The sequence below is a fragment of the Photorhabdus australis DSM 17609 genome (genome assembly GCF_000711895.1).
In the GTDB taxonomy this organism is placed as follows: domain Bacteria; phylum Pseudomonadota; class Gammaproteobacteria; order Enterobacterales; family Enterobacteriaceae; genus Photorhabdus; species Photorhabdus australis.
Genome location: NZ_JONO01000012.1, coordinates 1 through 57,671 on the forward strand (window position 1 = coordinate 1; position 57,671 = coordinate 57,671).

Here is a 57,671-nt window from a genome sequence, read left to right on the forward strand (position 1 = left end):
CCATTACACTGAACCCATCCTTCTGGCGGTGTTTCAGTCGGCCAAGGAAGCGGCACACCAACCGGAATCAGCTTTTCCAATAAACCAAGGTTTTTCACAAAAGCATTTTTGTCTGGGATATCTGCACCGTTTTGGTTTTTTGCCAATTTACTATTAGCATTATCATAAGCTGCTTTTACTGCTTTGGGTGTTGCCGCTGTGGTTTCATCATTACTGTTAATTGCACTATTGAGTTTTGTAAAACCTTTCTCTGTCAACGTAGCATCTGGGTGATTGCGGCTCTTTTCATGTTTCAGAATAGAACTATCTACATATTCACGCGTTGCCAGAACTATGGAAGGATCAATTTTCAGTGTTACTGAATCAGTATTGCTGACAATTAAGATCATTCTGACAGTTTGTGTTCTACCCGAACCTTCCTGCAATTGTGGTTTATAGGTTTCCGGGCAATTTGCCACCGCAATCAAGTTACCTTCACTGTCAAACAGACCAATTTCACGCATCCACCAACCTCCCTCACCTTCAGGGATAATCTGTTCGGCAATAATTTGGTTAGTGTTTACTGGGTCAACACTCAATGTATTAATTGCGGCCCGACGTTTTTCATTGACTAGCTGTGTCTGATTAACATCGGGATCAGGTAATTTACCGCCACCATCACCAACAGCCATGTGAGTAATATCAACTTTCGTTCCCAAAGCAGCAGCATTTGCCAACTTCGCTGCTCCCAGTTTGGTTAAAATTGCAAAGTATTTCATGGTGAAACCCTCAATGTATCGGTATCGATCAAATGAATTGCAGCCCCTAAAGGAGCATTATCGCTAGTTGTGATGACGTCAGGGAGATATTGGTAAACAGTGAGGTCATCTCCAGTATAACTCGTCGCAGCGCAATAAAATTCGCCCTTAACATCCAGATTGATTGACAAACCTATCAGATGACGACTAACAGGCTTGGCATCAGAAATTAGCCGTTCCAGCTCTAAAAAAGTTTCTTCGGTAATGCCGTTTTCCTGCACCCCTATCGCTAATCGGAATGTGCCTGGTGTTTCGTTGTTCTCCCACCATTCTTTTATTTGAATGAGATAGCCTAGCGGTTCTACCACACGACGGACGGCACCAATGGTTCCCTTATGTTTATGCAGAAACATCGAGTTTTTTATAACTTCCCGCTTAGTACTCACCGACCAGTTTTCATCCCAACGATCAACCGACCACGCCCATGCGAGATAGGGTAAAAACTCTGGAGGGCAAGTGTCAGGATTCCAGAGTTTACGGAGTCGTCGTACTTCTATGTTTTGCAGTTGCGAACATGCTTTAGCAGCAGCCAACTCCAAAACGGTAGAACCTGTTGGTAACAGGCGGTCATTCATCATAACCTCCCACTATTGGATCTGGCTTAGAGCAATCAGAAGTTTGAATTTTACTCAGCTCTAATTTTTTACCAGTGCAGTAAGGAGCTTGATCTTTACACAGAATTATATCCTTCGTCGGAGCTTTCAATTCCACCTGTTTCACCCCAGTTACATGCAGTGCGGCATAGATGGCGGATAACCGAATATCTTTCCCTAACTTATGTTGGTCTAGCACGTACTTATCCATATTTTCTTGAGCTAATTTACGGATAGGCTCAGACTCAGGTGTCGGCTCAAGATAGAGCACAGCATCAATCTGATATTCTATTATTTTGGCTGGTTGCACTTTTACCCGATCAGCAACCGGTCTGACATCTTCGTCATTAAGTGCTATAACCACTTTATCCAGTAAGTCTTGTGAAGGTATACCGTTATGTGTTTCATCTTCCTTATCGTCCTTATCTTTTTCCCATATCCATTTCTGTGACAAAATAGTGACGGTTACATTAGCCGGTGATGGACTGATGACAGAAACATCCGCAACAGTTTGATATTCACCTTTACCTTTTCCGTCACCTTTATTGACACTAATACCTTCATTAACTTTAAGGGCATGATATTCATATGCACCTATCGGCCCTGCAACACTTAGTCCTTCGAAGGCTCTCTGGATACGGTTACGGAAGGTGCTATCAGGCTCCATAACGGCCCGAGTCACGTTATAGTTCGCACCTAATTGGTCTAAATCTCCATTGGTTGCATAGGCCAGCATCACTGCACGAGCCGCTTCATTTACCCGCTGACGCAATATCAATTCTCTGTAAGCATTTTCTTCCAGCAACTTAACCAGAGGTTCGGATTCCAGCTCTAGTGTTCGAGTAATAGCATCTCGTTGTTCTTCAGGATAAAGAGATATTAATTTGGCTTTACGCTCAGCCAATAGTCTTTCATAATCCAGTGGCTCTACTACATCAGGTGGTGGCAGTTGGCTTAGATCTACCAAGTCAATAGTCGGCATTGTTTTACCTCACAGGGATGGATAGAGAAAACACCCCGGGAGACAGCTGATAATGACCGGATATATCTATTGTCATTTTGCCGTCTTGTTGGGTATTTATGGTGATAGCTGTCAGATTAATTCGTGGTTCCCAGCGGCTGATAGCTGTATAACTGGCAGCCATAACTTGCAGACGTAGAGCCGCGTTTTGTGGCCAGTCAATTAATTCGGGTAGCAGAGAACCATAAGTGCGACGTTCTAAACGGCTACCTACGGGGGTTAGTAAGATATCGCTGACAGACTGGCGTACATGTTCCAAATCTGTCAGGCTACGACCGGTTTGCCGGTTCATTCCAAGATACATCATTATACTGGACCTCCTGTTGTCGCACCGCCTGCCATGACGCCGGAGTGTTGGTGAGAATGTAAGGTCACACCATTAGAACTGAGTTTTCCGCCTGTGTTTTCAACATCACCTTCTAGTTTGGTTTTTGCTTTTACAGTAAGCTCTGGTGTTTTCAGTTCAATGCTTTTGGCCACCTCAGCAGCGACTGTCAGTGCTTTCATATCAATTTGCAGTGTTTTCGTTTCGACTTTGTTGACTGATGTCAGTTCGATTGCGTTGATAGCCTCCAATTTGATTGAGTCGAGTGCCTTGAGTGAGATACTCGTTGCTTCAAGTGTTATAGAACTTGCAGCCTGCACCTTAGCAGTCTTAATACCTATTACGTTTAAGGCGCCGAATTTCGGCTCATACTCCATTACAGCCCCATCGGGGAAAGCAATATGAACAGCTTGTTCAGAACGAGGCGGTGATGCCAGAGATTGATCAGAATAAATGGCCGGTAATCCACCATCAGGAAAATCAATATGGTCAGTTTCTGTAGGGAGAGTCGATGGCTCTGGAAATTGATTAGAATAAACAGCCGGTAATACAAAGGATGTGGTCAATTCACCGCCAACAGATAATAGCAAAACTTGCTCACCACGGCTGGGAGCCCACCAAGTACGGGAATTACCCGCTCGCATTGTCAACCAAGGTCTCCAGTCAGTTTCGAGATTACCTGTCGCAATTCGACACATTCCTCGCTGAGTATCTACCTCGGTAACAACACCAGTTCTGATCAGGTTACGTAATAAGCGCAGAAGCTCTGTTAGTTGTGTATCCATATTCGGAAAAATGCCATGTTAGGTAGTTATGGGTTTATGTTTGGAAGAATGACATTAAAGGTAGCGATAGACATTAAAGGCGAATTGTAGGAAAGGTCAGACAAATTTCTTAGAAAAATAAAACTATAACAATATGAATTAAAAAGCCTTTCCCTTAGAGAGAAAGGCTTTTTAATAATCTGTAGATAGTTTTCTTGTCAACACTTAACGCAATAATCTAAGGAATTCTAATGTTGTACTGTCTAATCGTATGCTGGATATAAGATACTACAGGTAAGTTGTACAGATAATTCCTGCTCGAATGTCGAAAACAAGCAATTACACAATTTAAATTACAGTCTCGTAGATTAAGCCATACTTTTGGCAACGCTGGTAAAAATAGAGTGATAACCCTTTGAAAAAAATCAAACTAACACCACCATTAATGGTATGGCTGTCTTCACGTCCATTCGTTACCTTTAATCCCAGAGTTGCAGAATAGGTTTTGTTGCAGTTGGCATAATTTCAGGCATTTCAACTTCAGTGCCATGTGGCAGGATTACGCTATATTCAGATTCGGACAATTCCGGAAATTTTTTAAATATCAATTCAACCAATCCTGGATTAGCTTCTAAAACACGTTCAGTCATACCCTGAGTTCGGCCATAGTGGCGCCAGCACAAGGCATCAACAGTATCATTTTGCTGTGCAATTATTTTCATTAAGTACTCTCTATTACAAGAAATATTGTTAAATTAGAGTACCATGGTGTGCTAATAAAAGAGGGAAAACAATGAAACAACATTGTTAGAGCCATAGTACAAATGAAAAGCAAGAAGCCACTTTTCAGTGGCTAATTTTTCAATGCAATCATAACCAACTTAGAAACCATAGATTATTTATCATACAAAAATCCCACGTGCGTACTGTTTATTTGTCGCATTTATTCTTCACGTGTTTCGTGATAATTAATGAGTTGTTTCGTAAGTGGAGTTGATAATTCTGCAATCCAAGTCAAAGCTAGCTCTTTATCCTCAACATGATTACATTCACAGCTTGTTGCCATTCTGGCAATAAAATTAATACGTTGCGCTATTACTGATTCCATAAGAAAGTCCACTGACAAACTTACCCCCGTATAACATAACTGTATATAAGGACAGTACACGTTGATTAGACAAAATTAAAGGGATTTTTTATCTTTTTTAAGAACTATATTTGATAGTGTTAATATATTAATTATTGTTTTTATTGAAATAATTAATGATTAAAAAGGTTTCTTTCCTATCACAATTCGTTGTAATTAATAAGTTTTTTTTATTTTATTGCTTAGAAGATTTTTTCTCTTTATTTAGATTGTATAGTTTCACAAAGTATATAGATTGAAATTTAGATGCCTATGATGCAATATCCTTCATTGGATCTAATAAATTTATTTGGAATCACAATAGCTCTTAATTAGAGAGCTTTGTAGAGATGGCAAACTCACGAAACTATACTTTTGATGAAAAAAAATGTAACTGAGATAAAAATGGGTGCAGATAGTGGAGGAAAACAAGCTATCGAACGCCTTGTTAGTGCATATGGGTTTAAATCACGTCAGGCACTAAGCGACCATTTAGGTGTGTCCAAAAGCACAATGGCAAACCGGTATTTAAGAGATAGCTTTCCCGCAGATTGGGTTATTCAATGCAACCTTGAAACCAATGCTTCATTGTTATGGTTAAGCACAGGACAAGGAGACATGTTTCCTGATGGAGAAAAGAAAAAGGAATCATTAGAAAGCATTATCACTCCGACAATACAACGGGTTAAATTGGTTGGTGGAAAGTTGAACTCTGACAACCCTGTGACTTTAGATAATCAACTTATTGCCAGAGAAATAAAAAAACCTCTTATTGTAGATAACAATAACACTTGGTATTTGCTAGATACAGCAGAACCTGATATTCAGGATGGTTTATGGTTAATTGATATTGAAGGGATGCATAGCATTAAAAAGATCACAAAAATTCCGGTCGGTAAAATTAGGGTATGTGATAATGATGTGGCCTTTGATTGTGCAATTGATGAAATTAACTTCATTGGTCGAATTTACCTGATGATTTCTAAGTACCGATAATTTTTTCTATTGTTGATAAATTAATTTTTTCAGATGTGTAAATCCATGCTTGATGGCAATCTGTTATCTAAGTAAACGTTAGTTAGCTGAACCTAAAATATTAAGTTGATCGGTAATCTGTTTTATTTACAGGAAAATATTTATATATCGTGGATAACGATGTGTTGTAGATCAATGATAATTGTTTCCGCGAGTGGCCTTTAGCCAGCAATCTTGCGGCTTGTTGCTGTTCAGCAAATGAGAATGATACAGGTCTGCCACCTATTCTTCCCTGAGCACGAGCAGCTATTAATCCTGCATTTGTCCTTTCAACTATCAATTCTCGTTCCATCTCAGCCAGTGCACTCATAACATGAAAGAAAAATCGTCCCATAGAGGTGCTGGTATCAATACTATCAGTCAGGCTTTGAAAATGAACACCACGTTCACTTAAATCAGAAATTAAAGTAACCATATTTTTTACGCTACGTCCCAGTCTATCTAGTTTCCAAACAACTAAAGTATCTCCTTTTTTAAGCTGCTTTAAAGCTCGTTTTAAACCTGGTCTATTGGCTGTTTTTCCACTGATTTTATCCTCAAAGATCCGCTCACAATTTATACTTATAAGAGCGTTTCGCTGTAAATCACTGTTTTGGTCATTTGTTGACACCCTGATATAGCCAATCTTTGCCATGTTTGATCCTGTTTAATACCAATATGAGACTATTATTGTAGAAATTATCACGGATTAGAGAATTTTAAAAAACCTTGGTTTGGTGGAAAAGCTAATCCCGGTTGGTGTGCCACTTCCTTGGCCGACTGAGATACCCCCAAAAGGATGGCTAAAATGTAACGGTGCTGCTTTTGATAAGTCTCTATATCCAAAATTAGCTGAGATTTACCCTGGTGGTAATTTACCGGATTTACGAGGGGAATTTATCCGCGGCTGGGATGATGGAAGAAAAGTCGATAATAATCGAACTATATTGTCTCAGCAACAAGCAACAATTATCAGAACAGCCATGGTAGATTATAATAATGATGACACTATCGATGCTAATGCAATTATTGGTCTTGCGTTTGGTAATGAAGATTCTATTAGAGAAGTTATAGCTAATGAACTTAAACAACCTGATGGTTCTAATATGCCTAGTCATTTTTATGACAATGGCTTATCATCGAAAGTAATAACAAATATTATCCGTCCCAGATTCGCAATAACTATTCGTCCACGTAATATTGCATTTAATTATATCGTAATGGCAGCATGATGATAGTGAAATATATCTTAAACTACGAATTAATCATGTTAAATAAAGCCATAACAGTCAATAAATATCGATATTTTTAAATATATCATAATGTTGATTGTATCTAAAAATAAAATTATAATAAAGTTATTAAGACCGGAAAATTTTCTATTTCCGGTCTTTTTCAGTTATGATAATGGCTGAATTGGCCAGACAATTTCTGGTGCTGTCGAAATGTCAATTCGATTAAGCATTATTCGGTATTTTTTCCATTCCAATAGAGTATTCTTTTCTTCTTCAGAAGCTACATTTAAATCAATGGCATCTTGTAATGGAACTGTAATATTATTAGCTTTAACTAGCAACTGAATTCTATCATATTCTGCTTTCTTAGTTAATTCTTCTTTAGTTGCAACATAAGGAAATATTTTCTTACCATCAAATACCCATTTTTCATTGGTGTTTTCGTCAAACTCTTTAGGTACATCATTCTTATTAATTTCTGCAACAGAAAAACCAAGAGGTGCAAATTTAGATACATCAGTCGTTATTGCACGAATGAGACCATTAGCATCATACATAATCTTTAGTGTTTCCGTTGAGAATCGATTTTGAGATGTATACCAATCATTACCTTGCTTATCCTGAAGATAAAGTACAAACTGCACAGGGTCTTCACTGTCAGGTATATATTGCTCAAATGGGCCAAGATTTACCAAATTCATTATTTTTATCCTCGTATAATAGTGATCCATTGACCATTTTTAAGAAATTGAATGGGACTCCAATATAACGTCTCAGCGGAATAATCCCTGTCTCTATTATAAAACCCAGTTAACACATTAGGGCCGTGATATTCCAATACACCACCCGCTCCTATTTGTACTTCAGCACCAAGACGGATGTTAGTGATGTAAAGACTATTGCATTCTTCTTTTGTATATGCTCCCAAGTTTCCAACAGAGGGGGGATTTGATGTATTATATTCCCTGGTCCAAGGAGTCCATGGTAAATCATGATATTGGCTGCGTGTATATACCCGGCTGCTATTATAAATAAAATAGCGTTGAATGATTCCAGCAGCTTTCAACACAATAAGCGAACCAGCAAGTTGTTCAGGGTAATTAGCACCATTTTGAGCATGAATATTATAATCTTGATAATAAACACCTGGTGTTTTGTAATCGTCTAAATTTGCTTTATCACCTAAATAAATAGCTTGACTATTAAAGATATCTTGAGAAGTAATATCGATATCTCCAGATAAAGCCTTCCCATTTATCTTACGGATTCCTGTAATATATCGAAAATCGGATTCCGTTTGTGTATACACTCCAATATCTCCGGCAGTCGGTTTATTCAGTGTATTATATTCCCTGGTCCAAGGAGTCCATGGTAAATCATGATATTGGCTGCGTGTATATATCCGACTGCTATTATAAACAAAATAGCGTTGAATAATTCCCGCGGTTTTCAACACAATAAGCGAACCAGCCAGAGGTTCAGGATAGTTGGTACCCGTTTCTGCTGAAGCATTAGCATATTGAACATAAACTCCTGGTGTTTTGTAATCATCCAGATTGATTTTCTCAGGGATAGCTATCGCCTGCCCATCAAAAATATCCTGAGAAGTAATATTGATATCCCCAGCCAACACCTTTCCGTTCACTTTCCTGCTATTAGGTACTGCATTTTTCGCTAAATTTACTGTTTCCAATAAACCAAGATTTTTCAAAACTCACTATGCTGTGAAATATCCGAAAGAATAGTCTCTTATTAGCACTCGGCAGGGTTACATGTGGGAAAAATTAGCTATATTCGGGTGTCAACAAATGACCAGAACGGTGATTTACAGAGAAATATGTTGATATGTATAAATTACAATCTATTTTTGCAGGAAAAATCTGTAAAAAAAACAATTGATAAGCAGAGGTAAAAATTCCCAACAATAAGAAATATGCATTGACTTATAGAAGCTCCATTTCCTGCTATCTATAAAACACTTACATTTAAATTCTTAGATAAAACAATAAATTAACCAACCTGATTTGTATCATCTGCCATACATTTCTAATCGAATGATTTAATAACTTGGATACCTCAACATAGCGGGACACCTTAATAGGAGAACCGCTAATATGGCACAAGATTATCATCATGGCGTCCGTGTACAGGAAATTAACGAAGGTACACGCACCATCACCACAATTAGCACAGCTATTGTTGGTATGGTCTGTACTGGCCCTAAAGCAGACGCAGAAGCTTTTCCATTAAATACCCCGGTTTTGATTACTGATGTTTCTATGGCAATTGGCAAAGCGGGTGATGCCGGCACATTGCCTCAGGCACTCAAAGCTATCGCAGACCAGGCTAAACCCGTTACTGTTGTTGTCCGTGTAGAACAAGGTGAAACGGAAGGTGATACCACCACTAACATCATTGGTACTACGACGAGTGAAGGTAAGAAAACTGGCATGCAGGCATTGTTGGCAGCACAAGGTCAATTAGGTGTGAAGCCACGTATTCTGGGGGTTCCTGGGCTGGATACAAAAGCTGTTGCTGTTGAACTGGCGAGTATTGCACAAAAACTAAGAGCAATGGCTTATATCAGTGCTTATGGTTGTAAGAATAAAGAAGAAGTTGCTGAATATCGTAAAAACTTCGGTCAGCGAGAAGTGATGCTGATTTGGCCTGATTTCTTGAGTTGGGACACTGTTTCCAAAAAAGAAGCTACCGCCTATGCTACTGCCCGTGCACTGGGCTTGCGGGCAAAAATTGATGAAGAAACCGGTTGGCATAAAACGCTGTCAAACATCGGTGTCAATGGTGTGACTGGTATTTCAGCAGACGTATTTTGGGATCTTCAAGATCCAGCAACTGATGCTGGTTATCTAAATGAAAAGGGTATCACGACACTTATCCGCAAGAACGGATTCCGTTTCTGGGGTTCCCGTACCTGTGCTGATGATCCATTGTTCCAGTTCGAAAGTTACACCCGTACTGCTCAGGTACTGGCTGATACCATGGCGGAAGCACATATGTGGGCAATCGATAAGCCACTGACTGCTTCACTAGTACGAGACATTATCGAAGGTGTTAACGCCAAATTCCGTGAATTGAGGTCCGGGGGGTACATCATTGATGGCCAGTGCTGGTACGACGAAAATGCCAATGATAAAGACACCCTGAAAGCGGGTAAATTGACCCTCGATTACGACTACACACCTGTACCACCACTGGAAAACATGATGTTACGCCAGCGTATTACAGATCGTTACCTGATGGATTTCGCGAAAAGCATAAACGGCTAAGGGGACACAGATGGCATTACCTCGCAAACTTAAATACTTGAACTTGTTTAATGACGGCAATAGTTATCAGGGAATAGTGGAAGAACTTATTCTGCCTAAGCTGAGTCGTAAACTGGAAACCTATCGTGGCGGTGGAATGAACGGTAGCGCGACGGTGGACTTGGGTTTGGATGAAGGTGCATTGGATGTTGAATTTACTCTGGGAGGTATGGAAGCTCAGCATTATCGGCAGTGGGGAATAACTAAAGCCGACGGCGTAATGTTGCGTTTTGCGGGTTCCTACCAGCGCGATGATACCAATGATGTGATTGCTGTTGAAATTGTGATGCGTGGCCGCTTCCATGAGTTTGACCATGGTACTTATAAGCAAGGGGATAACACCCAGACCAAAATCAGTGCTAAAAACACCTATTTCAAACTGACGTGGGATGGTGAAGTTCTGATCGAAGTGGATACCGTTAACATGGTTGAAGTTGTTAATGGTGAGGATCGTCTGGCAGATCATCGCCGCGCTATGGGTCTTTAATCTAATCGGATAAACAAGGTTGAACCATGACAGAAACACTCATTACTCAAAACGACGAGCAGCGCACAATCGTATTAGAAGAACCACTTGCACGTGGTAATAGCAACATCACTGAAGTGGTGGTGCGCAAACCTAACAGTGGAGCGCTGCGTGGTGCTCGGCTACAGGCTTTGCTGGAGATGGATGTGGACTCAATGATGTTAGTTTTGCCACGTGTTACCACTCCTGCTCTCACTAAAAGCGACCTGTTGGCAATGACACCCGGCGATCTGATTAATCTCAGTGTTGAGGTGGTCAATTTTTTGTTACCGAAGTCGGCGAAGTCCGGTTTCCAGGCCGACTAACTGTAGATGACTTGGTGGCAGATATTGCCACCGTTTTCCACTGGTCTCCGGCAGTGACAAGTGAAATGTCACTGCCGGAATTACTGGACTGGCGACATCGGGCCATCTTACGAAGTGGTGCAGAAAATGAGTAATACACAGTTACAGCTTAAATTGGTAATACAGTCCGTTAATAAGCTGACCAGCGTCTTGAAATCCGCACAGCAAAATAATAAAAGGTTGGCGGATTCCATCCGGCAAAACCGTGGTGAACTCAAGCAGTTAAATCAGACTTGGGAAGCAATTAAACCTTATTCTGCTCCTGAATATGCGCAGGAAACTGCGCAACCCAGTAGCAACAAAGAAGAAAATCGTAGTGAAAGCCGTTATAGCAAAGTAAAAGATTTGCGTGATCGTATTAGCCAACATGGCGCTAATGCGAAGTTGGTAGGCGTTAAGATAATGACAACCAGTAAAAACTTTCTGATGCCGGGTTATGATCTTAATGCTCAGATGTCTAAAATTCAGGCACAAACTAATATTGAAAAAAACTCTCCTGAATACACTATGTTGCTCAACCAAAGCCGTGAGTTGAGTAAAAGCACCGGGGTTGCTGCCAGTCAGATTGCACAGGGACAGAGCCTTTATGCATCCAAGGGTTATTCCCCTGATAAGATAAAGAATATGATGCCCGGTACGGTATTAATGTCGCAGGCAAGTGGTACAGATTTTGCTGAAGTGGTTGATATTATTACTAATGTATTGGAAGGATTCAAATTACAATCCGAAGAGATGAGCCATATTAGTGATGTTTTAACAGCAACATTCACTGGTTCAAAAACGACGTTGGCGACATTGGGTGACACCATGAAATTTGTCGCTCCGACAGCGACTTCTTTGGGGATTGATATTGAAACCGTTGCAGCAGCGATAAGAAAGCTGAGTGACACCAATATACAAGGAAGTGAAGCTGGAGAGATTCTGAATAGTGTGCTGGAACGGTTGGCTGAACCACCTAAAGCTGCTGCTACTGCATTGGAAAAACTTAATATTAAAACTCGTGATGCTAAAGGTAATTTACGCCAATTACCCGATATCCTCGTTGAACTGGATGATAAAACTCGCTCAATGAGCAGCAAACAACGTACAAGTTATTTCACCGCAATTGGTGGTGAAAAGGCCGCACCTGCTTTGGATGTGTTGGTAAATCAGGCAGGGCAGGGAGGATTGCAAGCTTTTATCGCTAAATTAAAAAATGTTCAAGGGGAATCCCAAAAAGTTGCATCAGCAATGACGAATAGCCTTACCGGTGATATTCAAAAGCTTAATGCCGCGTGGAGTTATCTGGGCGTTCAGACATTTTCCGGTGTAGAAGGTCCTTTGAGAGAAGTCACTCAGCAAGTGACAAATGTTGTTAATAAAGTAAGTGAATGGATGAAAGCTAATCCTCGGCTGGCTGCAATGCTTGCGACTATCACGATGGCTATCGGAGGGATGTTAACTGTTTTTGGTGCATTAGCGCAGGTGATAGCTTCAGTATTACTTCCATTAGCTGTAGCGAAATATAGTCTTATTCTCTTTGGAAGCACTGGTGTGAGAGCGTTTGGATTAGTTGGAAATGCTCTGAAAGTGTTGGGAAGTACCATGATGATCGTTGGTCGTCTGATGATGGCTAACCCAATCCTCGCTATTGTTGGTTTGATTTCTATGGCGGCTGTTTATATTTGGCAAAATTGGGAAACGTTGGGGCCGAAATTTTCTCAGCTTTGGGAAAATATTAAAATCAGCTGGAGTGAGAAATGGGAATCAATTAAACAGAGTGCGTTGCAAATCTGGGAGAATATTAAAACTAATATAAGTAATGCCTGGGAATTAGTTAAACAAAATACATTGGATATCTGGGAGAATATTAAAATATCGATCTCGGATAAATGGAATGAAATTATTAATGATGTAATGAATCTGCCCAGTAAATTTAAAGAGGTTGGTACAGCGATAATTAACAGTTTGTTGGAAGGGATTAATGAAAAATGGGAGGCATTGAAAAATAAACTGACTTCATTGTCTGAGTATATCCCTGATTGGATGAGGCCAAGGGAAGATATTGCAAAAGGTGCCGGTAATAACATGGCTCCTAATGTCAGTTCGGTTCTGCCTAAACACGACAAAGGTGGAATTATTCCTGTTGGTGGATTTGGTATTGTTGGTGAATATGGACCGGAGATTGTAACTGGCCCTGTTAATATTATTAGTCGACGTCAGACGGCTAAACTTGCAGCCGCTGCTGCGTTTTCTTTAAGTGTAATGGCGCCTTCTGCGGCAGCCAGAACAGCACCGTTGCATATTCAGAGTTTACCTGTTCAGGCGTATCCACAGATTCAGGAGAAAACAGAGAAGCGCCAGGTACAGTACCTTAGTGAATCCCCGGTCTATCATATAAATATCTATGGCGCTCCAGAGCAGTCTGCGCAGGATATCGCTGCAATGGTTAGGCGCGAACTGGATGATCGGGATCGTAAACAGCAAGCTCGTTTACGCAGTTCATTCTCTGATAGAGGAGAATTCTAATTATGATGGCAGCACTGGGTTTATTTGTTTTTATGTTGAAAACCACGCCATATCAGAGTCTGCAATATCAGCAGTCATGGAGACATGCTTTTAACAGCCGTATCGGACTTCGGCCTGCCGGGCAATTTCTGGGGCCGGATAACGACACAATGATACTTTCAGGCTCGTTATATCCAGAAATTACTGGTGGTCGTTTATCATTGGTGGCTCTACAGGTTATGGCTGATAGCGGTAAAGCCTGGTCCTTTATAGATGGTAGTGGTACGGTTTACGGCATGTTTATCATTGAGAGTATCGATCAGACAAAAACGGAACTTATGTCGAATGGTGCTGCTCGCAAAATTGATTTTACTTTGAAATTGCGGCGAGTTGATAGTTCCTTGGGTGAAATGTTCGGTGATCTTCAGAACCAGTTCTCCATGCTTACAGAAAATTTGGTGGGTAGAGTCAAAGAAAGAGGTATTGGATGATGTCTGAATTTGACAGGGTTCCAGAAAAAGGCAGTGCACCGGGATTTCTTCTGGAAATTGATAATAAAGATATCAGCGGGCGCATTCAATCGCGCCTGATATCACTGACGATGACGGATAATCGCGGTTTTGAGGCCGATCAGCTTGATATTGAACTGGATGATGCAGATGGAAGCTTGATGTTACCTTCTCGAGGTAATGTGATTTCATTGGCATTAGGGTGGCGTGATCAGCCCCTTATCGATAAGGGACGTTTTACTGTGGATGAAGTTGAGCACAGTGGAACACCGGATAAATTAACTATCCGTGCCCGTAGTGCTGATTTTCGTGAATCTCTCAATATGAGACGTGAAGTATCTTATCATGAGAAAACGATAGGTGAGATTGTCCAGACTATTGCTGCCAGAAATAATCTTACCGCTGATTTGCATAAGGATATAGCGAAGGTATTTATTAATCATATCGATCAGACAAATGAGTCTGATGGCAGCTTTCTTACCCGGTTGGCAAATCAGGAAGGGGCAATTGCCTCAGTAAAAAATGGCAAATTGATATTTATTCGGCAAGGGCAGAACAAAACAGCTAGCGGTCAAGTTATCTCTGCATTAGTGATCACTCGTCGGTTAGGGGACAGCCATAATTTTACTCTGTCTGATCGTGAGGCTTATACCGGCGTGGTGGCAAATTGGTTGGATACCCGTAAACCGGAGAAAAAACACATTTTGGTAGTTCAACGAGGTACTGGTAGCTCAAAATCATATTTGATTGGTAGTAAGGATAATGTACTGGAGCTTTCCCGTGTTTATGCTGATGAAGCCAGCGCTAAGCGTGCTGCCAAAGCTACTTGGGAAAAAATACAACGTGGTACGGCGACATTTTCAATTCAACTAGCTCAAGGACGTGCAGATCTTTACCCCGAAGTACCGATAAAAGTCATTGGCTTTAAACCTGAAATAGATGAAACAGAATGGACGTTAACAAAAGTTACTCACACGATGAATGGATCGAGCGGTGGTTTTACAACGGCGCTGACTCTGGAATTAAAAATTGATGATCTCGATATGAAATAATTATTCTTTAAATAAGACCTTGTTGCTATATTGTTCGCGAAATGAGACTTCATGTTTTAGTTAAGGGTAAGAAATATGATCAAGTGTCCTCTTTGTGGTAAAGCTGCTCATGCACGCAGCAGCTTTGAGCATTCCAGTCAGACAAAAGAACGTTACAACCAGTGCCAAAATATTAATTGTGGAGCAACCTTCGTCAGTCATGAAACATTTGTTCGCTTTATTTCCAAGCCGGGTGAAGTGGTCAGTGTGAAACCACATCCCAAAGAAAAGTCTAAAACTCAGTTGAATTTAGCTTGAAGAGTCACAAGTTAGCTGTAAATGTTTGCCACCGATAGGTGGCTTTTTATTGTATTTCCGATTTTCTATAACATGACTAAATATCTTATGAATAGCTAATAAATTCACTTGCGTCTCCGGCTATATTTTGTCAGCTTTAGTGCAATCAGAATTTCTGAACAACACTCACCAAGGCAGGACAATAATGATGAAAAATGTGGGTTTTATCGGCTGGCGCGGTATGGTTGGCTCCGTATTAATGCAACGTATGGTTGAAGAGAGGGATTTTGATGCTATTCGCCCCGTATTCTTTACAACATCACAACACGGACAGCCGGCTCCTGATTTTACTGGCCAACAAGGTACATTACAGAATGCTTTCGATATCGAAGCCCTTGGTGCTTTGGATATTATTATTAGTTGCCAGGGTGGAGATTATACTAATGAAATTTATCCAAAGTTAAGAGCAACAGGTTGGCAGGGATATTGGATTGATGCAGCTTCAGCGTTGCGTATGAATGATGATTCCATCATTATTCTTGATCCGGTTAACCATGTTCATATTCAGGAAGGTCTTAATAAGGGTATAAAAACTTTTGTTGGTGGTAATTGCACCGTTAGCCTAATGTTGATGTCTTTGGGCGGTTTGTTTGCCAATGATTTGGTTGAATGGGCTTCTGTTGCAACTTATCAGGCTGCTTCTGGTGCGGGTGCTCGCCATATGCGTGAACTTCTGGTGCAGATGGGAGCTTTACATACCCAGGTAGCAAAAGAGCTGCAAGATCCGGCATCGGCTATTTTGGATATTGAAAGAAAAGTAACGGATTTCACTCGTAGCGGAGTTATGCCAACTGAGCAATTTGGTGTACCGTTGGCTGGTAGTTTGATTCCGTGGATTGATAAACAACTTGATAACGGCCAAAGCCGTGAAGAGTGGAAAGGGCAGGCAGAGACTAATAAGATCCTCAATACCGGTAATAACATCATTACTGTTGATGGCTTGTGTGTGCGTATCGGGGCGCTGCGTTGCCATAGTCAGGCATTTACTCTGAAATTGAAAAAAGATATTTCGATTCCTGAAATTGAGCAATTACTGGCTGCGCATAATGACTGGGTTCGTGTTATTCCAAATGATCGTGAATTAAGTATGAGCGAATTGACCCCCGCAGCCGTAACCGGAACTTTGAATACTCCTGTAGGGCGTTTACGTAAACTGAATATGGGGCCTGAGTATTTGTCTGCTTTTACTGTCGGTGACCAATTGTTGTGGGGAGCCGCAGAGCCTCTGCGTCGTATGCTACGTATATTAGATTAATTATTTTAATGTATTTTCTTTGTGAAAATCCACTCGTTATTCGGGTGGATTTCTCTATATAGTATTCAATGGTTCTATTCATTGTTTCTTTATTGGTTTATTTTTGTTATGTTATATAAGTTATGTTAATGATTTTTTTGGTTTGAAAATAAAAAATTGGTCTTATAGGGGGAGATATAAAGCAAGATAACCTACTGGATTTAAAGGTAAGGAATTAAGAGAGTTGGCGAAAACTTTATCTTTTCGCTATCTAACTCATAGTAAAATAAGAATGGACTTTAATTCAAAAATAAATCTTTTTGTAGAGGATATACTAGGTCAGGTTCGTATTCACTGTTTATCTTCAAATGGTGCAATTGAGATTATTCAGTTTGAAATAGATCACTTAAAAGAACAAGCTTTCTATTTGACAGCAAACAGAGTAAAGCAATATGCAATAATTGAAAGGGAAAAAGAGAAATCAAGTTATACTAATCTTATATTAAAACAGATCGGGTTTGTTGGTGGTGGTACTCAAATTCTTGCAGGTTATACAGTCTGTAAAGCTTCTTTAGGGTTAGCGTGTGCCTCATTCGGTGCGCCATTAATGGCTCATGGGTATAATAATGTTGTTGAAAGTGGATATGATTTACTGTACAGAGAAAATATTAATGGTGGTGTTAGGGACGGATATAGGTATGGTTGCTAATAAAATTGGTTTAAGTGATAAAGATGCAGATATTACTTATGCAAAGGTTGATTTAGCACTTTCAGGTTAGTGGCATTTTTAGAAAAGTTTTGAAGCCAAGAGAGAAATCTTGGAGTTTATTTAGAAATATTAATAGCGATTTTACCAGAGGATGGTAAGAAATGGATTCTTTAAGCTTAAGTATGGAAATGGCGGTTGATGGTGTTACTCTTTGGAGTATTTATAAGATAACAGAAGAAGAGAAATAATATGGGTAAGGAACTAATTATATCTAAATTCGGTTATTCCTTGATTCCACCATTTAGGTTTTTAAATTTAAATGATGAGGTAATAAGAATAGGTGCGGTTATATTTTCAATTTTAATCATGATAATGTTTCCAAGGAAGTTTAAATATTCACACTGACCTTTAATGGTAATAACTATGAATTATATTGATGTTACAATTTCCACTCAATCTACTTGGCAGGATATTTTTCTGTACTATCTTTTATCGTTAACGCTTTTGTTTTTTCTTTTTTTCATGAAAATTACTATAGAGAAAAGACGAAGCTATATTCTCTCTGTTCTTGGGTTTTTTATTATAGTAATGTTGGGTTCAATTCAATTGTTTATTGTGAAATATGGTGGTTATCATGAGATTATATCAATGTTTATTAATTTAAATAGTGAGGTAATTAGAGTGGGTAGTGTGATTTTTTCTATTTTATATGCCTGCATGTTACCAAAAAAATATTGAAATTAGTTTTAGATTAGATGATTGTGAAATGAATTTGTTAATGGATAGAATAAGCTTATAATAACTATCTAATTACTGAAAAAATCATAATATGTTTGTTGAGTATTTGTTGATTAAGATAGAAAAAATATGGATTATATCGATGTTATAATTTCTACCAAACCAACTTGGTGGGATATTTCTCTTTGTTACATTATGTCTTTAGTTGTTTTTATCTCATTTTATTTTATAAAAAAGATTGTGGACAAAAAAGGTAATTATATTTTGTCTGTTTTTGTTTCTATTTTAATAATTATATTTGGTTATATACAATTATTTGTTGTTGGCCTTAATGAGTACCATGATTTTATATCGAAATTCATTAATTTAAATAGTGAAGAGATTAAAATAGGAAGTATGATATTCTCTATTTTATATGTTTTGGTCCTACCGAAAAAAGTTCGTTAATGAAACAAGGCGTGAAATTAAAACGCCTTGTTTCAATTATTTAATAAATTCTGTCATCCAAAATACTATAACCACCAGTACCTGCGATAAGGTGATTCCAGGTAATGTTTGTATATTTTAACGAAATACTTTCCTGTGGTGGAAGCTCATTATGATTCAATGAATGCGGATGTAAAACACTTATTTCAGTGTTTATGGCACCAGTGATTTTTATATTGTAATAACGTTCTTGAGCACCATTTGAGTTATACCTGTTATCTTTTAAGTTGCCTCTTTGTTGGCTGCACTCACTCACCCCAGTCACATAGTTTGCAATGCTCCCGGGGATTCACTCCCTTGCCGCCGCGATGCAACTTGAAATCCATAGGGTATAAACTAATATCTGATCAAGATGGTTTGCTGGATATTTATTACCAATAGAATCAACAGAAGAACATCCAGCAGATATTAATCCCTGTTTTTTCCCTTTATTGTCATTTAAATCATGTCAGCCATATTATACCCTTAGATTATATTTAAGTGATGTTTTACAGAAACATTAAATAAATTACACTTTATTGGTCATAAATAACAGATAAAAAAAGCGCCCATAGAAAATTAATATGAGCGCTTTTTAAATTGATAATAATATCAATTAGATGTCGATATTAGCTGCTTTCAGAGCATTCTCTTCAATAAATGCTCGACGAGGTTCAACAGCATCACCCATTAGAGTTGTAAATAATTGATCAGTGGCAATGGCGTCTTTTACTGTCACGCGCATCATTCGGCGGGTTTCCGGGTTCATGGTCGTTTCCCATAACTGTTCAGGGTTCATTTCTCCCAGACCTTTATAACGCTGTATAGACAGACCACGACGTGATTCTTTAGTTAACCATTCCAGAGCTTGCTCAAAGTCACTGACAGGTTGGCGACGTTCACCCCGCTCAATGTAAGCGTTTTCTTCAATTAAATTGCTAAGTTTATCGCCTAACAGAGTAATACGGTGGTATTCACCGCCGTGGATAAAGTCGAAATCCAGTGGGTAATCGGTATCGACACCATGTGTACGAACACGTAGAACGGGTTCAAACATTTGACGTTCACGATTTTCATGGAGTTGATAGCTGTAGCTGCTGCCGTTTTGTTCCCTGTCATTCAGGCGAGTTACCAGCGTTTCAATCCACTCCTGGACTTTTGTCTCGTCGGTTAGCGCTTCTTCAGTCAGCTTTGGATGATAAATGAGGTTATTTAGCAAACTTGCTGGATATAGACGCTCCATACGTTTGATGATTTTCTTAACACCATTAAATTCTGTTACCAATTTTTCCAGTGGTTCCCCTCTCAGGGCTGGTGTGTGATCGCTGGTGTAAAGGGATGCGCCATCCAAAGCAATAGACAGTTGGTACTCATCCATAGCTTCATCATCTTTAATGTACTGTTCCTGTTTGCCTTTTTTCACTTTATACAAAGGTGGCTGAGCAATAAACACATGACCACGTTCAATGATTTCTGGCATTTGACGATAGAAGAAAGTCAGCAATAGAGTACGGATATGAGATCCATCGACATCCGCATCCGTCATGATAATAATACTGTGATAACGCAGCTTATCTGGGTTGTATTCGTCACGGCCTATCCCACAACCCAATGCAGTGATCAGTGTTGCAACTTCCTGAGAAGAGAGCATTTTATCGAAACGTGCTTTTTCAACATTCAGGATTTTACCTTTCAATGGCAAGATTGCCTGATTTTTGCGGTTACGACCCTGTTTTGCAGAACCGCCCGCCGAGTCCCCTTCCACTAAGTAGAGTTCGGATAGTGCTGGGTCACGTTCCTGACAATCAGCTAATTTACCGGGCAAGCCAGCTAGATCAAGCGCCCCTTTGCGGCGTGTCATTTCTCGTGCTTTACGAGCTGCTTCACGGGCGCGGGCAGCATCGATAATTTTACCGACAACTGTTTTGGCGTCATTTGGATTTTCCAGCAGGTATTCCACCAGCTTCTCATTCATCAGTGTTTCAACCGCAGTTTTCACTTCGGAAGAAACCAGTTTGTCTTTAGTTTGAGAAGAGAATTTTGGATCAGGTACTTTAACGGAAATGACTGCAACTAAACCTTCACGAGCATCATCACCGGTAGCGCTGACTTTAGATTTCTTGTTGTACCCCTCTTTATCCATATAGCTATTAAGGGTACGAGTCATCGCGGTACGGAAACCAACTAAGTGAGTACCGCCATCGCGTTGTGGAATGTTATTGGTAAAGCAGTAAATATTTTCCTGAAAGCCATCGTTCCATTGCATTGAAATTTCAACACCGATGCCATCTTTTTCTGTCGAGAAATAGAAAACATTTGGATGAATTGGCGTTTTGTTTTTATTTAAAAACTCAACAAACGCTTTAATTCCACCTTCATAATGGAAGTGATCTTCAGTATTCGTGCGCTTATCAATAAGACGGATGGATACGCCGGAATTCAGGAAGGAGAGTTCACGCAGGCGTTTAGCCAGAATGTCATGCTGAAATTCAGTGTTGTTACGAAAAGTATCCATGCTTGGCCAGAAGCGGACACGAGTACCTGTTTGTTCAGTTTCTCCAACGATTTTCAGTGGGCTTTGTGGCACGCCAAGGTGATAAGTCTGTTCATGAACTTTACCGTCACGGCGGATAACCAGTTCCAGCTTTTCAGACAAGGCGTTAACAACGGAAACCCCTACACCGTGCAGACCGCCGGAGACTTTATAAGAGTTATCATCGAATTTACCCCCCGCATGCAGCACAGTCATAATAACTTCGGCTGCTGAAACACCTTCTTCTTCGTGTATGCCGGTAGGAATACCGCGGCCATCATCCTGTACCGAGACTGAGTTATCGGCATGGATCGTGACGATAACTTCACTACAGTGGCCTGCGAGGGCTTCGTCGATAGCGTTGTCGACAACCTCGAAGACCATGTGGTGTAAGCCGGTACCATCGTCTGTATCGCCGATATACATGCCCGGACGTTTACGAACCGCATCCAGCCCTTTTAATACCTTGATACTTGAGGAGTCATATGTATTCGACATCAACGTTTCTCGCTCATTTTTAATCCTGTGGTTGAATCTCTATTTTGCCATTTTCCACGCGAAACATCCTGCTATTTCCATCAAGCATGTCTGTTACCTGGCCGGGATTTATCGCACTGACAAATACCTGAGCTTGCGTGGATTTTAGACGTTCGGCCAGCAATTGACGGCGGCCGGCATCCAGTTCAGAGGCAAAATCATCAAGCAGATACAGACATTGTTGTCCGCTCTGTCGGGTGAAATATTCACCCTGTGCTAACCGCAGTGCGCACATCAATAATTTTAATTGACCGCGGGATAGCATATCTTCTACTGGCGTTCCTTCCGCACGGATGCGCAAATCAGCCTTATGCGGGCCGGAAGCCGTGTAGGTTAATGTTCTGTCACGCTCAAATTGGCGCTCCAGTAATTCAGCATAATCACTCTCTTTGTCCCACCCCTGTTGGAAAGAGAAGCACAATATAAATTCGGGTAAAAACTGTTTACAAGTGTCAGCAATATCCTGAGTGATGTTTGTAACATATTCAGTACGCCACTGATTTATCTGGTTTGCTAGTGGCGCCAATTCCTGATCCCAGGGCCGTATCTGGCTGTAATGGGTGACTTGTCGTAGTGCTGCATTGCGTTGTTTAAGCAGTCGCTTTAGATTTACCCATGCAGAAAAAAAGCGTGGTTCATTGTGAAAACAACCCCAATCAATAAAAGCTCTACGGTACTTTGGTCCGCCATTTAACAGGGTAAATCCTTCCGGGGTAATAAGTTGCATAGGTAACATCTTGGCTAGTTCTGCAATTTTACCGCCATCGCTGCCATCAATTCTGACTTTACTATCGCCATTACGATTTTTACTTAGACCAATAGACAATTCCCGTTCATTCTCTCGTTGTCCTAGTCGTCCATGTAGAACAAATTCATCACAGTCATGGCGGATTACTCGCCCTGCCTGAATGCTACGGAAAGAGCGTCCATGACCCAGCGTATAAATCGCTTCCAGTACACTGGTTTTGCCGCTGCCATTAGACCCAACCAGAAAATTAAATCCGGGAGCTAGAGGCAAATCTGCATCAGCGATATTACGAAAATCGCGGATAAGTAAACGCGTAAGAGTCATATACCTGAAATGTAGATCCTGTTACAGGCGCATAGGCATCACGACATAAGCCGCATTGTGACTGGCACAGTCTTCTATCTGAACACTGGAAATAGCATCGGTCAGCAGTAAACGAACCTCTTCACATCTTAATGTGTTGAGTACATCCAGAACATAACTGACGTTAAAACCTATTTCCATTTCAGTACCCTGATAACTAACATCTACAATTTCTTCAGCTTCTTCTTGTTCAGGGTTATTTGCTGTGATTTTCAGTTGGTTTTTACTGAAATAGAGGCGAACCCCCCGGAATTTCTCATTAGAAAGAATGGCAGCGCGTGAAAAAGCTTGTTTCAACATATCACAACTGGCTTCCAGGGTTTTATCTGGGCTCTTCGGTAATACGCGGCGATAATCAGGGAAACGCCCATCCACCAGTTTAGAGGTGAAAATAAAATCGCCAACATGGGCACGAATATTGTTACTGCCGATTTGTAACTGTAGCGGAGTATCGCCGCCGTCTAGCAGTCTCATCAGCTCAATAACGCCTTTGCGTGGCACGATTACCGAATGGGAAGGTAGATTTTGACCGATTCCCATAGAACAGACTGCCAGACGGTGACCATCCGTTGCCACTGTACGCAATTCTTCGCCTTCGGTTTCAAACAACATACCGTTGAGGTAATAGCGGACATCCTGATGAGCCATAGAGAACTGGGTTGATTCAATAAGCCGTTTCAGTGTGGCTTGTGGCAGTGAGAATTCAACTTCACTTTGCCAGTCATCAAGATTTGGAAAGTCAGCAGCAGGCAATGTGGAAAGTGAGAAACGGCTGCGGCCGGAACGTACTAACAAGCGGTCACCATCCAGTTCCACACTGATTTCAGCACCATCCGGCAAACCGCGCCAGATATCAAAGAACTTACGTGCCGGTACAGTGGTTGCACCTTCTTCGTGTGGCAATGAAAGCGTAACACGTGCCATCATTTCCATTTCTAAATCTGTACCGGTCAATAACAGAGAACTTTCTGTTACCTGTAGTAATAAATTACCAAGAATAGGCAGAGTAGGACGCCCACCCAGCGGGCTACTGACCTGTTGCAGTGGTTTTAGTAATTGCTCACGTTCAATGATAAATTTCATAGCGCTAGGAAGACAATGTTCTGATTAAGTTAGAAAAATCCTCTTTGATGTCGTGACTTTCTTCGCGCAGTTGTTCTATTTTACGACAAGCATGCAGCACAGTTGTATGGTCACGTCCACCAAAGGCATCCCCGATTTCAGGCAAGCTGTGATTGGTTAACTCTTTTGCCAGCGCCATTGCCATTTGCCTTGGACGGGCAACGGAGCGAGAACGCCGTTTGGAAAGTAAATCGGCCACCTTGATCTTATAATATTCAGCGACTGTTTTCTGAATATTATCAATAGTAACCAGTTTTTCCTGTAGTGCTAACAAGTCACGTAATGCCTCACGTACAAAATCAATAGTAATCGCTCGACCGGTAAAATTGGCATTGGCTATTACCCTGTTTAATGCACCTTCGAGTTCACGGACATTAGAACGCAGGCGTTTAGCGATAAAGAAAGCGACTTCTCCTGGTAACTGAATTTCGTTTTCGTCGGCTTTTTTCATCAAAATAGCGACACGAGTTTCCAATTCAGGTGGCTCAATAGCGACGGTTAAACCCCAGCCAAAACGGGATTTTAACCGATCTTCTACTCCATTTATCTCTTTTGGATAGCGATCTGATGTCAGAATGATCTGTTGATTACCTTCCAGTAATGCGTTGAACGTATGAAAGAATTCTTCCTGAGAACGTTCTTTATTGGCAAAAAACTGAATATCATCGATCAGCAATGCATCGACAGAGCGGTAATAGCGTTTGAAGTCTTCTATTGCATTGTTTTGTAATGCTTTGACCATATCCTGGACAAAACGTTCAGAATGCATATAAACCACTTTGGCATTTGCTTTACGTGCCATAATACTGTTACCGACAGCGTGTAACAGGTGGGTTTTACCCAAGCCAGTACCACCATAGAGAAACAGTGGGTTATAGGCGCCACCGGGGTTATCTGCTACCTGTCTTGCGGCAGCGCGGGCAAGCTGGTTGGATTTACCTTCAACAAAGTTGTCAAAAGTATGTTTTGGATTAACGTTAGAGCGGTAGGACAGTTCTGGTTGTACCGCCGTATTATCCCAACTGGGACGTATTGATGTGTTCTGTGGTGCAGGTGTAACCGGTGCATGAGCAACAACCCTTTGCGGCGGGCTATCGCTTTGTGAAACAGGTTTATTGCCAACTTCGAAACGTAATAACGGTACTTCTGCTCCACAAAAGTCATTCAACAATCCATTGATATTGTTGATATATTTTTCTCTGACCCAATCCAAAACAAACCGGTTAGGAGCATAAAGTGCCAAAGTGTTACCACTTAACTCTGCCTGAAGGGGGCGTATCCACATACTGAATTCTGTGGCAGGTAATTCATCCTGCAATCGGGCAAGACATTGCTGCCAAAGCGAAAGTGACACGGCGGACTCCCCTAAAACAAGGCCAATTAACAATTAAAGAAATCGGAGTGGTTAGCTCATTATATTGTATTGGGTTCAAAACAACGATTCCTTCAGGGTAAGGAAGGATCAATTGTCATGCTTGAGGCGATTTTTAATGTTATCGCTCCCCAATGATCCGTAGATAAGATCATGGATCATGACGCGGGATCATAGCGCAAAAGGCGCTACAGATCTTCATTCTTTTACACAGTTTAAGCGCTTTTTATCCACAGGGAAAAATTACCTGTGAAATAAAGGGTTGTTAAGGCACTTTAATGTAGTCATGGCATAGATTAAACAAGGGTCGAGGATAAGCCGCTATTTAAGATAAAATTGAACCAAGGATCATAACAGAGAATGAAGATCAGGCGGTGATCATTGCGCTTTACTGAGCAGTCCGTATAATACTGGACCCTGCGTGCATTGCCAGAGTTTTTTGCCGGTAGTGGTTGGTGAGAGGTTCCTGTGTAAGCACGGGCAGGTTGTCGGTAAACATTCAACTCAGTAGAAAAGCCGGTCAGCTTGTGTCATGTTTAATTGACTCATAGCTGTACATTTTATTACAATCCCGCTTCTTTTATATTGATGTTGCGATTGAGGCGTCAGTGTCTACTTCTTCTCACTGGCTGCTAACGCGTTTACTGAATCAGTAATAATTTTAAGTTAGGTAGAAATCGCTATGAAACGCACTTTCCAACCGTCCGTACTGAAGCGTAACCGTTCTCACGGCTTCCGCTCTCGTATGGCCACTAAAAATGGTCGTCAGGTTCTGGCTCGCCGTCGTGCAAAAGGCCGTACTCGTTTGACCGTTTCTAAGTAATAAAGCTAACCATCTAGTGGTTACGCTCGCTTTTCCGAGGGAGTTACGCTTGTTAACTCCCAAGCATTTCACTTATGTTTTCCAGCAACCCCAACGGGCAAGTTCACCAGAGATTACTATCCTTGGTCGCCTTAATGAGCTGGGGCATCCCCGCATCGGTCTTACCATAGCCAAGAAAAATGTTAAACGTGCTCATGAGCGTAACCGAATTAAACGGTTGGCCCGTGAAAGTTTCCGTTTAAACCAACATAGTTTGCCTCCTATGGATTTTGTGGTATTGGTTAGGAAAGGGGTTGCTGAACTTGATAACCGTGAATTAACGGAAGCTTTGGGTAAATTATGGCGTCGTCACTGTCGCTTGGTTCGCGCCTCCTGATCGGATTAATCCGTGGATATCAGTTGGTGATAAGCCCACTGCTGGGACCCCGTTGTCGTTTTAATCCTACATGTTCTCAATATGGCATTGAGGCATTGAACAGATTTGGAATGATAAAAGGCGGTTGGTTAACAGTGAAACGCGTATTAAAATGCCACCCTTTACACGAAGGTGGTGATGATCCCGTCCCACCTAAAAAAAACAACGATAATAGAGAACACTAACGATGGATTCGCAACGCAATCTTCTTCTCATCGCTTTGCTGTTCGTTTCTTTCTTGGTCTGGCAAGCATGGGAAGCAGATAAAAATCCGCAACCAACGACAGTACAGGCCACGCAACAAACGGATATGCCGAGTGGTGAGAATCAGGCAGTGCCAGGCAGCGGGAAAGGTAAACTGATCACGGTTAAAACTGATGTGCTCTCTTTGACCATCAACACCCGTGGCGGTGATATCGAAGAGGCTGATTTATTAGCCTACCCTGATACCTTAGGTTCTAGCCAGCCATTCAAATTGCTGGAGACAACACCTGCTTTCACTTACCAGGCGCAAAGTGGATTAACTGGTAGAGATGGCCCGGATAACCCGACGAATAGTGAGCGCCCGCTGTATACCACCGCACATGATAGTTATGTATTGGCTAGTGGGCAGGATGAATTACGTATCCCGATGAATTTCGTCGCTAAAGATGGCGTTGTTTATGTTAAAACATTTGTCCTGAAACGTGGTGAATATGCGATTAATGTAGATTATCGTATTCACAACACAACAGAAAAGCCATTACAGATGACCTTCTTTGGTCAATTGAAACAGAATGTTGAACTGCCAAAACATCGTGATACGGGTAGCAGTAACTTTGCGCTGCATACTTACCGTGGTGCGGCTTATTCTTCAGACGATAACAAATATAAAAAACATAGCTTCAGCGATATTGAAAGTGAACCCTTGTCTGTAACGACTAAAGGCGGTTGGGTTGCCATGTTGCAGCAATATTTTGCTACGGCATGGATTCCTTCAGCTAATGAAACCAGCACTTTCTATACTACGGCGTTAGGTAAAGGGATGGCTGCGATTGGTTATAAGAGTGCACCAATTTCTGTTGCAGCTAATAGTGAAAAAACGGTTTCTTCTACACTGTGGGTTGGTCCAGAAATTCAAGATGAAATGGCTGCCGTAGCACCTCATCTGGATCTGTCGGTGGATTATGGTTGGTTATGGTTTATCTCTCAGCCATTATTTAAGCTGCTGAAATTCCTGCATGGTTTTATTGGTAACTGGGGCTTCTCCATTATCGTTATTACCTTTATCGTGCGTGGTATCATGTACCCGTTGACCAAGGCGCAGTACACCTCAATGGCGAAAATGCGTCTGTTGCAGCCTAAGTTAGCGGCTATGCGTGAGCGTATTGGTGATGATAAACAGCGCATGAGTCAGGAAATGATGGCGCTGTATAAAGCAGAGAAAGTGAACCCGCTAGGAGGTTGTTTGCCTCTGTTGATCCAGATGCCAATTTTCCTTGCTCTGTATTACATGTTGATGGGTTCTGTTGAATTGCGTCATGCGCCATTCGCAGGCTGGATCAATGACTTGTCTGCACAAGATCCTTATTACATCCTGCCGTTGTTAATGGGTGTGACGATGTTCGTTATCCAGAAAATGTCTCCGACGACCATCACTGATCCGATGCAGCAGAAGATTATGACCTACATGCCTGTCATGTTCACCATCTTCTTCTTGTGGTTCCCGTCAGGTTTGGTTCTGTACTATATCGTCAGTAACTTGGTGACAATTATTCAGCAACAGCTGATTTATCGTGGGTTGGAAAAACGTGGTTTGCATAGCCGCGAGAAGAAGCCAGCGAAATAAAAATAACTTCAACCAGTATTCATCCTGGTAGTTGTAACATAAAAGGCGGTCATTGGCCGCCTTAACTATTTGAGTTAAAAGTAAAAATTGAGCTAAAAAGTAAAAGGAAGATAACCATGAATACCACCGATACGATAGTCGCTCAGGCTACCCCACCAGGACGGGGTGGTGTTGGTATCTTACGTGTTTCTGGCCCGAAAGCCGCACAAGTGGCTGAGGTGGTATTAGGTAAGTTACCCAAGCCCCGTTATGCAGATTATCTGCCATTTCGTGATGTAGATAATCGGGTACTCGATCAGGGAATTGCGATTTACTTTCCGGGACCTAATTCCTTTACTGGAGAAGATGTACTGGAGCTTCAGGGGCACGGCGGACCCGTTATTCTTGATTTACTGTTGAAACGCATTCTGACTCTGCCCGGTGTACGCATTGCTAATCCTGGTGAGTTTTCTGAACGTGCTTTTCTTAATGACAAGCTGGATCTGGCTCAGGCGGAGGCCATTGCTGACCTGATTGATGCTAGTTCGGAGCAGGCGGCCCGTTCAGCGATAAATTCCTTACAGGGCGCATTTTCTACCCAGGTTCATCAGATGGTGGAAGCACTTACTCACTTGCGAATCTATGTAGAAGCTGCGATTGATTTTCCTGACGAAGAGATCGACTTCCTTTCTGATGGGAAAATTGAAGCCAGTCTGGATAACGTCATTGCTGAACTTGATCGTGTACGTTCTCAGGCTCGCCAAGGCAGCCTTTTACGTGAAGGGATGAAAGTTGTTATCGCTGGCCGGCCTAATGCTGGGAAATCGAGCCTGCTTAATGCATTGGCAGGTCGTGAAGCGGCGATCGTTACCGATATTGCGGGTACAACCCGTGATGTGTTGCGTGAACATATCCATATTGATGGTATGCCATTGCATATCATTGATACTGCGGGTTTGCGTGAAGCCAGTGATGAAGTGGAGCGTATTGGCATTGAACGTGCGTGGCAGGAAATTGAACAGGCTGATCGTGTACTGTTTATGGTAGACAGTACGACAACTGATGCGATTGAGCCTGTAGAAATCTGGCCTGAATTTATAGCTCGTTTGCCGGCATCACTTCCTATCACTGTTGTCCGTAATAAAACAGATATGACCAATGAAGAGACGAGTATTACTGAAGTGAGTGGTTACTCGCTAATCCGCTTGTCTGCTCGCAGTGGTGAAGGAATCGATTTGCTACGCGATCATCTAAAGGAAACTATGGGTTTCAATAGCAATACGGAAGGTGGTTTTCTGGCTCGTCGTCGTCATTTACAGGCATTAAATACCGCAGCAGAGCATTTACAACAAGGCCATGGACAACTGGTGGTCGCCCGCTCAGGTGAATTGTTGGCAGAAGAGCTGCGTTTGGCACAACAAACATTGAGTGAGATCACGGGTGAATTCACTTCCGATGATTTGCTTGGAAGGATTTTTTCGAGTTTTTGTATTGGGAAATGATGGTGTGAGATCTGGCAGATATTTATTTATTCGAGGCTCTTCTGATAATAAGCCTCAGAGAGTCGCTTTGATCGTAATCACAAGATAATATAGGAAATTTTGTAGCACAATTAACTGAGGAAGTATGCACATGGCCCGCGCTCCGATCCCTCGCTATGGGATAGCCGAGTGGTTCGGCAACGACATGACCGCAATGACACCAGAGGAACGCCAAAGCTTCGGGCAGCTTGCAGCGATTCAGGATGCTACTGGCGACATATCTAATGCGCCGATTTGCCCATTTCTCTCTAGCTTGGTACCTAATGCCCGGTGCAACAAGGCCAGCGGAGTGTGTAGTATTCGCCGCTATGCTTCTGGACCGGATGGTGTCGGTGTCCCAGTGCCGGGTGACAAGGTAGTAACGGTCTGCCCATCACGGTTCTTACAAACGCTAGACCATGAGAAAACCCCGTTTGTCTGGATCGCTGAAAAGATGCTGGATATCAAAAACCCTACTATAATCAAGGAAACTCCGTTTCTTCGTAAGATTTCCGGCTCTATTGCTGATGCAACGGTATCTGATGATGAAGGTGATGGTAAGAAAGCTGGACGTATTGACTGGATCATAGTTAATCCAGCCACAATGGAAGTTGGGGAACTGGAATGGTGTGCGATAGAGACCCAAGCCCTGTATTTTTCTGGTGATAAGATGCGACCTGAGTTTGATGCCTATGCCAAGGCTCCTGCTCCAGTATTGTTCCCAGTCGGTCGTCGGCGACCTGATTATCGCAGCAGTGGCCCAAAGCGGCTATCACCGCAGTTAGATGTTAAAGTGCCGGTACTGAGGAACTGGGGCAAAAAGGTTGTTGTGGTTATAGATCGATATTTCTATAGCAACATGAATGCACTGACAGACGCTTATCCTCGCGCCAGAAATGACCAGGAAAAACGGGATAACTCGGATGTGGTATGGTTTGTTGTTGACTATGACGAATCGTTGAATATGACGGCTAGTGAGGTTATTTATACAACCCTGGAAAGCTCGCGGCGGGCGCTTAATGCTACTGAACCATTGAGTAAGGCAGATTTTACCCGCAATTTGAAGCAAGTCATTGATGATAAATCGCGGGCAAATAAGGTATTTAAGGCTTCATAATAAGCAGCTCATAGATAATTGCATGGTGCGTATTCTTCATGGGAACACGTTCAATTCTGAACCCGTAACGTTCGGCCAGCTCGCGTACTTCCGGGGCATCATCGTAAGTCATCATCACTGAACCACGCACGTTAGCCATAAGGGCAAATAGCCCTTCGTGGTCAACTTCGTTGTGGGTGTAAAGCCTGGATCCTGCTTTCTTGCCTCCGGCAGTATAAGGTGGATCAATAAAGAAAAATGCATTTGGATCATCGGCAAAACGGCGCACAACATTAAAGGCGTCTCCTTGCTCGAACTCTATACTATCTTTTAGTGTTCGCAGTAGCTTGATACGGGTTGCTAGCGTTTCGGGATACCAGCGTGATTTAAGCCCTTTTCCGGCTTCCCCTTCTTTAACCAACCCGGCACCGGCTGCCATGATGCCGCCGCGTTGCATCCGATTCTTGATGATAGTTCGAAATGCGCGATTTTTGGTAGAGCGAGGTTTATTGTCAAGTACAGCCTTGACGTTCTCCAGTGTCACATCAAAGCTGGTAATCTTCTTGGAAAGTTCGGCCACGTCATCATCAGAACCATGAAAAACAGTTTCCCATACGGCGGCTACGTCATCGTCTAGTTCACATAAAAAAACTCTTTTAGCCAGCCCTTCGGCGGCCATACTGAGGCCACTAATCGCGCCACCTGCAAATGGCTCCACAAATACAGATGGCGTATGTTTTGCGGTCTTCAACCACTGGCGAATTTCCGGTACGAGCCAGGTTTTACCGCCTGGATAGCGGAATGGGCTTAAATGGCGAACCTGAGCTACATTGGTAGGTTTTGATTTGGTATGCAGTTTATTTACCAATGAGGCAAGTGTGGCTGCTTTTTCTGGATCAACAAAGTGTGATCTGAGAGAGTCTAATGCTGAACGGCATTCTTCATGTACAAGCACGGTTGATCGTGTAATACCTTCGGCCTTGAGGCGTTCTATTCTCCTGCTCTGACGTTGTGTTGCTGTTGCGTCCATGTTTATACCTTAATTGGTGTTACCGTGATCATTCACGGGATTCTATATAACAAACAAGGATAGGTCAAACCGTGAACGTTCACGGTTAAATACTCGTGAGATGCTCTGTAATATTATTCTGGGGGAGAAGGGAATATTAATGCCCCAGTGCTTTATTGATTAATTCAGCAGCAATATTGCAACCATCATCGGGTTTTGATATTTCAGAGTGGGCACAATCTACCAGTTCTATAGTTATCTTGTCGGAAGGCTCTAATTTGTCGATAAAGTATTTTTCATCGTTGGAGAAAAACAATGATGTCGATTTTACTGGTTCCACATCCAAGTAATCGCGGATACGTGAGCCAAAGATGCAAATTGTATTCTGAACTGGCAAATGTCTATCTTCTGAAAGTCGCCATGCCACTGTAGCACCGATACTGAATCCAACCAATATCACAGGAGAATTGATATATGCAAGAGTGCTCCTCACTTTACATGTGTATTTCTCTATTGAGGACACACTATGAAAATATTTGTATACTTCGTCTTTATCATTTGGAGTTTCATTCTCTTTTTCGTAGGGAGAAATGAATGACACATCATGACCTAAATGTTGTGCGATTATTTTTGCGTGTTCTGAAATTCCGTGAATATCCGTTAAAAATATAAATTTCATATAATTATTAATGTCTTATTGTAAAGCAAGAATAAACAACATGATCAGTTATCTAGCTAAGAAAATCAATTAAATTGTGTTGAGAGAAGTTCGCTTTGGTTCTTTTAGTAAAATATAATGATTTGTGTATTATAAAATTGAGTGCTAAGTCATTTGGTTAAATAATTTGTGTAAGCAATCAGAGAGGAATAAAATAATATAGACAATTTATTGTGAAAATAAAATTTCTTTATATAATTCAGCTATTAGCCATGGATACGAGCACATTGGTGGTTGGGGGCGAGAATTATTCAACCGGCCATGCATTCAATGTATATATACGCCACGCTTGATAAATGGCAAGAATGGACAGAAATGCAATTCCCGCAAAGTGGACAATATGTTATTCCTGGTGGATTAGTACCGTTGGTAGTGGATGTACAGCAGCAAATGGGCTATTACACTGAACCCAATTTGTGGATGTCTTATAACCTGGATGATTAATTTATTAATCTTTCAGAATGGGTATAAACCGTCGCCCTCCCGGGTTTGCAAAAACCAACTAGTGTCAGATTACATCGTTCAGCGACTTCTATCGCCAATGAAGTTGCTGCTGAAACAGCAAATAGAATCTCAATACCACAGACAGCAGATTTTTGTACCATTTCATAGCTAGCGCGGCTGGATACTAAAGAGGCACCTTGCTGCCAGCCTGTTTTGGCTTTCATTCCCAGCATTTTGTCCAACGCAACATGACGGCCTACGTCCTCACAGCCACCCAATAACTTACCTTCTGGGTTGATCCAGCTGGCTACATGGGTACATCCGGTTAGTGCACCGATATCCTGAATATTGCTTAATTGGGAAAGGGCATAGTCGAGATGGCTTAATGAAAAAGTTTGGGTGAAAGGTAGTGGCGTAATCGGGCGGAAAATATCAGAAAGTTGCTCTGTACCACAGATCCCGCAGCCCGTCCGTCCAGCCATATTGCGTCTGCGCTCTTTCAAACCAGCAAAACGACGGCTGGAAAGCTCTATTTGCAACTCAATTCCACCATGACAATTGACAATAGTGTCAATGCCACGAATTTCTTGTTGAGATTCAATAATGCTTTCAGAAAGTGAAAACCCAATAGCGAAATATTCGAGATCTTTGGGACTGGCCATCATCACAACATGAGAGATGCCGTTGTAGACTAAGGCAACAGGAACTTCTTCGGCTACCCAATCCGCTTTTGATGTATTGAGGTGATGCTTGTGTTGCACGTTCGCTTGTTTTATGCCCTCAGTTACCCCAAGTTGTAACAATTTCTCTGATCTTGTGTTATGCATTAGACGAATAACCTAATAGTCTTGTTACATAATAATAAGTGGAAAAAAGAGTCTATACTATTTATCAGGTAATGAATCTGATCACGCTACGGAAAGTGGTTAATAAAAGAAGACACATGCAGGATTTTTCCCGTGAGGGAATGGACGTATGTTTAACACAATGTGAGTGAGGAGATCCCCATGCAAGTCAGCAGAAGGCAGTTCTTTAAGATCTGCGCTGGCGGTATGGCAGGTACGACGGTGGCCGCGTTGGGCTTTGCTCCAACCGTAGCTCTTGCACAAACACGTAGCTATAAACTATTGCGTGCGCGTGAAACCCGGAATACCTGTACGTACTGTTCTGTCGGTTGTGGATTGTTGATGTACAGCCTTGGCGATGGCGAAAAAAACGCCAAAGAGAGTATTTTCCATATTGAAGGCGATCCTGATCATCCGGTAAATCGAGGCGCCCTTTGTCCTAAAGGGGCTGGTTTGGTTGATTTTATCCACAGCGAAAGTCGCCTGAAATATCCTGAATATCGTGCTGCTGGTTCTGACAAATGGCAACGTATCACTTGGGATGAGGCATTTGATCGCATCTCTAAATTAATGAAAGCAGATCGGGATGCCAATTTCGTTAAAACCAACCAGGAAGGTGTTACCGTTAATCGCTGGCTGACGACCGGTATGTTGTGTGCATCTGCCTCCAGTAATGAAACCGGCTATTTAACCCAAAAATTTAGTCGCGCTCTCGGCATGCTTGCCGTAGACAACCAGGCGCGTGTCTGACACGGACCAACGGTAGCAAGTCTTGCTCCAACATTTGGTCGCGGTGCGATGACCAACCACTGGGTTGATATAAAGAACGCGAATCTGATCGTCGTTATGGGAGGAAATGCCGCGGAAGCGCATCCTGTGGGGTTCCGTTGGGCAATGGAAGCGAAAATTCATAATAACGCAAAGTTAATCGTGATCGATCCACGCTTTACCCGTACAGCATCCGTGGCGGATTTCTATACTCCGATCCGTTCCGGTACTGATATTGCTTTCCTATTAGGTGTGATTTTATACCTACTAACCAATGAAAAGATTAACCGCGAATATGTTGAAGCGTATACCAATGCCAGTCTTATCGTGCGTGAAGACTATGCGTTCGATGATGGCTTATTCAGTGGTTATGACACAGAAAAACGTCAATACGACAAAACCAGTTGGAATTATGCACTGGATGAAAACGGCTTTGCTCAACGTGATATCACACTAAGTCACCCACGTTGTGTATGGAATCTGTTGAAAGAGCACGTTAGCCGTTATACGCCCGATGTCGTCAGTAATATTTGTGGTACGCCAAAAGAGGATTTCCTGAAAGTCTGTGAATATATTGCAGAGACTTGCGTTAAGGACAAGACAGCCTCCTTCCTATACGCATTGGGTTGGACTCAGCACTCGGTTGGTGCACAGAACATCCGTACTATGGCAATGATCCAGCTTCTGTTGGGTAACATGGGTATGGCTGGTGGAGGTGTTAACGCATTGCGTGGTCACTCGAATATTCAGGGATTGACTGATTTGGGGTTGTTGTCACAGAGTTTGCCGGGATACCTGACATTGCCGTCAGAAAAACAAGCCGATTTGCAAACTTACTTACAGGCAAATACGCCAAAGCCCATGTTGCCGGGTCAGGTTAACTACTGGGGTAACTATCCGAAATTCTTTATCAGTCTGATGAAGAGTTTTTACGGCGACAATGCCCGCAAAGATAATGACTGGGGTTTTGACTGGTTGCCGAAATGGGACAAAAGTTATGACGTCCTGCAATTTTTCGAAATGATGTCGAAAGGTGAGGTGAATGGCTATATCTGTCAGGGCTTTAACCCAGTTGCTTCATTCCCGGATAAAAACAAAGTGGTTGATGCCCTGTCGAAGCTGAAATTCTTAATCACTATTGATCCACTTAATACTGAAACGTCAACTTTCTGGCAGAACCACGGTGAATTTAATCAAGTTGATTCAGCTAAAATTCAAACAGAAGTTTTCCGTCTACCGTGTTGCTGTTTTGCAGAGGAAAACGGTTCGATTGTTAATTCTGGTCGCTGGTTGCAATGGCACTGGAAGGGTGCTGATGCTCCGGGAGAAGCTATCGGTGATGCAGAAATTCTTTCTGGTATCTTCAAACGTATGCGGGATATGTATCGTGCAGAGGGAGGCGCATTACCTGAGCAAGTACTGAATATGACTTGGGATTACTTCAACCCGGATAGTCCTACCTCGGAAGAAGTGGCTCAGGAGAGCAATGGCCGGGCATTGATTGATCTAATTGATGCTGATGGCAATGTCATTGTGAAGCAAGGCCAGCAGTTGACTTCTTTTGCCCAGTTACGTGATGACGGCACGACGGCTAGTGGTTGTTGGATCTTTACCGGGAGCTGGACGCCGGAGGGTAACCAGATGGCTCGTCGTGATAACTCTGACCCGTCAGGTTTGGGGAATACGCTGGGCTGGGCGTGGGCCTGGCCGCTAAATCGGCGTATTTTATATAACCGTGCATCAGCTGATCCGCAGGGTAAACCGTGGGATCTGAAACGCCAGCTATTGACGTGGAACGGAGCTAAATGGAGTGGAGCTGATATTCCTGATTACAGCGTGGCTGCACCGGAAACAGAGGTTGGTCCGTTTATCATGCAGCCGGAAGGGATGGGGCGCTTGTTCGCTATTGATAAAATGGCGGAAGGGCCGTTTCCTGAACACTACGAACCCTTTGAAACGCCGTTAGGCACTAATCCACTGCACCCGAATGTGGTTTCTAACCCGGCTGCCCGGGTGTTCAAAAGCGATTTTGAGGCCATGGGTAAACCCGATAAATTCCCTTATGTAGGAACGACTTACCGCCTGACAGAACATTTTCACTATTGGACGAAACATGCATTGCTGAACTCGATTATTCAGCCTGAGCAGTTTGTGGAAATTGGTGAAAAATTGGCGGAGAAGAAAGGTATCAAACATGGTGATACCGTCAAGGTGAGCTCTAATCGTGGCTATATCAAAGCGAAAGCAGTTGTAACCAAACGTATTCGAACGCTGAATGTACAGGGTCGTGAAGTGGACACGATTGGTATTCCAATTCATTGGGGATTTGAAGGGGCAGCGAAGAAAGGCTTTATTGCCAATACGTTGACACCATTTGTTGGTGATGCAAATACACAAACGCCTGAGTTTAAAGCGTTCCTGGTTAATGTGGAAAAGGTGTAAGGAGGAAAAATTATGTCGTTGCAAACTCAAGACATCATTCGTCGCTCTGCTACTCACACTTTCACTCCTGCGCCACGAGTACGGGATAACCAGCAAGAAGTGGCGAAGCTGATTGATGTAACAACATGTATCGGTTGTAAAGCCTGTCAGGTGGCTTGTTCCGAATGGAACGATATCCGTGATGAAATTGGTTATAACGTTGGTGTTTATGATAACCCGGCTGATTTGACCGCTAAATCATGGACCGTGATGCGCTTTTCTGAAGTGGAAGAGAACGGCAAGCTGGAATGGCTGATCCGTAAGGATGGTTGTATGCATTGTGCTGATCCGGGGTGTTTGAAGGCGTGTCCGGCAGAAGGTGCAATCATTCAATACGCAAACGGGATTGTCGATTTCCAGTCGGAACACTGTATTGGCTGTGGTTATTGTATTGCGGGCTGTCCGTTCAATGTGCCGCGTATCAATAAAGAAGACAACCGGGTATATAAATGTACTTTGTGTGTTGACCGTGTTGCTGTCGGTCAGGAACCCGCTTGTGTGAAAACGTGTCCGACCGGTGCTATCCATTTTGGCAGCAAAAAAGCGATGAAAGATTTGGCTGCTGAACGGGTTACTGAGTTAAAAGGCCGTGGTTATGATAACGCTGGTCTATACGATCCTGACGGTGTTGGTGGCACTCATGTGATGTATGTGTTGCACCATGCTAATAAACCACAGCTGTATCATGGCCTGCCGGACAATCCCTCTATCAGCCCGGCAGTCACTTTCTGGAAAGGTATTTGGAAACCTCTGGCAGCGGTGGGATTTGCTGCGACATTCGCTGCCAGTCTTTTCCATTATGTGGGGATTGGTCCGAACCGAGTGACTGACGAAGACGAGGAAGAGGCGCGTCGTGATGCAGAATCCTCACAGAAATCAGTCAATGGGGAGGAATAGAGATGAAAAAGAGGAAGGATATTATTATCCGTCACTCACCAATTGAGAGGGTAAACCATTGGGCGGTAGTACTCTGCTTTCTGTTTACTGCTATCAGCGGATTGGGATTCTTTTTCCCCTCTTTTAATTGGTTGATGAATATCTTCGGTACTCCGCAATTATCACGGATTTTGCATCCGTTTGTCGGTTCAGTGATGTTTGTTTTGTTTATCTTTATGTTCTTTAGATATTTCAAACATAACTTTATCGACAAAGACGACATAGTATGGCTGAAGAATATCAATAAAATTTTGAAAAATGAGGAAGTTGGCGACATTGGTCAGTACAACTTGGGTCAGAAAGCTATTTATTGGTCTATTAGTGTTTGCCTGATATTGCTAGCCGTCAGTGGCATTATTATCTGGCGGCCATATTTCGCTGATTTCTTCTCTATTCCAATGATTCGCATTGCTCTTTTGGTTCATTCAATGTCAGCTATTGGTTTGATTCTGACCATTATTGTCCATGCTTATGCTGCATTTTGGGTGAAAGGTTCTATCCGATCAATGGTTGAAGGTTGGGTAACTCGTGGTTGGGCAAGGAAACATCATCCTCGTTGGTATCGTGAAGTGGTGACACGAGAACGACAGGAAGAGAGGCGTTAAAATATCATCCAGGTGGGGGATATCCTGCCTGGATGAATAATATACCTGTTATCTTTCAAGTTGCCTCTTTGTTGGCTGCACTTACTCACACCGGTCACATAGTTATCTATGCTCCCGGGGGTTCGCTCCCTTGCCGTCGCGATGCATCTTGAAATCTATTGGGTATAGAGGAAAAGCGTTTTTTATTTAAATTATTTTTTCAATTCTATAAAAGTATTTTCAGCTTTTAACTTTGTAAGTTGACTATTATTGTGAGTTATATGAAAGTGCTTTTTCTTTTCTGATATTTTTGTGAGTAAGAAATCTTTATAGCTGCATCCAATCACTGTGAACGATGCCGAATCATTAATTATTTCACTTATTAATGTAGAGTTGTGTAAACACTTATTCCAATTATCTATCATATGAAATAACTCTAACAATATAATAACAAAAACAGAAATGGTGCCATTTACGTTTTCTAAGCTAATAATTTGTAAGCTGTCTGGGTCTACAGAATAAGAGTTGTTTAAGGATGAAGAAATACATTCAATGAATTCATCTATAGATATTGTTGTACCTAAGATTACTGAGGAGTGGTTATTCCTACCTTTTAATATTATATTGGTTCCTGAGAATCCGCATTGGCAGATAAGTTTAGATAGTTCACCTATATCTCCAGTATTATGTTTATCGACTTTTTTTCCGTCTGGATAGTTTACTGATACTAAGATTTCTTTAGAGCCAGAATTTAGGTCAACATCGATGTGTTCAAATAAATGATAATTGTCATCGTTACAATTTGGACATTGATATCCTATCACACCTGTTTCTTGAGTCGTATATGCTAAAGGGATTATTGTAATATCTGGTGCTTTTAGTTTTATCTTATTTCTATTATATTCACTGAATTTCTCACCGAGATAAAATATATTTTTTATCTTAAATAAACGATTGTCATTGCATTCAAAATATAATTTTGCAGCAAAGCTAGGAAGACAAAATAACGTATCTATATCATATTCATTAATGTAATTGAGTAAAGTATCATGGTCAACATGGGAGCAGAATGGGAAAGAAGATATATTATTGTATCGACATATTTCATGACCAAATAAGAAACCACCCCATAGGTTACCTGATGTTAAACAATTGGCAACTTTTTTTACCGCTAATTTATCAAAATAAGGTTTTATTTTCATAGCAGCAATTTGATTAACGAAATTAAATTGTGACCAGGAATGAAAAACATTTTTTCCTTTAGACGTTGTACCACCTGTTGAAAAATATATACCACTATCAGTTGATAACATTATATTTTACCCCTAACTTTTTGCTAATAATTAAAGTTATGACAGATAATAAAGAGAATAAAAGTATAAAGAAATTGATTAAATAACCAGAGCGATAATCAAAAAGATCAACAATAAATCCAATTGATGTTGACCCAACTGCCTCTCCAATATTTGCCATAACTAATAGTAAACTGAATGCCATACTAGATTTTTCTTTATTGACTATATTTGATGAAGTTGAATAAATTTCAGGGATTATTATGGCTTCAAAAATACTATATGCAATTAGTGCTATTATTGCTATGGTTACACCCCCAGAAAAATAGGTCGCTGAAATTAAAGATAATAATATTAATGTATATTTGATAATGCTCTCAGAAAAATCAAATAATTTGGAAAAAATTAACTGCCAGAGACAAACAACTAATCCAACGATGGTAAAGAATAATCCTACATAATCATTGAAAAAATTGTTGATTCTATTTGCCAGGGTAGTTGCTGTTATAAATATTCCCATCAATGAAAAGGAAAAAAATGAACTAAAAAGCAAAAATAAAAATGAGGATGAACCCAAATTTTTAGGTCTGGTTATACTATTCTGAATTTTAATTTTTTTACTTTTTTTCTTCCATGTAAAGAAGCATATAAACGCAAAAAATAAACTAATAATTATAATAGTGGTAAAGAAAGTATTCTTATAATTATTATTCGCAAAATATGCTCCAGCTATAGGGGCTAATACAATAGCCGCATTCTGTGAGAATGAATAATTGTAAAATGCTTTTTTTAGTTTTCTTTTAGGTATTATTTCAGACAAGAGATCACGAGTAAATGGTTTTGCAATTGCTTTTGATATTGCTAATGTTGAAAAAAATAATAGCCAAGAATATAATCCAGAGAATAGAATTAAAAATGAGAAGGAAATAGCCCTTAATAGACAGGATATTAAAAATATCCATCCTTTACTGAGTGTGTTTAATTTATTTGTAATTGTCAGCATTAAGATACATTCAAGTATAACAGCGAATGACAGCATTCCTGATATTGCTTTTGCTGATAGATTTTTCTCTGAGGAAAGAATTGGCAATGAGCAGAAAAAAGCAAACTCAAAGAAAAATACTAAAGAATATAGCGTAACTATTTTATACTTTAACATAGTTTATCTTTTATATAAGAAGATATAGTGCCAAATACTTTCAAGGCAATATTCTCTGGAAGTTTTGTTAATCCTGTTTCGGCTGAACACATTTCATTGAAATAGAATTGATTTTCTTTAACTAACCAATCAATAGAAATTATATCAGCCCCAGAGTTATTCATGATAATTTCACTGTTCTTGATTATTTCTTTAGCAGTTGATTCTCCAAAATCTTTGAAAAATCTTTCATTAATTTCTCTTGTTTCATAAATAACTTGTTTTCCTCCGAATGTTATATTTCCAAGATATCCATTTTCTACGGGGGATCGGGTTTTTATGAAAACTAATTCTTTTTTTATAAAAAATAACCTTACATCAACAACACCTTCAATATAAGGAGTAATATTATAAATAAGATTGGATGTTGAAATAAGTTCAGCAGTGCTAATACTTTGTTGGAAATTATCTGATTTTATAATACCGAATCCCATTCCTGAACCATTTGGTTTTAACATTAGTGGGTGATTATTATTTTTCGAGAAATCACTCATCATATGTGAAAATTTACAACCGTAACCTAGCAGACTTAAAGGCAGTGTAGGGACACCTAATTGATGAACAAATAGGTGTTGTGCTGATTTGTCCCATTCCATATCATCAATATCTGCTATTTTTTGGTTCAAAATTAAAGCATTTTTTGATTGTTTTATTAATCTTTTTAACGTTAAGGAAAAATTTAAACCTTGGCTATTCAGATTTGGCGGGGATATTATAAACGCCGTCTTTCCGTCAATTAGATTATTGCCATTGATATATAAACCCAGATCATTTTCTATTTTAATATCAATATCAATATCAATATCAATATCAATATCAATATCAATAGTATATTCTTAAAATGATGCATTGATCACTATAATAATATAATTTAAATGGGATTATTGCTAGTGAATATATTTTATTCTGGTTGTTTATTAATAAATTTAATTTAATGGAAGCACGATTTTACCTGGCTATACGTTTTCTTTTCTAATTAAAATTAAATTTGGCATCAAATTTTGATGCCAAATTTTTTATTCGTTATATGTTTTTTTCAGTAACATCCGTATTGTTATCTTTTATAGAGATTCATGATTCTTTATACTTTATTTTATACCTAGTTCTATAATGGCATGATCTTCATCTATATCTTTAGTATCCCTAATGGCAAGCCCGGCTTGGTTAGCCAAATACTCGAATTCTTCTAAGGTGCGTTCTTTTCCTGATAATATTACATCCATTAATATATCAAGAGAGTTAACTATCCTGGAGCTTGGTTTCTTTACGAAGCCTATTAATAAAATAGTTGCATTATTATCAATAGCTTTTCGGCAATTCTCCAGAATTAATATTGAATCGTCATCAGACCAATTATGGATAATATGCTTTAAAATATGTAAATCATAACCTGATGGAATTGATTTTAGAAAATCACCATCTATAAAATCTATATTTTCTGAAACAGGAATTTCATTATATTTGTCCAATACGGTGTAATGTTTTCCTTTTACTTTTTCACTAATTTTTATCAGCAGATTTCCTTCTCCACCGCCAACATCTAATATCCTGTTTTGTTTGCTAAAATTATAAATATCAAGTAGTTTTTTAACTATTTTGTCGGAGGTTTTTGACATTGAAGCGTCAAAGTTTGATCTGAGCAATTTGTTACTATTTAAATATTCAAAGAATGGTTTTCCATGTGTGATTTCAAATGCTGATTTACCATTATCTTCAAGTAAGGATTTTGAGTACATTGACCAGGCGTTCCAGCAATCTGGGCTAAGTACCCATTTTATCATTAATGACTCTATACTTTCAGGATCGGCAAGTGCGCTGTACTTATCATAAAGGGCGACTTTACGGTTATTGCCAACTAATATTCCTACTTCAATTAAGAAATCACATAATCGACTAAGGCGAGAATTATTAATATTACATTTACGGGAAAGTTCGTCTATATCTACGTAGACGCCATTTTTAAAGTGAACAGATAAACCTGTGTTAATAAAAGCGTAGACCGCGGCTGATTTTTTATAGGGTATTATAAGGTCGACTATCATGGAGTTATCCTTTGTGATTATGAATAATATAGGTAATATACCTGTTATCTTTCAAGTTGCCTCTTTGTTGGCTGCACTCACTCACCCCAGTCATATAGTTATCTATGCTCCCGGGGATTCGCTCCCTTGCCGTCGCGATGCATCTTGAAATCTATTGGGTATATACCGAATGAACTTCAAAATGCTTGAGCCGTCAGACGTAAAAATATTTAAATTCAACAACATAATCGTTTTTCAAACATGCACTTTGAAGTGTCTTGAGTATATATCTTAGATATCTTTGTCGTATGTCTTGATTAAAATATAATTATTAACTTTGATATATTTTCCTAATCAGGCTAATGAAGATTAAATGCTCCTTGGGTAATTGTTTAGTTAATCTTAATGAGGCATTTATAAAAGTAGACGATTAACCGTCAGACTGTACTAAATTTGATGAAAATAAATGATAAAGATCACAATTAATTATTTTTATGATCTTAAAAAAACACAAAATAACTTGATGTATTTATTTTTCCTTGAAATTACTAGAGTGATAGTTTATTGCAGATTTTAGTTTTATGGCAGAGATTGTGTTTAGATCAAGTAAAAGAAAATACAATCACAATTTACTTAAAATTAGATTTGTTTTTTATTGTGAATATCTCTATGGTTAGGAAATATAAAAAACATGGTGTCAGATATTCTGATACCATGTTTTATGTATATATTTCTCTTTATTGGAATATCCAGATAATTATCTGAGGAGATAATGTTTAATTACTATGATTTATTTTACCCCTAGTTTAATAAATGAAAATGATTCATCTAAATCTTGAGTATCTTGAATGATGAGTCCTGCCTGGTCAGCCAAATAATCGAACTCAGTTAAATAACGTTCTTTCCCTAAAAGTAACACATCCATGAATATATCCATAGATTTAGCTATATTAACTATAGGAGACAGGGGTTTTTTCATTATGGTTATCAATAATATCGTTGCATCATCATCCATCGCTTTCCGGCAATTCTTCAAAATTGATATTGAATCATTATCAGACCAATTATGGATGACATTCTTTAAAATATATAGATCATAACCAGATGGAACTGATTTCAGAAAATCTCCATTTATAAATTCCATATTTTCTGAAACAGGAATTTCATTATATCTGTCTAATACGGCATAATGTTTTCCTTTTACCTTTTCATTGATTTTAATCAGAAGATTTCCTTCTCCTCCGCCAAGATCTAGTATTCTGTTATGTTTGTTGAAATCATAAGTTTCAAGTAACTTTTTAGCTAATTTGTCCGAGTTTCTTGACATTAAAGAATCGAAATTTGATTTTAATGATTCATGATTACTTATATACTCGAAGAATGGCTGACCATGCGCTATTTCGAATGCTGATTTATGATCATTTTGCAGTAAGGATTCCGGGTACATTAACCAAGAATTCCAGTTATATGAACTAACTTCATGTTTTACTAATAATGATTCCAAACTGTTAGGATCTGCAAGTGCCTTGCATTCATCAGAAAGGGTAACGCCATGGTTGTTGTTAACTAATACCCCGATTTCAATTAAGAAATCACATAATCGACTAAGGCGAGAATTATCAATACCGCATTTATGGGAAAGTTCACTTATACCTACATAGATCCCATCTTTAAGATGAACAGATAATCCGGTTTTAACAAGAGCATAGATTGCTGCTGATTTTCTATATGATCTAATAAGTTCGGCTAGCATTGAATTATCCTTTATACCCGTCATCTTTCAAGTTGCTTCTTTGTTGGCTGCGCTCACTCACCCCGGTCACATAGTTATCTATGTTCCCGGGGATTCGCTCCCTTGCCGCCGCGATGCATCTTGAAATCCATAGGGTATATGATTATAAAGAAATGAGTGTTTTCTGTAGATTACAGAATGCTATTGAATATCTTGTAAAAATATTTCGACCAAAATGTGATTATTAGTTTTAATATATTTCCTCATTCAGGTGATGAAGATTATTTTCTCCTTTGACAACGGTTTAGTTAACCTGGATAGATGCACTTCTATAAGTAAATTATCAACTGGTAGACTATATTAAATTCAATAAAAAGAAATGACGGAGATCACAATTAACTATTTTAAATATTCTTGAAAGTTAAATGAAATAATATGGCGTAGTAAAATATTTTTTTGAAAAATTATTTGTGAAAAAATGAAAAATGATAAATCCTGGGGAGATACAGGTGTTTATTGAATATATTCACTACCATCCAGCACATAATTTTCAGTATTTTAACCTAAATTCGTACTGTAATTTCTATATTCTCCCTGTGGCTCAAAGCCTACTTTTGATCTATGCTGAACGCTAAAAACAGGCTTAGGATTATTATTAACCGAAAAGCCGCATAACAGATAACAGGAAGATAGAACTTAATGAGTATTCGCATCGTTCCTAAAGAGCAATTGAGTAAAGAGAGTGTCAATGAAAAAGCAGCAGATTATATCCCGCCGCTGCTTTTTGTTAATCTGAAAAACCTCTATCAACGTCGTGCTGAGCGTCTGAAACAACTGGCTGTAGATAATCCATTTGCGGACTATCTTAGTTTTATCGCAGATGTTGTGCAGGCCCAGCAAAAAGCGTTACATGACAATCCGCTGAAAATAGAGATGGCAGATATTCTGGAAAAGTCTGCCGCTGAGGGTAAACCACCCTTGGATTGTAAGATGTTCCCACGTACTGAGCACTGGCAAAAATTGCTTTACGCTCTGATAGCAGAATTACTGCCTGATGCACCGGAACATATCAGTGTAGCTTTGAATAATCTGGAAAAAGCATCGGCACAGGAACTGGAACAGATGGCTGATGCTTTACTGAAAAATGAATTTAGTAAGGTCAGCCCTGAAAAAGCACTATTTATCTGGGCGGCACTGTCCTTGTATTGGACACAAATGGCCAATCAAATCCCAGGAAAGGCGCGGGCAGAATATGGTGAACATCGCCAGTTCTGTCCTGTTTGCGGCAGTATGCCGGTTTCCAGTGTTGTGCAGATTGGAACCACCAGCGGGTTGCGTTATCTGCATTGTAGTTTGTGTGAAAGTGAATGGCATGTGGTTCGGGTGAAGTGTAGTAACTGTGAACAGACCCGCGATCTCAATTATTGGTCACTGAATAGTGAACAGGCTGCAGTGAAAGCGGAAAGCTGCGGTGATTGTGGCAGTTATCTGAAAATCCTCTATCAGGAAAAAGATCCAAAAGTTGAGGCTGTTGCTGATGATCTGGCTTCGTTAATCCTTGATGCCAAAATGGAAGAGGAGGGGTTTGCCCGCAGTAGTATCAATCCATTCCTGTTTCCGCATGAGTAACTGCTAACGGATGGAGTTGCCATGACACAAAAATTGAGTCCGTTGTATAGCCAGCTTCCAGCCATTGATCGTCTGTTGCATGAGCCACGGATAGCGTTATTCGTGGAACAATATGGACAAACGCTGGTAACGGCAACGTTAAGAAAAATGCAGGAACAGGCCAGAACAAATATCAGGCAGCATCAGACACTGCCTGATTGGTGTGATAACTGGGCGGCGGCACTTGGTCAGCAATTGGAACAAAGACAAATTTTGTCCTTAAAGCCAGTGTTTAACCTGAGTGGCACGGTACTTCATACCAACTTTGGTCGGGCATTAATGGCAGAATCGGCTATTGAAGCGGTAACACAAGTGATGCGTTCACCGGTAACGCTGGAATATTCCCTCGATGGTGCCGGGCGGGGGCACCGTGATCGTGCTTTAGCGAATTTATTGTGTGAATTAACTGGGGCAGAAGATGCCTGTGTCGTTAATAACAATGCAGCGGCTGTGTTGTTATTGTTAGCAACTGTGGCATCCGGTAAGCAGGTTGTGGTTTCCCGTGGTGAGTTGGTGGAAATTGGTGGAGCATTCCGTGTTCCTGATGTGATGGTTCAGGCGGGATGCCGGTTGATTGAAGTCGGTACTACTAATCGTACTCACTTGAAAGATTATCAACAGGCTATCAATGAAGAAACCGCTCTTCTGATGAAAGTTCATACGAGTAATTACCGCATTGAAGGTTTTACTGCGGAAGTTTCCGGTCGTGAACTGGCGAAACTGGGTGTTAAATCCCAAATTCCTACTGCTATTGATTTGGGTAGTGGTTCCATGATCGATATGGTTCAATATGGCTTGCCCGCCGAACCTATGCCTCAGGACTATCTGAATCAGGGCATCGATCTGGTCACTTTTTCTGGTGATAAATTACTGGGGGGGCCGCAGGCTGGCATTATCCTTGGTAAGAAACAGTGGATAGAAGCCATCCAGTGTCATCCACTGAAACGCGCTTTGCGGGCAGATAAAATGACTCTGGCTGCTTTGGAAGCTACATTGCGATTGTATCAATGCCCTGAACAACTTTGCTATCAGCTGCCAACGTTACGTTTGTTAACGCGTTCACAGCAAGAAATGTATGATTTGGCACAACAGTTATTACCTCAGATTCAGGCATATTACGGTGACCAGTTTATTGTTCGTGATGAGCCATGTTATTCACAGATTGGCAGTGGTTCACTGCCGGTCGATCTTTTGCCTGGTTGGGCTTTGACTTTTACTGCCATTGATGGTCAGGGCCGGACTCTGGAACAGTTGGCCCAGCACTGGCGTAGATTGGCGAAACCGGTTATTGGCCGTATTTCGGAAGGACGTTTGTGGTTGGATTTACGTTGCCTTGAAGACGGAAACGCGTTGTTGCAGGCACTATTACTTTAGTTTTCTGGAACTATCATAATTTTCTGAAACTCTCATATGATTTTTGCCACTGCAGGTCATGTTGACCATGGTAAAACGACACTGATTCAAGCGATTACCGGTGTTAATACGGCACATTTGCCGGAAGAGAAAAAGCGAGGTATGACCATTGATCTAGGTTATGCCTATTGGCCACAACCAGATGGGTCTTCGGTTGGTTTTGTTGATGTACCCGGACATGAAAAATTTCTTGCCAATATGCTGGCAGGGATCGGGGGTATCGATCATGTTTTGCTAGTGGTTGCCTGTGACGATGGCGTCATGGCGCAAACCAAAGAGCATTTGGCAATTCTGCGTTTGATTGGCTGTTCTGTAATGACAGTTGTACTCACTAAGGCCGATCGGGTGGCAGCGCCGCGGGTAGTTGAAGTGCGCCAACAGATTGAATATGAACTGACAACTCAGGGTTGGATTGATTCCCCTTTGTTTATTACAGCTACCACGGATGAAGACAGTATTGCCCTTCTGCGGCAGCATTTGTTGCAGTTACACCAACAAAACAGACCGCATGAAAAATTGAATCAGCGTTTTCGTCTGGCGATAGATCGCGCTTTCAGTGTAAAAGGCGCGGGTCTGGTGGTAACGGGAACGGCATTGGCCGGCAAGGTCAGTGTGGGGGATAGCCTTTGGCTGACTGGCTGTGATAAGTCAGTCAGGGTACGTGGTCTGCATGCTCAGAATCAACAGACAGATACGGCTCAGGCCGGGCAGCGTATTGCATTGAATATTGCCGGTGATATGAGTAAGGAACAGATTTCCCGTGGTGATTGGCTACTTTCCCAACAGCCCTTTGATAATGTGGAAAAGGTGCTGGTAGAACTAGAAGCTGATGAGCCTTTGCAAAACTGGCAATCTCTTCATATTCATCATGCTGCCAGCCATATCACTGGCCGGATTTCATTACTCAATCAGCTTTCTGATAAGCCTTTGTTGGCTGAATTGGTACTGGATAGTCCATTGTGGCTGGTTGAGAACGACCGATTGATATTGCGTGATATTAGCGCCAGAAGAACGCTGGCTGGCGTACGAGTGATAAACTTACATTCTCCTCGCCGTGGTAAGCGTCAGCCAGAGTTTTTGCATTGGCTCACTCTGCTTGCCAGAGCCTCGGATCATGCTGCTAATTTAGTACTCCATTTATCACGCGGGGCTTTTTCCCTTAACCATTTTTCCTGGGCGCGTCAGTTAACGGAAGAGACTCTCAATCAGCTAATAGCTAATATGGATGTGATGATTGCTGATGGTATGGTGTTATCACAGCGTCATGCTGAGCTGGCAGAACAGAAACTATTACAGGTTTTGGCTGAATATCATCAGCAGCATGCTGATCAACTGGGTTTGGGGAAAGCACGTTTAAAACGGATGGCTTTACCAACATTAAATGAAGCGCTGGTTTATGGTCTAATCGATGTATTGCTTGATCATGGACAATTGGAACAAGCGCGTGGTTGGTTATTTCTTCCTGAACATGGTTTGGCTTTTAGTGACGAACAGGAAAAACTGTGGCAGCGAATAGTACCCTATTTCGCAGATGATCCTTGGTGGGTACGTGATTTGGCTGCTGATTTAGAGGAAGAAGAGGTGACAATTCGCAGTTTATTGAAAAAAGCGGCGCAATTGGGACATATTACGGCTGTTGTTCATGATCGCTATTATTGTAGCCAACGAATTCAGCAATTCGCAGAACTTATCCGTAAGTTTGATCAAAATCATGGTGGGATCACTGCTGCTGATTTTCGTGATGAACTGGGTATTGGCCGTAAACTGGCTATTCAGATATTGGAATTCTTTGATCGCAGCGGTTTTACCCGTCGTCAGGCTGAGCGACATATTCTCAGGGATGATGGGCTATTTTGATGATGTTTGTATTCGACAAGTGGATAGGATCGGTAATAATGATAGTTTTGTTTCGATTGATTTAACTTGTCTGTGTTATTTTTGCCAACGGTGACTAGTATGAGCTTTCTATTAACTGGGTTTAGTACGATATGAAAAAGAAGATAATATCGAGTGTTTATCTGGGATTATTGTTTATTGCAACTTTAATACTGCTTTTTGAAAAAAGTGATGCTATTTATCCAGCATTGATAGCTCTCGGTGTATTTGGTGCGATATTTGGTTTGGTGTTCTTTGTATCGGCCAGGTTACTGTTTTCTGTTGCCTTTACCGGAACACTGTTTATTATCTTTAAGTTTCTCAATCAGATAAAAGTTCATTACTACAAAGAACAGCTAATGTTCTCTGACCTGAATTTAATGTTTGATCCTGCTAATCAGGAAACATTGCGGCATTATTGGCTGGCTGGCCTGGCAGTGATTGCTATGTTTATCTGGTTGATTTTTAATATGGTGCTCAGCTGGAAAAAGTCATCACCTTCCCGTGGTTTCAAATGGCGTATTGTCAGCCTGGTGTTGGTTGTGATTTGTGTATGGGAAGTGAGTGCTACCGCCAATGCGTTTAGAGATCAGTGGGAGTCTTCGTTACCAAAAGGGCGTGGTACAGTCACTAATATGGTGATGTCAGCTAAAGATGCCAAATATCATGCTCCTCAGTTTGGGCAATCATCCGATTATTTCCTGCAACAGGCTAAGCATGTCACGCTGCCTGTGCCGCAGTCGGAAATTAAGCCAGATGTGGTGATGTTATTGCAGGAATCAACAGTTACCCCATATATCTATCAATTACCGGATGATTCACGGTTACCTAATCTTTATATGTTCCAGCGGAATACCGGGGTTAGTGCTCAAAGCCCCATGAGAGTACAAACTTTTGGCGGTGGTACCTGGTTATCTGAATTCTCTGCTTTGACGGGTTTGAATACGGATGATTTTGGTTCACGTAAAAATGCTGTTTTTTATTTTATCGTCGATCACTTGAAATACAGTCTGTTCCGCGAGATGAAACAAAATGGCTATTACACCGTTGTTCTGACACCATTTAATAAATCCTCTTATCATTCTGGCCATGCTTACCAGACGCTGGGAGTTGACCGTATTATCCAACCGCAGGAATTAGGCTATCCCGCCAGTATTGACGAAAATCTGTGGACTATCCCTACACAGGATATGTTGAATTATGTAAAAGAAATCTTGGGACAGGAAACGGATAAGCCGCTGTTTATTTTCTCTCTGACCATGTATGAACATGGCCCGTATGATGAAGATCATGCTGATGATTACGGACTTGCTGGGCATGTGAAAAGTTCACAGGCAGCGGGTAAGTTCAGTCACTATATGGAAAAAATCAAGGCTTCTGATTCAGCAATTAAAGATTTCAGCGAGTTTGTTGCTAAACGGGAAAAGCCAACAATCTTCCTCTATTTCGGTGATCATCAACCTAATATCAACTTAGATGAGTATGATAGTGTATTTCCAAATCCGGGTTATATCACTCAGTTTACTATGCGGGATAATCTGAAACAGGGAGAACCTGTTCAGACTGATGAATTGACGGATATTTCATTCCTGGGTGGAATGATTATGGAGAGAGCTAAATTGGATGTTTCACCTTTTTATCGGGCGAATATGACGATGCGCCATCTCTGTCGAGGAGCGCTGGATGATTGTCAGGATAAAGAGTTGGTGGATAGCTATAAACACTATATTTATCAGCAACTGGCAGCTGCAGATAAAAAGTAAGTCACAAAGTAATAAGTAGTGGGTGCCATATAAATATGGCACTTGCTGTATTTTAAATGCCAGTAAACTCTCTCTAATTTTTTTGACTATTTCTTAATTACGTTTTCAATCGTTTGTTGTAACAGAATAATAGAGGATATTATCCACTCTATTATTAAATTGTTCGCATATTCAGTTAATAAAATCATTCAATGTCATTGATAGTGTCGAGAATTAAATATATTCAGTGCAGATAAATATATAAATGAAATGTCAGTCTGACTAATGGAGTTAGATTGATATCACATAATTATACAGGCCAATTCTTATTTAGCCTCAGCCAGTGTTAAAGTGTAAATATTTCTTATGTATTTTGCAGGAATTAAAGATGATTAAACCCGCATCAGATGTCATTCCAGGTTATTTCTATGGCGATGGTCAAACACTCGGTATGTCTTCTGGACTATGGGTTTTGCAATAAATGGCAACCTTTTGGCTGGATAAACTGAAAGAACTTTGTGACTTTATTGGTGCCAGAATGGACATCATGGAGTCTATTTCTTGTGCTCTGGCCATGGTGGATTTGTTGATGGTTATCCGGTTAGGTGTGCGATTTTTTTGCGCCGACCTCGGGGGAGATGCGGACGCTATCAATGCCATGGTTGGAGCCATTCGCTGCTTTCTTTATTAAGCCGGGTTATGGCTTATATTTAGCCTGAAAAGGAGAGCCTGATGGGAGAGTTACTGCCGATTACTGTGGTCGGTGCTGCTGCGGGAGATATTGTTCTCAATTTACCAAGGCTTCCTCGCAGCGGTGAAGACCAGGAAGCAAAAGAAATTGATAGGCAGATCGGCGGTTCAGGTTTTAATGTTGCGCGGGCTTTGGTCCGTCTGAAAATCCCTGTGATTAATGGTATACCGGTTGGGCATGGATATTGGGGTGAGCGGATAACTAAAGAGATGCAAGCTCTTGGACTTAAGGTCACGTTAACCAACTCATATCTTGATAATGGTTGGTGTCTGGCAATGGTCGAACCGAATGGAGAGAGAAGTTTTGTTTCCGTTAGTGGCTGTGAAGTTGACTGGAGTGCGGCAATGCTCTCCTCTATTTTTCTTCCGGAAAAGGGGTATCTCTATGCCAGTGGTTATGTCATGGCGGGCAAAACTACGGCGATTTTGCGTGACTGGTTACTGATGTCACCTCCTGGACAGACGTTGTTGCTGGATTTTGGTCCGCGTTTACCAGAGATAGATCCCGCCTTCATTGATGCATTGCCTGCTGACCGAACCATTCTGACACTGAACCGTGATGAGATTGCTATGTTGTGTGGAGAAGGCGATTTTGTCACTCAGGCCAGTTATTATTCTAGTACAAGAAAAATCACAATTATCTGTCGGTTAGGTTCACAAGGGACATGGATATGCCTGCCTGATAGCGTCCCCGAGCATGTTCCCTCCTATAAGGTGAAAGTGGTAGATACTATCGGAGCCGGTGATGCTCACAGTAGTGGCATGCTGGCTGGTTTATCACAAGGAATGTCTCTGAGGGAGGCCGTTGAGCTTGGCAATCGTGTTGCTGCTATTGTTGTTAATCGTTCTGGTGCTGCTGGTGCACCAACTATAAAAGAGCTAGAGGAGTTTGTGTTTGAATAATCACCTTCAGACATTACACCTCTTAAATTTTAAGGGATGTAGTCAAAATGAGTTCAATACTTCCAGGTTGGAAGCGAAAAACAGCTTTATTTCTATCAGCTCAAACAATTTCTCTGTTGGGGTCTTCCATTGTCCAGTTCTCTATCGTCTGGTATATCACTTTAAGCACATCATCAGGAGAAATGCTGGCTATTTCTGTACTCTGTGCATTTCTTCCACAGGTATTAATCTCTTTGTTTGCCGGTGTTTGGGCGGATACTTACAACCGTAAGTTGCTCAGCATTGCCTCTGATGCGTTAACTGCATTAGTGACTCTTGGCTTGGCGTTCTCTTTTATGCTTGGATTCAAGAGCATTGAATTACTATTTGTAGCATTGGTTTTACGTTCATTTTGTACAGGGATTCAGACTCCAGCAGTGAATGCGATCATTCCGCAACTGGTCCCGAAAGAGAAATTACTGCGGGTTAATGGTATTAATACTTCTCTGACTTCACTGATGATGTTGGCATCTCCTGCCATCGGTGGTTTTTTGTATTCTCAAACTTCGCTTGAAAATATTTTTTTAGTGGATGTGGTGACTGCCATTATTGGCATTAGTATTGTTGCATTTATTCCTATTCCTACGGTAGCTTCTGATTCCATGCCGGATAATAAATTTCAGGCAGTTTTGGCTGGTTTTCGCTATTTGCGAGAGAATAAGATAATTAGAAATCTTTTGATTTTCCTGATTTGTGATTGCTTCCTGGTTAGTCCTGCTGCGTTTTTGACACCGCTATTAGTTAACCGGACATTTGGTGAGGAATCATGGCGTTTAGCGATTAATGAAGTGACATTTAGTGCGGGAGCAGTTTTAGGCGGATTGCTGATTTCTTTTTTGAATGAATATAAAAATAAACTGCGTATAACAGCAGTAGCTTGCGCGCTTTCTGGTATATTTACGATTGCTCTTGGCTACGCGTATTGGTTCCCGCTTTATCTGGCATTAAACGTCTTTTTGGGCATGATAATGCCTTGTTTTAACGCACCGATAGTAGCAACTTTTCAGGAAAAGGTTAAACCTGAGATGATGGGGAGGGTATTTAGTTTAGTCCAAATATCTATGTCCTGTTCTTTGCCATTAGGTATGGTGTTGTTTGGTCCAGTTGCTGATTATATTAGTGTTCAATCTCTTTTAATAATATGTGGTGGGTTGATATTATTGACTGGTGCACTGTTTTTTATGTTTAACGGAGAAGGCAACAGAGAAAGTAGCAGAGTCGTTTAATCCGGCTGGTGTTGCCAAAGATATCCCATTATTCCTGTTGAATATGGTCAAGTTATGCGATAAGCACAGCGCCGTGAACCAGTGAAAATTACAGATATCGTCAGATGCTAATAAAGATATCGCCGCTTGTTGATGACACGTCGATATTATCGACATATCGTTAACATGTGTCGAAATTTACTAATTTTATCGACATAAAATCTTTACGTGTTGATGCCGTCAACATATACTCGCAACGTGTCGAAAAAAATAGGAAATATAAACATGACATGGCAGCCCGATGTTCCCTTTAATGCTATTCCCTTATTGCCGCCGACCACAAAAGTGATGGAGTCCATTGCAGTATTAAAAGCTTGTATACCCGCCAGAGCTGCGCTGGCTGAGCTTAAACAAGCAGGTGAATTGTTGCCTAATCAGGGGTTACTTATTAACTTGTTGCCACTGCTGGAAGCAAAAGACAGCTCGGAAATCGAAAATATTGTCACCACTTCGGACAAATTGTTCCAATATGCACAAGAAGACAGTTTGGCTGATCCTGTAACAAAAGAAGTACTACGCTACCGTACTGCACTTTGCGAAGGGTTCATACAATTAACTCGGCGGCCACTATGCATGAATACAGCTATTGAAGTTTGTAGCCGACTAAAAGCTACTGATATGAATATTCGCAAAGTTTCCGGTACAACGCTTAGTAGTCAGGCAACTGGTGAAATTATTTATACGCCACCAGTGGGTGAGACTCACATCCGCGATTTGCTCAGCAACTGGGAGCAGTTTCTACATGAGGAAGATGGTATTGATCCACTAATCAAAATGGCTATTGCTCACTACCAGTTTGAAGCTATTCATCCATTTACTGATGGTAATGGGCGTATTGGCCGTATCATTAATATCCTCTATCTCATTGATCGAAAGCTTTTAACGCTGCCAATTCTCTATTTAAGCCGATACATCGTACAACATAAAAGTGATTATTATCGATTGCTCACTCAAGTTACTGCTGTTGGCAAATGGGAAGAGTGGATAATTTATATGTTGGCTGCGGTAGAGCAAACTGCGAAATGGACCGCTGATAAAATCGCAGCAGTAAGGGTGCTGATTGAATACACCAGCGAGTATATAAAACAGAGCTTGCCTAAAGTTTATAGCCATGAATTGATACAGGTGATATTTGAACAACCTTATTGCCGTATTAGTAATTTGGTGGCGAATAATATCGCCAAACGGCAAACAGCTTCAGTCTATTTAAAACAGCTGTGTGATATTGGAGTATTACAAGAAATTCAGGCCGGGAAAGAAAAGCTATTTGTACATCCGAAACTGGTGCAGCTGATGACTAAAGATAGTAATGAATTGAGTCAATACACAGTTTAGGAAGCACATATAAGTAAATATTTGGCAAAGCTTGAAGTTGAGTGTCAGGTAGTAAATTTTTTTGGGGGGGGACAATTTGGCTTATCAATGGCATAGAACGTCCATCACATAACAGGCTGGCCCTCAATGCATGATATTCCCGATACGCCCATAATCTTGCAAACCTTCGATACGTTGTTGAATTCTCCGGCCAGATTCAGCAAACCTGTTTTTTATTTGATAATAGGATTGTTAGTATGAAGCATGTAGATCAAATTTATGCAGAATATTCATGAATACTAGGGTCATTATCGGCGAAAAAGCAGAGATATCTTGAAGCTTATTATGGTTAAGGATATTTAATGTTACGTTATCCATTGTTATTTATTATTGTTTTTATGCTTTCTGGCTGTGGATATAACGATATCCAATCCAGTGATGAAAAAGTTAACTCAAGTTGGGCTGAAGTACTAAATCAGTATCAACGTCGGGCTGATCTGGTACCAAATCTGGTGGCAACGGTAAAAGGTTACTCAAGCCACGAAGCGAGTGTTCTGGAAGCGGTAACTAAAGCACGAGCCAACGCTATGGCAGCGACTGCCGCGTTACAACATAAACCGGATGACTTACGAGCACTTCAGCAGTGGCAGCAATCACAACAAACGCTGACTGGCACGTTATCACGTTTGAATATCATTAGTGAGAATTACCCGGAATTGAAAGCTGATTCGTTATATCGTGATTTGATGGTTCAGCTTGAAGGTACTGAAAACCGCATTGCGGTGGCACGTGGGCGCTATGTAGTCGCTGTTCAGCAATACAACACGTTAATTCGTCAGTTTCCTGGCGTATTGATGGCGAAATTGATGGGTTACCATGCAAAGGTTAATTTTTTATCTGCGAATGAAGATGTAGTTTCTCAGGTGCCGACAGTCGACTTTGGGGTTGCATATCATTAAAAGAATTTGGTGGTTTATATGAAACATATCGTTATGTTGTTGCTGTATCTTGTGGTGGGGAGTGTATCTGCACACACTATCGAGGTACCCTTATTAACCCAACGCGTTATGGATGTATCCCAAATTCTGACGCCAGATGAACATCACCATCTCACTCGTCAACTTGAGAACTTAGAAACACAAACCCACGTACAGATGGCAGTTTTAATTTTACCGACGACGGGTAGTGACTCTATTGAGCAGTTTGCAACGCGGGTATTTGAGCAATGGAAGCTGGGAAGTAAAGAGCAGAATAATGGTGTGCTTTTTTTGATTGCATTGAATGATCATAGAATGCGTTTTGAAGTTGGCTATGGTCTTGAGGGTGAATTGACCGATATTCAAACGGGACGAATTTTGCGTAATGATGTGGGGCCAGCTTTTAAGCAGGAGGATTATTATGCGGGCATTAGTCTCGGTATTAATGCGATTACGTTGCTGTTGAATGGTCAACCAATATCGAATGAAGTGGGGGATATGGGCAGTGTGGCGGCTAATCCTGGCGATATAATCAATATTGGTTCCCTTAAGTTTGTTTTCTGGTTTTTGGGTATGATATTGCTGCCAAATTTGGTATTTCGGCGACGTACTCTGTTTGGCCGGGCATCAATGTGTGGTCTAACTATTGCCGTCTCTGCTTTATTGATGGATCTTATGGGGGCTGCTCCCGTAAGTAATTTTATGAGTTATTTCAGCATCTTTTTGATATCTACGTTTATTCTGATGATGTTTTTCGCGT

The 57,671-nt window shown here is 40.9% G+C and carries 56 protein-coding genes and 4 pseudogenes (1 of these 60 running past the window's edge); 35 read left to right on the forward strand and 25 right to left on the reverse strand.

All coding sequences use genetic code 11. The features are described from left to right. From BO26_RS05995 to BO26_RS23675, 7 genes are all read right to left on the reverse strand, one after another. On the reverse strand, window positions 1–758 hold a 758-nt coding region (locus tag BO26_RS05995; RefSeq protein WP_036769904.1), incomplete at its 3' end, for a phage tail-collar fiber domain-containing protein. Beyond that, window positions 755–1,372 carry a phage tail protein I gene (locus BO26_RS06000; protein WP_036769906.1) on the reverse strand — a complete coding sequence of 206 codons (618 nt, stop codon included), beginning with the start codon at window positions 1,370–1,372 and terminating at the stop codon, window positions 755–757. The genes BO26_RS05995 and BO26_RS06000, both read right to left, overlap by 4 nt. After that, entirely contained in the window at window positions 1,365–2,363 is a 999-nt protein-coding gene (locus BO26_RS06005) for a baseplate J/gp47 family protein (protein ID WP_172909988.1), read from the reverse strand. The genes BO26_RS06000 and BO26_RS06005 overlap by 8 nt, the downstream gene beginning before the upstream one ends. Window positions 2,364–2,376: 13 nt before the next feature. Continuing rightward, window positions 2,377–2,718, reverse strand: a complete 342-nt coding sequence (locus BO26_RS06010) for a GPW/gp25 family protein (protein ID WP_036769912.1) — start codon at window positions 2,716–2,718, stop codon at window positions 2,377–2,379. After that, a complete protein-coding gene (locus tag BO26_RS06015; RefSeq protein WP_036769916.1) occupies window positions 2,718–3,521 on the reverse strand; it encodes a phage baseplate assembly protein V in 804 nt (267 codons plus the stop codon). Before BO26_RS06015 ends, BO26_RS06010 begins: the two co-directional genes overlap by 1 nt. A gap of 458 nt (window positions 3,522–3,979) precedes the next feature. Continuing rightward, a complete protein-coding gene (locus BO26_RS06020) occupies window positions 3,980–4,222 on the reverse strand; it encodes a tail protein X (protein ID WP_036769919.1) in 243 nt (80 codons plus the stop codon). A gap of 221 nt (window positions 4,223–4,443) precedes the next feature. Beyond that, the gene (locus BO26_RS23675) at window positions 4,444–4,608 is read right to left on the reverse strand and encodes a hypothetical protein (protein ID WP_165602848.1); all 165 of its coding nucleotides are present in this window, start codon (window positions 4,606–4,608) and stop codon (window positions 4,444–4,446) included. Between the two features lie 396 nt (window positions 4,609–5,004). Here BO26_RS23675 and BO26_RS06025 point away from each other — a divergent pair, with 396 nt between their 5' ends. Continuing rightward, window positions 5,005–5,622 (forward strand): phage repressor protein CI, encoded by a 618-nt coding sequence (locus BO26_RS06025; protein WP_036769921.1) that lies wholly within the window; start codon window positions 5,005–5,007, stop codon window positions 5,620–5,622. Window positions 5,623–5,722: 100 nt separating this feature from the next. On the opposite strand, the gene BO26_RS06030 is transcribed toward BO26_RS06025, so the two are convergent. Continuing rightward, on the reverse strand, window positions 5,723–6,295 hold the full coding sequence (locus BO26_RS06030; protein ID WP_036769924.1) for a recombinase family protein: 573 nt from the start codon (window positions 6,293–6,295) through the stop codon (window positions 5,723–5,725). An 82-nt stretch (window positions 6,296–6,377) separates the two neighbouring features. Between BO26_RS06030 and BO26_RS06035 the strand changes: the two genes are divergently transcribed. Further along, window positions 6,378–6,872, forward strand: coding sequence for a phage tail protein (locus BO26_RS06035; protein WP_236637350.1), 495 nt, complete (start codon window positions 6,378–6,380; stop codon window positions 6,870–6,872). A gap of 167 nt (window positions 6,873–7,039) precedes the next feature. Here BO26_RS06035 and BO26_RS06040 read toward each other — a convergent pair whose 3' ends face one another. Further along, complete coding sequence (locus BO26_RS06040; protein ID WP_036769927.1) at window positions 7,040–7,576, reverse strand: tail fiber assembly protein; 537 nt, start codon at window positions 7,574–7,576, stop codon at window positions 7,040–7,042. A gap of 5 nt (window positions 7,577–7,581) precedes the next feature. After that, window positions 7,582–8,586 carry a pyocin knob domain-containing protein gene (locus BO26_RS06045; RefSeq protein ID WP_201771251.1) on the reverse strand — a complete coding sequence of 335 codons (1,005 nt, stop codon included), beginning with the start codon at window positions 8,584–8,586 and terminating at the stop codon, window positions 7,582–7,584. A gap of 63 nt (window positions 8,587–8,649) precedes the next feature. Between BO26_RS06045 and BO26_RS24590 the strand changes: the two are divergent. From BO26_RS24590 to BO26_RS06100, 13 genes and pseudogenes are all read left to right on the forward strand, one after another. Next, window positions 8,650–8,754, forward strand: a pseudogene (locus BO26_RS24590) (DNA-invertase); the annotation flags it as partial. 235 nt (window positions 8,755–8,989) lie between these two features. Then, window positions 8,990–10,162: a phage tail sheath protein gene (locus BO26_RS06050; RefSeq protein WP_036769930.1), complete on the forward strand. Its 1,173-nt coding sequence runs from the start codon at window positions 8,990–8,992 to the stop codon at window positions 10,160–10,162. Between the two features lie 10 nt (window positions 10,163–10,172). Beyond that, window positions 10,173–10,688, forward strand: a complete 516-nt coding sequence (locus BO26_RS06055; protein ID WP_036769932.1) for a phage major tail tube protein — start codon at window positions 10,173–10,175, stop codon at window positions 10,686–10,688. A gap of 26 nt (window positions 10,689–10,714) precedes the next feature. Next, complete coding sequence (locus tag BO26_RS06060; RefSeq protein ID WP_036769934.1) at window positions 10,715–11,032, forward strand: phage tail assembly protein; 318 nt, start codon at window positions 10,715–10,717, stop codon at window positions 11,030–11,032. Window positions 11,033–11,046: 14 nt separating this feature from the next. Next, window positions 11,047–11,166, forward strand: coding sequence for a GpE family phage tail protein (locus tag BO26_RS21950; protein WP_201771252.1), 120 nt, complete (start codon window positions 11,047–11,049; stop codon window positions 11,164–11,166). Then, complete coding sequence (locus tag BO26_RS06065; RefSeq protein WP_236637351.1) at window positions 11,159–13,579, forward strand: phage tail tape measure protein; 2,421 nt, start codon at window positions 11,159–11,161, stop codon at window positions 13,577–13,579. The genes BO26_RS21950 and BO26_RS06065 overlap by 8 nt, the downstream gene beginning before the upstream one ends. 2 nt (window positions 13,580–13,581) lie before the next feature. Continuing rightward, complete coding sequence (locus tag BO26_RS06070; RefSeq protein ID WP_036769938.1) at window positions 13,582–14,049, forward strand: phage tail protein; 468 nt, start codon at window positions 13,582–13,584, stop codon at window positions 14,047–14,049. Further along, the gene (locus BO26_RS06075) at window positions 14,049–15,119 is read left to right on the forward strand and encodes a phage late control D family protein (RefSeq protein ID WP_036769940.1); all 1,071 of its coding nucleotides are present in this window, start codon (window positions 14,049–14,051) and stop codon (window positions 15,117–15,119) included. Before BO26_RS06070 ends, BO26_RS06075 begins: the two co-directional genes overlap by 1 nt. A 75-nt stretch (window positions 15,120–15,194) precedes the next feature. Further along, the gene (locus BO26_RS06080; protein WP_036769942.1) at window positions 15,195–15,416 is read left to right on the forward strand and encodes an ogr/Delta-like zinc finger family protein; all 222 of its coding nucleotides are present in this window, start codon (window positions 15,195–15,197) and stop codon (window positions 15,414–15,416) included. Between the two features lie 187 nt (window positions 15,417–15,603). Further along, window positions 15,604–16,710 carry an aspartate-semialdehyde dehydrogenase gene (asd, locus tag BO26_RS06085; protein WP_036770130.1) on the forward strand — a complete coding sequence of 369 codons (1,107 nt, stop codon included), beginning with the start codon at window positions 15,604–15,606 and terminating at the stop codon, window positions 16,708–16,710. 223 nt (window positions 16,711–16,933) lie between these two features. After that, window positions 16,934–17,398: a DUF4225 domain-containing protein gene (locus tag BO26_RS21505; protein WP_051690890.1), complete on the forward strand. Its 465-nt coding sequence runs from the start codon at window positions 16,934–16,936 to the stop codon at window positions 17,396–17,398. 89 nt (window positions 17,399–17,487) lie between these two features. Then, entirely contained in the window at window positions 17,488–17,556 is a 69-nt protein-coding gene (locus BO26_RS24505; protein WP_338049104.1) for a hypothetical protein, read from the forward strand. Between the two features lie 709 nt (window positions 17,557–18,265). Beyond that, complete coding sequence (locus BO26_RS06100) at window positions 18,266–18,583, forward strand: hypothetical protein (RefSeq protein ID WP_036769949.1); 318 nt, start codon at window positions 18,266–18,268, stop codon at window positions 18,581–18,583. Window positions 18,584–18,623: 40 nt separating this feature from the next. On the opposite strand, the pseudogene tssD reads toward BO26_RS06100, so the two are convergent. The 5 genes and pseudogenes from tssD to dnaA form a co-directional block, all read right to left on the reverse strand. Continuing rightward, window positions 18,624–19,031, reverse strand: a pseudogene (tssD, locus tag BO26_RS24595) (type VI secretion system tube protein TssD). 186 nt (window positions 19,032–19,217) lie between these two features. After that, on the reverse strand, window positions 19,218–21,632 hold the full coding sequence (gyrB, locus tag BO26_RS06110; RefSeq protein WP_036769951.1) for a DNA topoisomerase (ATP-hydrolyzing) subunit B: 2,415 nt from the start codon (window positions 21,630–21,632) through the stop codon (window positions 19,218–19,220). Between the two features lie 19 nt (window positions 21,633–21,651). Beyond that, the gene (gene recF / locus BO26_RS06115; protein ID WP_036769954.1) at window positions 21,652–22,743 is read right to left on the reverse strand and encodes a DNA replication/repair protein RecF; all 1,092 of its coding nucleotides are present in this window, start codon (window positions 22,741–22,743) and stop codon (window positions 21,652–21,654) included. A gap of 21 nt (window positions 22,744–22,764) precedes the next feature. Next, window positions 22,765–23,865, reverse strand: a complete 1,101-nt coding sequence (gene dnaN / locus BO26_RS06120) for a DNA polymerase III subunit beta (RefSeq protein WP_036769957.1) — start codon at window positions 23,863–23,865, stop codon at window positions 22,765–22,767. Window positions 23,866–23,869: 4 nt separating this feature from the next. Further along, window positions 23,870–25,258 (reverse strand): chromosomal replication initiator protein DnaA, encoded by a 1,389-nt coding sequence (gene dnaA / locus BO26_RS06125; RefSeq protein WP_036769959.1) that lies wholly within the window; start codon window positions 25,256–25,258, stop codon window positions 23,870–23,872. Window positions 25,259–25,958: 700 nt separating this feature from the next. On the opposite strand from dnaA, the gene rpmH reads away from it, so the two are divergent. The 6 genes from rpmH to BO26_RS21515 all read left to right on the forward strand — a co-directional run bounded on the left by rpmH (window position 25,959) and on the right by BO26_RS21515 (window position 30,958). Beyond that, the gene (gene rpmH, locus BO26_RS06130; RefSeq protein ID WP_036769962.1) at window positions 25,959–26,099 is read left to right on the forward strand and encodes a 50S ribosomal protein L34; all 141 of its coding nucleotides are present in this window, start codon (window positions 25,959–25,961) and stop codon (window positions 26,097–26,099) included. A 16-nt stretch (window positions 26,100–26,115) separates the two neighbouring features. After that, the gene (gene rnpA, locus BO26_RS06135) at window positions 26,116–26,475 is read left to right on the forward strand and encodes a ribonuclease P protein component (protein WP_015836464.1); all 360 of its coding nucleotides are present in this window, start codon (window positions 26,116–26,118) and stop codon (window positions 26,473–26,475) included. Continuing rightward, window positions 26,439–26,699: a membrane protein insertion efficiency factor YidD gene (gene yidD, locus BO26_RS06140; protein WP_015836463.1), complete on the forward strand. Its 261-nt coding sequence runs from the start codon at window positions 26,439–26,441 to the stop codon at window positions 26,697–26,699. Before rnpA ends, yidD begins: the two co-directional genes overlap by 37 nt. 2 nt (window positions 26,700–26,701) lie before the next feature. Further along, window positions 26,702–28,342 carry a membrane protein insertase YidC gene (yidC, locus tag BO26_RS06145; protein ID WP_036769967.1) on the forward strand — a complete coding sequence of 547 codons (1,641 nt, stop codon included), beginning with the start codon at window positions 26,702–26,704 and terminating at the stop codon, window positions 28,340–28,342. Window positions 28,343–28,458: 116 nt separating this feature from the next. Beyond that, window positions 28,459–29,823 (forward strand): tRNA uridine-5-carboxymethylaminomethyl(34) synthesis GTPase MnmE, encoded by a 1,365-nt coding sequence (gene mnmE / locus BO26_RS06150; RefSeq protein WP_036769974.1) that lies wholly within the window; start codon window positions 28,459–28,461, stop codon window positions 29,821–29,823. A gap of 130 nt (window positions 29,824–29,953) precedes the next feature. Further along, window positions 29,954–30,958, forward strand: a complete 1,005-nt coding sequence (locus BO26_RS21515) for a NotI family restriction endonuclease (RefSeq protein ID WP_051690892.1) — start codon at window positions 29,954–29,956, stop codon at window positions 30,956–30,958. Here the strand turns inward: BO26_RS21515 and BO26_RS06160 are convergent. Next, window positions 30,945–31,892 (reverse strand): DNA adenine methylase, encoded by a 948-nt coding sequence (locus tag BO26_RS06160; protein ID WP_236637353.1) that lies wholly within the window; start codon window positions 31,890–31,892, stop codon window positions 30,945–30,947. The genes BO26_RS21515 and BO26_RS06160 overlap by 14 nt on opposite strands. A gap of 211 nt (window positions 31,893–32,103) precedes the next feature. Next, entirely contained in the window at window positions 32,104–32,625 is a 522-nt protein-coding gene (locus BO26_RS21520) for a hypothetical protein (RefSeq protein WP_051690893.1), read from the reverse strand. A gap of 309 nt (window positions 32,626–32,934) precedes the next feature. On the opposite strand from BO26_RS21520, the gene BO26_RS22680 reads away from it, so the two are divergent. Then, window positions 32,935–33,108 carry a hypothetical protein gene (locus BO26_RS22680; RefSeq protein WP_201771253.1) on the forward strand — a complete coding sequence of 58 codons (174 nt, stop codon included), beginning with the start codon at window positions 32,935–32,937 and terminating at the stop codon, window positions 33,106–33,108. Here the strand turns inward: BO26_RS22680 and fdhD are convergent. Further along, on the reverse strand, window positions 33,105–33,935 hold the full coding sequence (gene fdhD / locus BO26_RS06170; RefSeq protein ID WP_036769977.1) for a formate dehydrogenase accessory sulfurtransferase FdhD: 831 nt from the start codon (window positions 33,933–33,935) through the stop codon (window positions 33,105–33,107). The genes BO26_RS22680 and fdhD overlap by 4 nt on opposite strands. A 180-nt stretch (window positions 33,936–34,115) precedes the next feature. On the opposite strand from fdhD, the gene fdnG reads away from it, so the two are divergent. From fdnG to fdoI, 3 genes are read left to right on the forward strand one after another with little or no spacing between them, the layout of a single operon-like run. Next, window positions 34,116–37,163, forward strand: a complete 3,048-nt coding sequence (fdnG, locus tag BO26_RS06180; RefSeq protein ID WP_157835528.1) for a formate dehydrogenase-N subunit alpha — start codon at window positions 34,116–34,118, stop codon at window positions 37,161–37,163. Window positions 37,164–37,175: 12 nt separating this feature from the next. Continuing rightward, window positions 37,176–38,099 (forward strand): formate dehydrogenase subunit beta, encoded by a 924-nt coding sequence (gene fdxH, locus BO26_RS06185; protein ID WP_036769986.1) that lies wholly within the window; start codon window positions 37,176–37,178, stop codon window positions 38,097–38,099. Window positions 38,100–38,101: 2 nt separating this feature from the next. Continuing rightward, the gene (gene fdoI / locus BO26_RS06190; RefSeq protein WP_036769989.1) at window positions 38,102–38,743 is read left to right on the forward strand and encodes a formate dehydrogenase cytochrome b556 subunit; all 642 of its coding nucleotides are present in this window, start codon (window positions 38,102–38,104) and stop codon (window positions 38,741–38,743) included. 191 nt (window positions 38,744–38,934) lie between these two features. Here the strand turns inward: fdoI and BO26_RS06195 are convergent, their stop codons facing one another. From BO26_RS06195 to BO26_RS06215, 5 genes are all read right to left on the reverse strand, one after another. After that, entirely contained in the window at window positions 38,935–40,035 is a 1,101-nt protein-coding gene (locus BO26_RS06195; RefSeq protein WP_036769993.1) for an acyl-CoA synthetase family protein, read from the reverse strand. Continuing rightward, window positions 40,022–41,173 (reverse strand): MFS transporter, encoded by a 1,152-nt coding sequence (locus BO26_RS06200; protein ID WP_072023225.1) that lies wholly within the window; start codon window positions 41,171–41,173, stop codon window positions 40,022–40,024. Before BO26_RS06200 ends, BO26_RS06195 begins: the two co-directional genes overlap by 14 nt. Then, window positions 41,167–41,808, reverse strand: coding sequence for an ATP-grasp domain-containing protein (locus BO26_RS06205; protein ID WP_036769996.1), 642 nt, complete (start codon window positions 41,806–41,808; stop codon window positions 41,167–41,169). The genes BO26_RS06200 and BO26_RS06205 overlap by 7 nt, the downstream gene beginning before the upstream one ends. A gap of 492 nt (window positions 41,809–42,300) precedes the next feature. Next, on the reverse strand, window positions 42,301–43,254 hold the full coding sequence (locus BO26_RS06210; protein ID WP_036769998.1) for a methyltransferase: 954 nt from the start codon (window positions 43,252–43,254) through the stop codon (window positions 42,301–42,303). A gap of 769 nt (window positions 43,255–44,023) precedes the next feature. Further along, on the reverse strand, window positions 44,024–44,986 hold the full coding sequence (locus BO26_RS06215; RefSeq protein ID WP_036769999.1) for a methyltransferase: 963 nt from the start codon (window positions 44,984–44,986) through the stop codon (window positions 44,024–44,026). Between the two features lie 678 nt (window positions 44,987–45,664). On the opposite strand from BO26_RS06215, the gene fdhE reads away from it, so the two are divergent. The 8 genes from fdhE (at window position 45,665) to fic (ending at window position 55,955) form a co-directional block, all read left to right on the forward strand. Continuing rightward, the gene (gene fdhE / locus BO26_RS06220; protein ID WP_036770001.1) at window positions 45,665–46,594 is read left to right on the forward strand and encodes a formate dehydrogenase accessory protein FdhE; all 930 of its coding nucleotides are present in this window, start codon (window positions 45,665–45,667) and stop codon (window positions 46,592–46,594) included. Window positions 46,595–46,615: 21 nt separating this feature from the next. Next, window positions 46,616–48,007, forward strand: coding sequence for an L-seryl-tRNA(Sec) selenium transferase (gene selA / locus BO26_RS06225; RefSeq protein WP_036770003.1), 1,392 nt, complete (start codon window positions 46,616–46,618; stop codon window positions 48,005–48,007). 36 nt (window positions 48,008–48,043) lie between these two features. Next, entirely contained in the window at window positions 48,044–49,903 is a 1,860-nt protein-coding gene (gene selB, locus BO26_RS06230; protein ID WP_036770004.1) for a selenocysteine-specific translation elongation factor, read from the forward strand. Between the two features lie 131 nt (window positions 49,904–50,034). After that, window positions 50,035–51,684: an LTA synthase family protein gene (locus BO26_RS06235; RefSeq protein WP_036770008.1), complete on the forward strand. Its 1,650-nt coding sequence runs from the start codon at window positions 50,035–50,037 to the stop codon at window positions 51,682–51,684. Window positions 51,685–52,144: 460 nt separating this feature from the next. Next, window positions 52,145–52,354, forward strand: a complete 210-nt coding sequence (locus BO26_RS06240) for a hypothetical protein (RefSeq protein ID WP_036770010.1) — start codon at window positions 52,145–52,147, stop codon at window positions 52,352–52,354. Window positions 52,355–52,395: 41 nt separating this feature from the next. Next, entirely contained in the window at window positions 52,396–53,316 is a 921-nt protein-coding gene (locus BO26_RS06245; RefSeq protein ID WP_036770011.1) for a PfkB family carbohydrate kinase, read from the forward strand. A gap of 47 nt (window positions 53,317–53,363) precedes the next feature. Further along, window positions 53,364–54,581 carry an MFS transporter gene (locus tag BO26_RS06250; RefSeq protein ID WP_036770012.1) on the forward strand — a complete coding sequence of 406 codons (1,218 nt, stop codon included), beginning with the start codon at window positions 53,364–53,366 and terminating at the stop codon, window positions 54,579–54,581. Between the two features lie 264 nt (window positions 54,582–54,845). After that, window positions 54,846–55,955 carry a protein adenylyltransferase Fic gene (fic, locus tag BO26_RS06255; protein WP_036770015.1) on the forward strand — a complete coding sequence of 370 codons (1,110 nt, stop codon included), beginning with the start codon at window positions 54,846–54,848 and terminating at the stop codon, window positions 55,953–55,955. A gap of 55 nt (window positions 55,956–56,010) precedes the next feature. On the opposite strand, the pseudogene BO26_RS23925 reads toward fic, so the two are convergent. Together BO26_RS23925 and BO26_RS23060 are read right to left on the reverse strand one after the other, a co-directional pair. After that, window positions 56,011–56,106: pseudogene (locus tag BO26_RS23925) on the reverse strand (hypothetical protein); the annotation flags it as partial. Then, window positions 56,096–56,200 (reverse strand): annotated as a pseudogene (locus BO26_RS23060) (IS481 family transposase); the annotation flags it as partial. The pseudogenes BO26_RS23060 and BO26_RS23925, both read right to left, overlap by 11 nt. 96 nt (window positions 56,201–56,296) lie before the next feature. Here BO26_RS23060 and BO26_RS06260 point away from each other — a divergent pair. After that, window positions 56,297–56,893 carry a LemA family protein gene (locus BO26_RS06260; protein WP_036770018.1) on the forward strand — a complete coding sequence of 199 codons (597 nt, stop codon included), beginning with the start codon at window positions 56,297–56,299 and terminating at the stop codon, window positions 56,891–56,893. Window positions 56,894–56,911: 18 nt separating this feature from the next. Next, on the forward strand, window positions 56,912–57,671 hold the 5' portion of the coding sequence (locus BO26_RS06265) for a TPM domain-containing protein (protein WP_036770019.1). Its footprint extends 227 nt past the window's final position; the window shows 760 of its 987 coding nt (coding positions 1–760); its start codon is at window positions 56,912–56,914; its stop codon lies off the right edge, out of view.

Coding starts and splice junctions, on each gene's coding strand:
- BO26_RS06000 (WP_036769906.1), bottom strand. CDS start 1,372: ATGAATGACCGCCTGTTACCAACAGGTTCTACCGTTTTGGAGTTGGCT.
- BO26_RS06010 (WP_036769912.1), bottom strand. CDS start 2,718: ATGATGTATCTTGGAATGAACCGGCAAACCGGTCGTAGCCTGACAGAT.
- BO26_RS06015 (WP_036769916.1), bottom strand. CDS start 3,521: ATGGATACACAACTAACAGAGCTTCTGCGCTTATTACGTAACCTGATC.
- BO26_RS06020 (WP_036769919.1), bottom strand. CDS start 4,222: ATGAAAATAATTGCACAGCAAAATGATACTGTTGATGCCTTGTGCTGG.
- BO26_RS23675 (WP_165602848.1), bottom strand. CDS start 4,608: ATGGAATCAGTAATAGCGCAACGTATTAATTTTATTGCCAGAATGGCA.
- BO26_RS06025 (WP_036769921.1), top strand. CDS start 5,005: ATGAAAAAAAATGTAACTGAGATAAAAATGGGTGCAGATAGTGGAGGA.
- BO26_RS06030 (WP_036769924.1), bottom strand. CDS start 6,295: ATGGCAAAGATTGGCTATATCAGGGTGTCAACAAATGACCAAAACAGT.
- BO26_RS06040 (WP_036769927.1), bottom strand. CDS start 7,576: ATGAATTTGGTAAATCTTGGCCCATTTGAGCAATATATACCTGACAGT.
- BO26_RS06050 (WP_036769930.1), top strand. CDS start 8,990: ATGGCACAAGATTATCATCATGGCGTCCGTGTACAGGAAATTAACGAA.
- BO26_RS06055 (WP_036769932.1), top strand. CDS start 10,173: ATGGCATTACCTCGCAAACTTAAATACTTGAACTTGTTTAATGACGGC.
- BO26_RS06060 (WP_036769934.1), top strand. CDS start 10,715: ATGACAGAAACACTCATTACTCAAAACGACGAGCAGCGCACAATCGTA.
- BO26_RS06065 (WP_236637351.1), top strand. CDS start 11,159: ATGAGTAATACACAGTTACAGCTTAAATTGGTAATACAGTCCGTTAAT.
- BO26_RS06070 (WP_036769938.1), top strand. CDS start 13,582: ATGATGGCAGCACTGGGTTTATTTGTTTTTATGTTGAAAACCACGCCA.
- BO26_RS06075 (WP_036769940.1), top strand. CDS start 14,049: ATGTCTGAATTTGACAGGGTTCCAGAAAAAGGCAGTGCACCGGGATTT.
- BO26_RS06080 (WP_036769942.1), top strand. CDS start 15,195: ATGATCAAGTGTCCTCTTTGTGGTAAAGCTGCTCATGCACGCAGCAGC.
- asd (WP_036770130.1), top strand. CDS start 15,604: ATGAAAAATGTGGGTTTTATCGGCTGGCGCGGTATGGTTGGCTCCGTA.
- BO26_RS06100 (WP_036769949.1), top strand. CDS start 18,266: ATGGATTATATCGATGTTATAATTTCTACCAAACCAACTTGGTGGGAT.
- gyrB (WP_036769951.1), bottom strand. CDS start 21,632: ATGTCGAATACATATGACTCCTCAAGTATCAAGGTATTAAAAGGGCTG.
- recF (WP_036769954.1), bottom strand. CDS start 22,743: ATGACTCTTACGCGTTTACTTATCCGCGATTTTCGTAATATCGCTGAT.
- dnaN (WP_036769957.1), bottom strand. CDS start 23,865: ATGAAATTTATCATTGAACGTGAGCAATTACTAAAACCACTGCAACAG.
- rpmH (WP_036769962.1), top strand. CDS start 25,959: ATGAAACGCACTTTCCAACCGTCCGTACTGAAGCGTAACCGTTCTCAC.
- yidD (WP_015836463.1), top strand. CDS start 26,439: ATGGCGTCGTCACTGTCGCTTGGTTCGCGCCTCCTGATCGGATTAATC.
- yidC (WP_036769967.1), top strand. CDS start 26,702: ATGGATTCGCAACGCAATCTTCTTCTCATCGCTTTGCTGTTCGTTTCT.
- mnmE (WP_036769974.1), top strand. CDS start 28,459: ATGAATACCACCGATACGATAGTCGCTCAGGCTACCCCACCAGGACGG.
- BO26_RS21515 (WP_051690892.1), top strand. CDS start 29,954: ATGGCCCGCGCTCCGATCCCTCGCTATGGGATAGCCGAGTGGTTCGGC.
- BO26_RS21520 (WP_051690893.1), bottom strand. CDS start 32,625: ATGAAATTTATATTTTTAACGGATATTCACGGAATTTCAGAACACGCA.
- BO26_RS22680 (WP_201771253.1), top strand. CDS start 32,935: ATGTATATATACGCCACGCTTGATAAATGGCAAGAATGGACAGAAATG.
- fdhD (WP_036769977.1), bottom strand. CDS start 33,935: ATGCATAACACAAGATCAGAGAAATTGTTACAACTTGGGGTAACTGAG.
- fdxH (WP_036769986.1), top strand. CDS start 37,176: ATGTCGTTGCAAACTCAAGACATCATTCGTCGCTCTGCTACTCACACT.
- fdoI (WP_036769989.1), top strand. CDS start 38,102: ATGAAAAAGAGGAAGGATATTATTATCCGTCACTCACCAATTGAGAGG.
- BO26_RS06195 (WP_036769993.1), bottom strand. CDS start 40,035: ATGTTATCAACTGATAGTGGTATATATTTTTCAACAGGTGGTACAACG.
- BO26_RS06200 (WP_072023225.1), bottom strand. CDS start 41,173: ATGTTAAAGTATAAAATAGTTACGCTATATTCTTTAGTATTTTTCTTT.
- BO26_RS06205 (WP_036769996.1), bottom strand. CDS start 41,808: ATGGAATGGGACAAATCAGCACAACACCTATTTGTTCATCAATTAGGT.
- BO26_RS06210 (WP_036769998.1), bottom strand. CDS start 43,254: ATGATAGTCGACCTTATAATACCCTATAAAAAATCAGCCGCGGTCTAC.
- BO26_RS06215 (WP_036769999.1), bottom strand. CDS start 44,986: ATGCTAGCCGAACTTATTAGATCATATAGAAAATCAGCAGCAATCTAT.
- fdhE (WP_036770001.1), top strand. CDS start 45,665: ATGAGTATTCGCATCGTTCCTAAAGAGCAATTGAGTAAAGAGAGTGTC.
- selA (WP_036770003.1), top strand. CDS start 46,616: ATGACACAAAAATTGAGTCCGTTGTATAGCCAGCTTCCAGCCATTGAT.
- selB (WP_036770004.1), top strand. CDS start 48,044: ATGATTTTTGCCACTGCAGGTCATGTTGACCATGGTAAAACGACACTG.
- BO26_RS06235 (WP_036770008.1), top strand. CDS start 50,035: ATGAAAAAGAAGATAATATCGAGTGTTTATCTGGGATTATTGTTTATT.
- BO26_RS06240 (WP_036770010.1), top strand. CDS start 52,145: ATGGCAACCTTTTGGCTGGATAAACTGAAAGAACTTTGTGACTTTATT.
- BO26_RS06245 (WP_036770011.1), top strand. CDS start 52,396: ATGGGAGAGTTACTGCCGATTACTGTGGTCGGTGCTGCTGCGGGAGAT.
- BO26_RS06250 (WP_036770012.1), top strand. CDS start 53,364: ATGAGTTCAATACTTCCAGGTTGGAAGCGAAAAACAGCTTTATTTCTA.
- fic (WP_036770015.1), top strand. CDS start 54,846: ATGACATGGCAGCCCGATGTTCCCTTTAATGCTATTCCCTTATTGCCG.
- BO26_RS06260 (WP_036770018.1), top strand. CDS start 56,297: ATGTTACGTTATCCATTGTTATTTATTATTGTTTTTATGCTTTCTGGC.